General features: G+C 74.6%; 54 protein-coding genes (2 of these 54 running past the window's edge). 26 read left to right on the top strand and 28 right to left on the bottom strand.

Translation table 11 applies throughout. The features are described from left to right. The 3 genes in view from MY520_RS03750 to MY520_RS03740 are tightly spaced (each overlapping or abutting the next) and all read right to left on the bottom strand, a layout consistent with a single transcriptional unit that may run on beyond the window. Positions 1-664, bottom strand: partial view of a lysylphosphatidylglycerol synthase transmembrane domain-containing protein gene (locus tag MY520_RS03750; RefSeq protein WP_436690231.1) — the 5' portion only. The gene continues 425 nt to the left of window position 1, outside the view; the window shows 664 of its 1089 coding nt (coding positions 1-664); it begins with the start codon at positions 662-664; its stop codon lies off the left edge, out of view. After that, positions 661-1254, bottom strand: coding sequence for a hypothetical protein (locus MY520_RS03745; RefSeq protein WP_436690229.1), 594 nt, complete (start codon positions 1252-1254; stop codon positions 661-663). The genes MY520_RS03750 and MY520_RS03745 overlap by 4 nt, the downstream gene beginning before the upstream one ends. Beyond that, a complete protein-coding gene (locus MY520_RS03740; protein ID WP_436690227.1) occupies positions 1251-2945 on the bottom strand; it encodes a phosphatase PAP2 family protein in 1695 nt (564 codons plus the stop codon). Before MY520_RS03740 ends, MY520_RS03745 begins: the two co-directional genes overlap by 4 nt. 102 nt (positions 2946-3047) lie before the next feature. On the opposite strand from MY520_RS03740, the gene MY520_RS03735 reads away from it, so the two are divergent. Both MY520_RS03735 and MY520_RS03730 read left to right on the top strand, forming a co-directional pair. Then, positions 3048-3950 carry an ABC transporter substrate-binding protein gene (locus MY520_RS03735; RefSeq protein WP_436690225.1) on the top strand — a complete coding sequence of 301 codons (903 nt, stop codon included), beginning with the start codon at positions 3048-3050 and terminating at the stop codon, positions 3948-3950. A gap of 67 nt (positions 3951-4017) precedes the next feature. Continuing rightward, positions 4018-4725 carry a hemerythrin domain-containing protein gene (locus MY520_RS03730; protein ID WP_436690224.1) on the top strand — a complete coding sequence of 236 codons (708 nt, stop codon included), beginning with the start codon at positions 4018-4020 and terminating at the stop codon, positions 4723-4725. A 118-nt stretch (positions 4726-4843) separates the two neighbouring features. Here the strand turns inward: MY520_RS03730 and MY520_RS03725 are convergent, their stop codons facing one another. The 3 genes from MY520_RS03725 to MY520_RS03715 all read right to left on the bottom strand — a co-directional run bounded on the left by MY520_RS03725 (position 4844) and on the right by MY520_RS03715 (position 7481). Further along, positions 4844-5887, bottom strand: coding sequence for a YihY/virulence factor BrkB family protein (locus MY520_RS03725; protein WP_436690223.1), 1044 nt, complete (start codon positions 5885-5887; stop codon positions 4844-4846). Positions 5888-5993: 106 nt separating this feature from the next. Further along, complete coding sequence (locus MY520_RS03720; RefSeq protein WP_436690325.1) at positions 5994-6779, bottom strand: MFS transporter; 786 nt, start codon at positions 6777-6779, stop codon at positions 5994-5996. Between the two features lie 15 nt (positions 6780-6794). Further along, positions 6795-7481: an MFS transporter gene (locus tag MY520_RS03715; RefSeq protein ID WP_436690221.1), complete on the bottom strand. Its 687-nt coding sequence runs from the start codon at positions 7479-7481 to the stop codon at positions 6795-6797. 203 nt (positions 7482-7684) lie between these two features. Between MY520_RS03715 and MY520_RS03710 the strand changes: the two genes are divergently transcribed. Beyond that, the gene (locus MY520_RS03710) at positions 7685-7858 is read left to right on the top strand and encodes a hypothetical protein (protein WP_436690220.1); all 174 of its coding nucleotides are present in this window, start codon (positions 7685-7687) and stop codon (positions 7856-7858) included. Positions 7859-7977: 119 nt separating this feature from the next. Here MY520_RS03710 and MY520_RS03705 read toward each other — a convergent pair whose 3' ends face one another. The 3 genes from MY520_RS03705 to MY520_RS03695 form a co-directional block, all read right to left on the bottom strand. Then, positions 7978-9771: an acyl-CoA dehydrogenase gene (locus tag MY520_RS03705; RefSeq protein ID WP_436690219.1), complete on the bottom strand. Its 1794-nt coding sequence runs from the start codon at positions 9769-9771 to the stop codon at positions 7978-7980. Between the two features lie 95 nt (positions 9772-9866). Then, positions 9867-11636, bottom strand: coding sequence for an MDR family MFS transporter (locus MY520_RS03700; protein ID WP_436690218.1), 1770 nt, complete (start codon positions 11634-11636; stop codon positions 9867-9869). Then, on the bottom strand, positions 11633-12142 hold the full coding sequence (locus MY520_RS03695; protein WP_436690216.1) for a MarR family winged helix-turn-helix transcriptional regulator: 510 nt from the start codon (positions 12140-12142) through the stop codon (positions 11633-11635). The genes MY520_RS03700 and MY520_RS03695 overlap by 4 nt, the downstream gene beginning before the upstream one ends. Before the next feature lie 211 nt (positions 12143-12353). Between MY520_RS03695 and hrpA the strand changes: the two genes are divergently transcribed. Then, the gene (hrpA, locus tag MY520_RS03690; RefSeq protein WP_436690214.1) at positions 12354-16370 is read left to right on the top strand and encodes an ATP-dependent RNA helicase HrpA; all 4017 of its coding nucleotides are present in this window, start codon (positions 12354-12356) and stop codon (positions 16368-16370) included. Positions 16371-16439: 69 nt separating this feature from the next. Here the strand turns inward: hrpA and MY520_RS03685 are convergent, their stop codons facing one another. Then, positions 16440-16826: a hypothetical protein gene (locus MY520_RS03685; protein WP_436690212.1), complete on the bottom strand. Its 387-nt coding sequence runs from the start codon at positions 16824-16826 to the stop codon at positions 16440-16442. Positions 16827-17009: 183 nt separating this feature from the next. On the opposite strand from MY520_RS03685, the gene MY520_RS03680 reads away from it, so the two are divergent. From MY520_RS03680 to MY520_RS03660, 5 genes are all read left to right on the top strand, one after another. Beyond that, entirely contained in the window at positions 17010-17174 is a 165-nt protein-coding gene (locus tag MY520_RS03680) for a hypothetical protein (protein WP_436690210.1), read from the top strand. A 14-nt stretch (positions 17175-17188) separates the two neighbouring features. Then, positions 17189-18541, top strand: a complete 1353-nt coding sequence (locus tag MY520_RS03675; protein WP_436690208.1) for a cytochrome P450 — start codon at positions 17189-17191, stop codon at positions 18539-18541. A 111-nt stretch (positions 18542-18652) separates the two neighbouring features. Next, complete coding sequence (locus MY520_RS03670) at positions 18653-20938, top strand: xanthine dehydrogenase family protein molybdopterin-binding subunit (RefSeq protein WP_436690206.1); 2286 nt, start codon at positions 18653-18655, stop codon at positions 20936-20938. Beyond that, positions 20935-21438 carry a (2Fe-2S)-binding protein gene (locus tag MY520_RS03665; protein ID WP_436690204.1) on the top strand — a complete coding sequence of 168 codons (504 nt, stop codon included), beginning with the start codon at positions 20935-20937 and terminating at the stop codon, positions 21436-21438. Before MY520_RS03670 ends, MY520_RS03665 begins: the two co-directional genes overlap by 4 nt. Next, the gene (locus tag MY520_RS03660; protein WP_436690202.1) at positions 21435-22265 is read left to right on the top strand and encodes an FAD binding domain-containing protein; all 831 of its coding nucleotides are present in this window, start codon (positions 21435-21437) and stop codon (positions 22263-22265) included. The genes MY520_RS03665 and MY520_RS03660 overlap by 4 nt, the downstream gene beginning before the upstream one ends. Positions 22266-22328: 63 nt before the next feature. Here the strand turns inward: MY520_RS03660 and MY520_RS03655 are convergent, their stop codons facing one another. The 7 genes from MY520_RS03655 to MY520_RS03625 form a co-directional block, all read right to left on the bottom strand. After that, on the bottom strand, positions 22329-23672 hold the full coding sequence (locus tag MY520_RS03655) for a sulfate adenylyltransferase subunit 1 (protein ID WP_436690200.1): 1344 nt from the start codon (positions 23670-23672) through the stop codon (positions 22329-22331). Continuing rightward, positions 23672-24580: a sulfate adenylyltransferase subunit CysD gene (gene cysD / locus MY520_RS03650; RefSeq protein ID WP_436690198.1), complete on the bottom strand. Its 909-nt coding sequence runs from the start codon at positions 24578-24580 to the stop codon at positions 23672-23674. Before cysD ends, MY520_RS03655 begins: the two co-directional genes overlap by 1 nt. A 273-nt stretch (positions 24581-24853) precedes the next feature. After that, a complete protein-coding gene (locus MY520_RS03645) occupies positions 24854-25588 on the bottom strand; it encodes an inositol monophosphatase family protein (protein ID WP_436690196.1) in 735 nt (244 codons plus the stop codon). Beyond that, positions 25585-26298, bottom strand: a complete 714-nt coding sequence (locus tag MY520_RS03640; protein ID WP_436690194.1) for a PaaI family thioesterase — start codon at positions 26296-26298, stop codon at positions 25585-25587. The genes MY520_RS03645 and MY520_RS03640 overlap by 4 nt, the downstream gene beginning before the upstream one ends. A gap of 30 nt (positions 26299-26328) precedes the next feature. After that, entirely contained in the window at positions 26329-27873 is a 1545-nt protein-coding gene (locus tag MY520_RS03635; RefSeq protein WP_436690192.1) for a sensor histidine kinase, read from the bottom strand. 245 nt (positions 27874-28118) lie between these two features. Further along, positions 28119-28844 (bottom strand): response regulator transcription factor, encoded by a 726-nt coding sequence (locus MY520_RS03630; RefSeq protein WP_436690190.1) that lies wholly within the window; start codon positions 28842-28844, stop codon positions 28119-28121. Between the two features lie 105 nt (positions 28845-28949). Then, on the bottom strand, positions 28950-29726 hold the full coding sequence (locus MY520_RS03625; protein WP_436690188.1) for a siderophore-interacting protein: 777 nt from the start codon (positions 29724-29726) through the stop codon (positions 28950-28952). A gap of 279 nt (positions 29727-30005) precedes the next feature. Here MY520_RS03625 and MY520_RS03620 point away from each other — a divergent pair, with 279 nt between their 5' ends. Together MY520_RS03620 and MY520_RS03615 are read left to right on the top strand one after the other, a co-directional pair. Next, positions 30006-30215 (top strand): DUF2945 domain-containing protein, encoded by a 210-nt coding sequence (locus MY520_RS03620; RefSeq protein ID WP_436690186.1) that lies wholly within the window; start codon positions 30006-30008, stop codon positions 30213-30215. Between the two features lie 25 nt (positions 30216-30240). Further along, positions 30241-30672: a DUF2795 domain-containing protein gene (locus MY520_RS03615; protein ID WP_436690184.1), complete on the top strand. Its 432-nt coding sequence runs from the start codon at positions 30241-30243 to the stop codon at positions 30670-30672. 10 nt (positions 30673-30682) lie between these two features. Here the strand turns inward: MY520_RS03615 and MY520_RS03610 are convergent, their stop codons facing one another. Further along, complete coding sequence (locus MY520_RS03610; protein WP_436690183.1) at positions 30683-31819, bottom strand: hypothetical protein; 1137 nt, start codon at positions 31817-31819, stop codon at positions 30683-30685. A gap of 188 nt (positions 31820-32007) precedes the next feature. Between MY520_RS03610 and MY520_RS03605 the strand changes: the two genes are divergently transcribed. Beyond that, positions 32008-34098 (top strand): LCP family protein, encoded by a 2091-nt coding sequence (locus MY520_RS03605; RefSeq protein WP_436690181.1) that lies wholly within the window; start codon positions 32008-32010, stop codon positions 34096-34098. Between the two features lie 40 nt (positions 34099-34138). On the opposite strand, the gene pstB is transcribed toward MY520_RS03605, so the two are convergent. The 6 genes from pstB to MY520_RS03575 form a co-directional block, all read right to left on the bottom strand. Beyond that, complete coding sequence (gene pstB / locus MY520_RS03600) at positions 34139-34918, bottom strand: phosphate ABC transporter ATP-binding protein PstB (protein WP_436690179.1); 780 nt, start codon at positions 34916-34918, stop codon at positions 34139-34141. Positions 34919-34952: 34 nt separating this feature from the next. Next, entirely contained in the window at positions 34953-36035 is a 1083-nt protein-coding gene (gene pstA / locus MY520_RS03595) for a phosphate ABC transporter permease PstA (protein WP_436690177.1), read from the bottom strand. Beyond that, on the bottom strand, positions 36035-36985 hold the full coding sequence (pstC, locus tag MY520_RS03590) for a phosphate ABC transporter permease subunit PstC (protein WP_436690175.1): 951 nt from the start codon (positions 36983-36985) through the stop codon (positions 36035-36037). The genes pstA and pstC overlap by 1 nt, the downstream gene beginning before the upstream one ends. A gap of 126 nt (positions 36986-37111) precedes the next feature. Beyond that, positions 37112-38224, bottom strand: coding sequence for a phosphate ABC transporter substrate-binding protein PstS (gene pstS / locus MY520_RS03585; protein ID WP_436690173.1), 1113 nt, complete (start codon positions 38222-38224; stop codon positions 37112-37114). Positions 38225-38431: 207 nt separating this feature from the next. Beyond that, positions 38432-39370, bottom strand: a complete 939-nt coding sequence (gene mshD / locus MY520_RS03580) for a mycothiol synthase (protein ID WP_436690323.1) — start codon at positions 39368-39370, stop codon at positions 38432-38434. Positions 39371-39377: 7 nt separating this feature from the next. Continuing rightward, complete coding sequence (locus tag MY520_RS03575; protein WP_436690171.1) at positions 39378-40109, bottom strand: winged helix-turn-helix transcriptional regulator; 732 nt, start codon at positions 40107-40109, stop codon at positions 39378-39380. 247 nt (positions 40110-40356) lie between these two features. Here MY520_RS03575 and MY520_RS03570 point away from each other — a divergent pair, with 247 nt between their 5' ends. The 6 genes from MY520_RS03570 (at position 40357) to MY520_RS03545 (ending at position 44151) form a co-directional block, all read left to right on the top strand. Next, positions 40357-41178 (top strand): hypothetical protein, encoded by an 822-nt coding sequence (locus MY520_RS03570; protein ID WP_436690169.1) that lies wholly within the window; start codon positions 40357-40359, stop codon positions 41176-41178. Between the two features lie 10 nt (positions 41179-41188). Further along, positions 41189-41878 (top strand): LmeA family phospholipid-binding protein, encoded by a 690-nt coding sequence (locus MY520_RS03565; RefSeq protein WP_436690167.1) that lies wholly within the window; start codon positions 41189-41191, stop codon positions 41876-41878. 41 nt (positions 41879-41919) lie between these two features. Further along, the gene (locus MY520_RS03560; protein ID WP_436690165.1) at positions 41920-42387 is read left to right on the top strand and encodes a thioredoxin family protein; all 468 of its coding nucleotides are present in this window, start codon (positions 41920-41922) and stop codon (positions 42385-42387) included. A 149-nt stretch (positions 42388-42536) separates the two neighbouring features. Next, positions 42537-42983 carry a DUF4395 domain-containing protein gene (locus MY520_RS03555; protein ID WP_436690163.1) on the top strand — a complete coding sequence of 149 codons (447 nt, stop codon included), beginning with the start codon at positions 42537-42539 and terminating at the stop codon, positions 42981-42983. A 38-nt stretch (positions 42984-43021) separates the two neighbouring features. Further along, positions 43022-43849, top strand: a complete 828-nt coding sequence (locus MY520_RS03550) for a sulfurtransferase (protein ID WP_436690161.1) — start codon at positions 43022-43024, stop codon at positions 43847-43849. Beyond that, positions 43846-44151 carry a DUF1416 domain-containing protein gene (locus MY520_RS03545; RefSeq protein WP_436690159.1) on the top strand — a complete coding sequence of 102 codons (306 nt, stop codon included), beginning with the start codon at positions 43846-43848 and terminating at the stop codon, positions 44149-44151. Before MY520_RS03550 ends, MY520_RS03545 begins: the two co-directional genes overlap by 4 nt. A gap of 69 nt (positions 44152-44220) precedes the next feature. On the opposite strand, the gene MY520_RS03540 is transcribed toward MY520_RS03545, so the two are convergent. Together MY520_RS03540 and MY520_RS03535 are read right to left on the bottom strand one after the other, a co-directional pair. After that, positions 44221-45324: a right-handed parallel beta-helix repeat-containing protein gene (locus MY520_RS03540; RefSeq protein ID WP_436690157.1), complete on the bottom strand. Its 1104-nt coding sequence runs from the start codon at positions 45322-45324 to the stop codon at positions 44221-44223. 198 nt (positions 45325-45522) lie between these two features. After that, the gene (locus tag MY520_RS03535) at positions 45523-46206 is read right to left on the bottom strand and encodes a TetR/AcrR family transcriptional regulator (protein WP_436690155.1); all 684 of its coding nucleotides are present in this window, start codon (positions 46204-46206) and stop codon (positions 45523-45525) included. A gap of 128 nt (positions 46207-46334) precedes the next feature. Between MY520_RS03535 and MY520_RS03530 the strand changes: the two genes are divergently transcribed. From MY520_RS03530 to MY520_RS03520, 3 genes are all read left to right on the top strand, one after another. After that, entirely contained in the window at positions 46335-47264 is a 930-nt protein-coding gene (locus MY520_RS03530; RefSeq protein ID WP_436690153.1) for an NAD-dependent epimerase/dehydratase family protein, read from the top strand. A gap of 189 nt (positions 47265-47453) precedes the next feature. Beyond that, a complete protein-coding gene (locus tag MY520_RS03525; protein ID WP_436690151.1) occupies positions 47454-47987 on the top strand; it encodes an FABP family protein in 534 nt (177 codons plus the stop codon). Next, positions 47984-49681, top strand: a complete 1698-nt coding sequence (locus MY520_RS03520; RefSeq protein WP_436690149.1) for a DUF885 domain-containing protein — start codon at positions 47984-47986, stop codon at positions 49679-49681. Before MY520_RS03525 ends, MY520_RS03520 begins: the two co-directional genes overlap by 4 nt. Before the next feature lie 31 nt (positions 49682-49712). Here the strand turns inward: MY520_RS03520 and MY520_RS03515 are convergent, their stop codons facing one another. After that, positions 49713-50456, bottom strand: a complete 744-nt coding sequence (locus MY520_RS03515) for a hypothetical protein (protein ID WP_436690147.1) — start codon at positions 50454-50456, stop codon at positions 49713-49715. 315 nt (positions 50457-50771) lie between these two features. Continuing rightward, positions 50772-52106 (bottom strand): Na+/H+ antiporter NhaA, encoded by a 1335-nt coding sequence (gene nhaA, locus MY520_RS03510; protein ID WP_436690145.1) that lies wholly within the window; start codon positions 52104-52106, stop codon positions 50772-50774. A gap of 170 nt (positions 52107-52276) precedes the next feature. Here nhaA and murD point away from each other — a divergent pair, with 170 nt between their 5' ends. The 5 genes in view from murD to ygfZ are tightly spaced (at most 10 nt apart) and all read left to right on the top strand, a layout consistent with a single transcriptional unit that may run on beyond the window. Continuing rightward, on the top strand, positions 52277-53611 hold the full coding sequence (gene murD / locus MY520_RS03505; RefSeq protein WP_436690143.1) for a UDP-N-acetylmuramoyl-L-alanine--D-glutamate ligase: 1335 nt from the start codon (positions 52277-52279) through the stop codon (positions 53609-53611). After that, positions 53604-54923 carry a hypothetical protein gene (locus tag MY520_RS03500; protein ID WP_436690141.1) on the top strand — a complete coding sequence of 440 codons (1320 nt, stop codon included), beginning with the start codon at positions 53604-53606 and terminating at the stop codon, positions 54921-54923. The genes murD and MY520_RS03500 overlap by 8 nt, the downstream gene beginning before the upstream one ends. Further along, positions 54920-55807 (top strand): glutamate cyclase domain-containing protein, encoded by an 888-nt coding sequence (locus MY520_RS03495; protein ID WP_436690139.1) that lies wholly within the window; start codon positions 54920-54922, stop codon positions 55805-55807. Before MY520_RS03500 ends, MY520_RS03495 begins: the two co-directional genes overlap by 4 nt. A 10-nt stretch (positions 55808-55817) precedes the next feature. Continuing rightward, positions 55818-56285 carry a Fur family transcriptional regulator gene (locus MY520_RS03490; protein ID WP_436690137.1) on the top strand — a complete coding sequence of 156 codons (468 nt, stop codon included), beginning with the start codon at positions 55818-55820 and terminating at the stop codon, positions 56283-56285. Then, positions 56282-57311, top strand: the 5' portion of a protein-coding gene (gene ygfZ, locus MY520_RS03485) for a CAF17-like 4Fe-4S cluster assembly/insertion protein YgfZ (protein ID WP_436690135.1). Its footprint extends 80 nt past the window's final position; the window shows 1030 of its 1110 coding nt (coding positions 1-1030); its start codon is at positions 56282-56284; its stop codon lies beyond the right edge, outside the window. Before MY520_RS03490 ends, ygfZ begins: the two co-directional genes overlap by 4 nt.

Raw genomic sequence — 57311 nt, 5'->3', positions numbered from 1 at the left:
TCGTCGTCGCGGCGTCCCACCCCTGCACGGGCGGCCGGCCGAACAGGCCGACCACCGCCGACGCCACCCGCCCGAACGCGCGGCCGAGCCGCGCCGCGCCCTCCCGGCTGCGCAGCAGCAGCGCCAGCAGGGCGACGGCGACGACGAGGCCGGCCAGGCCCGCCGCGCCGCCCAGCAGCCGCGCGGTGCTCGGGGTGGAGCCGAACGCCAGCAGGCTCAGCGCCAGCACCGGCAGGGCCAGCTTGGCGAAGTTGTTCCACAGGCCCGAGATCAGCAGCGAGACCGAGGTCCGGGACCGGGAGAACCCCCACGAGGTGTTCATGCCGTAGGTCAGCCCGAGCGCGATCGCCGCACCGCCGAGCACGGTGTTCGACACGGCGGTCGTCGTCATCGTCGACACCGTCGCCTGCCGGAGCGTGAGCCCGGGCATCGTCGAGACCATCACGAACTGGTAGGTCATCAGGTTCCACACGGTCGCCGCGGCCAGCAGCCCGAGCTCCGCCCCGGTCATCGCCTGCACGGTGTCCCAGACCGCCGAGAGGCTGGTGAACTGGGGCAGGAACCACCAGAGGACGGCGGCGGCCAGGGCCAGCGACGCGGCGGGCACCAGCACCCGGCGCCAGAGCGGGCGCGGTGGCCGGACGGGGGTCTCGGTGGCGGTCACCGCGGGGCCCCGGCGTCCGCGGGTGGGTCGAGCTCCAGCCGCCCGTCGCTCGCCTCGCGCACCTGGTCGGAGAGCTCGTCGCGGCGCAGCACGTCGATGGCCTGCGCGGCGAGGGCGAGCGGTTCCCCGCGGTTGTCGCCGGAGAGCGCGAAGACCAGCGTCAGGCAGCCGCCCTCGAAGAGGTAGTACCGGCTGCCCTGGTACCGCGGGGTGACCTGGCTGACCAGCTCGTAGCGCCGCATGCCGTCCCGGTCGCTCGGGATCTCGGTCGCGCCGTCGGTGTCGCAGGTGCCGGCCAGCTGCACCTCGATGGCGTGCAGCCCGTCGCGGTCGGAGTCCAGCCAGAAGGCCGCCCCGCCGTTCCGGGCGTCCATGCCAGCGAAGTGCCAGCCGAGGGGCAGTCCCTTCACGCAGGGCACGCGCGACGCCGTCGGCACCGACTGGGCCATGAGCACCACGGCGTCGGCCGCGTTCCCGTCGTCCCCGATCTCGCAGGCGGGGGCCTGGCCGAAGGAGGTGCTGGCCGGCGCGACGCAGCCGGTGAGCACCAGCGCGAGCGCGGCGGGCAGCACCGCCCGGGCGCCGGTCACAGCGGGGAGTCCAGCAGGCCGGCGACGACGACCGCCAGGAGGAGCAGCCCCAGGAGCGCCACGAGCGACAGGCCCACGCGGCGCCAGCTCCACCGCTGGATCCGCACCGGCGGCAGCCGGTAGGGCAGCAACTGGAGGAACTGTGCGTGCAGGTCGCGGCTGTCCTGGCGCAGGCAGCGGCGCAGCTGGGTGGGCATGGTCAGGCCGCGGGTGGCGGCGAAGGCCTCGGCGAGCTCCTCGTCGGAGAAGCGCAGCCGGGCGCGGGCGTAGACCCGCTCGGCATCGGTGCGCAGCGCCAGCACCAGCATCATGTTGGCCAGGTCCACCGCCTGCCGCCACGGGCTGGGCCGGACCTCGGCGAACGCGGAGTCGATCAGGTACAGCGTGCCGTCCCGGACCATGACGTTCGCCGGCTTCACGTCCCGGTGCGCCGCGCCGATCTCCCACATCCGGCGCACCACGGCCAGGCCCTGGTCGATGACGGCGTCGTCGACCTCGGCCTCGCCGATCTCCTGCGCGCCCAGGAAGAACTCGTTCACCAGCAGGTACTCGCGCTCGGGGGTGATCTCCACGATCCCCATCGGGTGCGCCACCGGCAGCCCGGCGTCGGTGAACAGCCGCAGGACGTAGTCCTCGTACTGCACCAGCCGCCGCACGCTGTGGAACGGCTTCTCGTCCTCCAGCCCGCCGTAGAGCAGCGTCCGGGCCAGCTTGAACCAGCGGTCGGAGCGCACGTGGGTGGCGGCGTAGAGCTTGCCGAAGACGTAGCTCTCGCCGTCGTCGGCCTTGACCGTGATCCGCAGCGGCGTGGAGCCCCCGGAACCCTCGAGGTTGAACGGCGTCACCTGGGTGGCGAGCAGGCCCAGCTGGTCCTGCAGCGCCCGCACGATCGCCTCGCCGCGGGCGCCGGTGACGTCGAGGTGCGCGGGACGGCCGCGGCGGTAGCGCACCGGGAAGATGTCGTTGGGCGTCATCAGCCGGAACGCGGCCAGCGGGGTCGCGACGCCGAGCACCACCCCGGCCACCACGCCGGTGGGGTGGTCCTGGGCGAGGTAGAGCCGGGACGCGACGGTGACCGCCAGCAGGCCGACCACGACCCACTTGCCGATCGTGCGGTAGCGGCCGGCCGGGACGAGCGCGTAGACGGTGCTCACCAGGAAGGCGGTCAGCACGGTCACCGGCAGCGACGGCATGGCGTAGCCCGACCACGCGCCCAGCAGTTCCACCTCGAACGGGCGGGGCCGCTGCAGCAGCAGCGTGGCCAGCGACCCGAGGTTCACCACGATCAGCGCCACACCGATCCAGGTGAACAGGTGGTGCCAGCGGCGGAAGACCGCCAGCACGGCCAGGTTGCCCAGCCACAGCGCGTGCACGACCGGCGGCGTGGCCAGCACCCCGGCCACCTCGGCGACGTCGGTGAGGCCGGGCGAGCGCAGCGTGGCGATCGCCTGCAGGACCCGCGTGTCCGCGAGGTCGACCAGCGGCACGCTGTCGGTGACCACGGCCGCCGCCCAGCCGGCGAACACGGCGGCCGTCAGGCCGATCCACCACTTGCCGGAGGCGTTGAGGTGCCGCGGCAGCGGCGGCGGCTCACCGGAGGGACGGCGGCGGCGGCGGACGTGCTGGATCGCCGGCGGTCCGGGTCGCCGGACCGCGCCTGCCTCCGGGGCGGCGTGCGGGGGCGACGCCATGCCGCCCGATGCTGCTCCCCGACGGGCTCCGGGTCCATCGAAATCGTCACCGTCCGGGGCTAGCGTTCTGCTCCGTCGTCCCCGCCGGGAGGGAGTGCCCCCATGCGGCGTCCCCGGGCAGTCCTGGCCGTGCTGCTGCTCGTCGTCCTGACCGGCTGCGGTTCGACGGCGCCCGAGCCGGCGCCGACGACCGGTGACGGAACGGTCCGCATCGCCTCCTACGACTTCGCCGAGAACCAGATCCTGGCCGAGGTGTACGCCGAGGCGGTCCGCCGCGCGGGGCTGCCGGTGTCGGTGCAGCACGGCATCGGCACCCGGGAGGTGGTGCTCCCCGCGCTCGAGCAGGACGTGGTGGACGTCGTCGTCGACTACCTGGGCACCGCGCTGGACTTCGTCAACCCCGGCGGGCCGGCCGTCCGGCGCGAACCGGACCACCTGCGGGCGGAGCTGGCCCGGGTCATGGAGCAGCGCGGGGCGACGGTCCTCGCCTTCGCGGCAGCCGAGGACAACAACGGGTTCGCCGTCCGGACGGCCTTCTCCGAGCAGAACGCCGTCCGGCGGTTGTCCGACCTCGCGCTGGCCGCTCCCGGACTGGTCTTCGGCGGCCCGCCGGAGTGCCCGGAGCGGCGCTACTGCCTGCTGGGCCTGCGCGAGGTCTACGGGCTGGAGTTCGGTGAGGTGCGGTCGATGCCGTCGCGGGCCGCGACGGCGGAGGCGCTGCTGGCCGGGGAGATCGACGTCGGCCTGCTCGAGACCACCGACGCCCGGCTGGCCGACGCCCAGCTGGTGCTGCTCGACGACGACCGCGGGCTGCAGCCGCACGAGAACGTGGTGCCGATCGTGCGGACGGCGGTGCTGGAGGCGGCCGGGGACGGGCTCCGCACGGCCCTCGACGAGGTGAGCGCCCGCCTGGACACCCCCGACCTGGTGCGGCTCAACCGGCTCGTCGCCCTGGACGGGCGGACCCCGGCCGAGGCCGCGGAGCTGTGGTGGGCCGGCCGCTGAGCGCGCATGCCGACGGCGCGTCGCGGGCAGGACCCCGGCTCGACCCGTGACCGGAGAGGGGCCCGCCGTGGTCCGATCGATCGCCGACCAGACGGTGGAGGAGCTGGGTGGTCCCGGCAGCGTGCTGGCCCGCCAGCGCCGCGACCACGTCGAGCTGGACCGGCTGCTGCACGAGCTGGACGGCGCCACCGGCCGGGCGCAGGAGGACGTGCTGACCCGGATCGACCGCCTGGTGTTCAGCCACGCCTTCGCCGAGGAGACGGTCCTGTGGCCGGTCGTGCGGCGGGTGCTGCCCGACGGCGAGGCGCTGACGCTGCTGGTGGAGGAGGAGCACCAGGAGGTCAACGAGCTGGTCACCGAGCTGGAGACGCTCGGCCACGACGACCCCCGCCGCGCCGAGCGACTGGCCCGGCTGGTGGCCGTGCTGCGGGAGGACGTGCGCGACGAGGAGGACGTCCTGCTCCCGCGGCTGCAGGAGCGGCTCGACCCGGCCGAGCTGCGGAGGCTGGGCCGGCAGTGGGAGTTCACCCGGCGCATCGCGCCCACCCGGGCGCACCCGACGGTCTCCCGGCGTCCGCCGGGCAACGCGCTCTCGGCCCTGCCGCTGTCGGTGCTCGACCGCACCCGCGACGTCGTCGACGCGGTCGTCCGCCGCGCACCGGGGCAGCTGGTGCCCGCGGGGGAGGCGGTGAGCCGCGGGCTGGCCGGCCTGGCGGGGCTGGTGGAGCGGGTCCCAGCGGCCCGCCGCGGCGACCGGCCGCCGACGTCCCGCTGATCCACGCCGAGGGCCTCCTCCCGGATCGGGAGGAGGCCCTCGTCGTGGGACCCCCGGGCCCCGGCCCCCTGCAGGGTCCCGCCGCGAGCGTGCGAGCGGTGGGGGGCAGGGGGTCCTTCTAGTTCGTCTTGCGGGGCTTCGGCTCGGCGCGGGCGTCGAGCTGGATCTCCTTGTGCGCCTCCGGCACGCCCTCCTTCAGCTCCTTGGTCCGCTCGATCTCGGCGTCGAGCTCGATGCCGAACAGCAGCGCGACGTTGATCAGCCAGAACCAGATCAGGAAGATGACGACCCCGGCCAGCGCGCCGTAGGTCTTGTTGTAGCTGCCGAAGTTGGCCACGTAGAAGGCGAACGCGGCCGAGGCGACCACCGCCACCAGGATGGCGACGCCGGCACCGGGGCTCATCCACTTGAAGCCGCGCAGCCGGACGTTCGGCGTCGAGTAGTAGAGGACGGCGATCATGAGCGCCAGGACGACCAGCATGACCGGCCACTTGACGACGTTCCAGACCGTCAGGGCGGTGCCCCCCAGGCCGATGGCCTGTCCCACGGCGTCGACGACCGGGCCGCTGAGCACCAGCATCGCCACGATCACCGCGGCGAACAGGATGCCGATCAGCGTGACGAGCAGCTGCAGCGGCTTGAGCTTCCAGACCTTGCGGCCCTCGGGCGTCTCGTAGACGACGTTGGCGGCGCGGGTGAAGGCGCCGACGTACCCCGACGCAGACCAGACCGCACCGGCGATGCCGAGGATCAGGGCGAAGCCGGCGGTGCCGGTGTTGCCGGCGATCTGCTGGATGACGGGGTTCAGCGTGCTGGCCGCCTGCTGCGGCACGACCGCGGTGAGGGCGGTGGTGAGCTGCTCGGGGTTGGTGAGCAGGCCCACGATCGACAGCAGCGCGATCAGCGCGGGGAACAGCGCCAGGACGCCGTAGTAGGTCAGCGCCGCGGCCCAGTCGGTGAGGTTGTCCTCGCTGAACTCGCTGAGCGTGCGCTTGAGCGTGCCGACGGTGGTGGGCTTCGTGTCGGTGCCGCGGGGCGCCTTGTCGAAGCGGACGTCGTTGACCTTGGGGTCGTCGGGTGCGGGGTCGCCGGCCTTGTTGCCGGAGAACCGGGTGTCCTTCGCGGCCGTGTCAGCGCCGCGCGATCCGGTGGAGCGGGCCATCGGGTGTCCTCCGGGCGGAGTGGGAGTGCGTCGGAGATCAAGTGCCCCGGACGGTCCTGTTCCATGCCCCCGACGGTGTGTCGTGGCCGGGCCGTGACGTCGCGGGTCAGCGCAGGCCGCTCACCGGGGACCACTCGCCGGCCGCCGCAGTCGCCCGCTCGACGTCGGTCAGCCGGTCCGGGCCGCGGCTGCGCCGTCCGGTCATCCCAGCAGCGGTGAGCAGCACCACCGCGGCGGCTGCGCCCGCACCCACGAGCGCCACCGCGGTGAACGACGCGGCCGACGGCGCGCCGGTGGCGGGGTCCAGCCCGGCGGCCAGGACGGCGACGGTCACCGTGCTGCCCACGGCCTGACCGACCGAGCGGGCGATCGAGTTGACCGCATTGGCCACCCCGGTCTCCTCGGGGCGGACCGCCGACACCACCAGGGCCGGCAGCGCGGCGTAGGCCACGGTCGCCCAGAGCTGGGTCAGCAGGCCGGCCAGCACCACCTGCCACGCGGCGTCCCGGAGCAGCGCCAGCAGCAGGAAGCCGGCCAGCCCGGACGCCGCGCCGGTCAGCAGCGTGGGCAGCGCGCCGACCCGGGCGACGACCTGGCCGGCGACCGGCGCCAGCAGCACGCCGGCGATCCCGCCGGGGAGCAGGTAGACGACCGCCGCCTCCACCACCGACGCGCCGAACCCGTAGCCGGCGACCTCGGGCGGGGTCTGCACGAACTGGAGGATGGCGAGGAAGGAGGCGAACAGGCCGATGCCGGTCATCACCCCGGCGAGGTTGGGCACCAGCGTGCGCGGGTCGGCCAGCATGGCCGGGCGGACGAGCGGGTCCGCCCGGCGCCTCTCCAGCAGCACCCACCCGGTGAGGACGACCGCGGCGCCGACCGCGCAGCCCAGCGTCGCAGGGGAGTCCTATCCCCACGCGTTCCCCTGCGACACCGGCAGCAGCAGCAGGACCAGGCCGCCGGCCAGCACGACCGCGCCCCACCAGTCGACCCGGCCCGACCCCGTCGGCGGCCGCCGGGGCAGGACGAGGACGACGAGCACCAGGGCGGCGGCCGAGGCGGCCAGGCCGATCCAGAACGGCCGGTGGTAGTCCCCGCCGTCGTGCGTGAGCAGCGCGGCGGCGACCAGGCCCACGACCCCGCCGACGGCGAGGGTGCTGCTGACCACGGACATGCCGACGTTCAGCCGGGCCGCCGGCAGCTCGCGGCGCAGCACGCTGATCGACAGCGGGAACAGTCCGTAGGAGGCGCCCTGCAGCACCCGCGCCGCGAGCAGCAGCGGCAGGGACGACGTCACGAGGGCCAGCAGGGTGCCGGCCGTCATCGCGACCAGGATGCCGATCATCACCGGCCGCTCGCCCCAGGTGTCGCCGAGCCGGCCGAGGACCGGCGTCGAGACGGCGGCCGCCAGCAGGTTGGCGGTCAGTACCCAGCCGGCCGCGGCCGGCGAGACGCCGAGCTGGTCGCCGATGGCGTCGAGGACGGGGACGACGAGGCTCTGCAGCAGCGCCAGCGCGGTCGTGCCGACGGCGAGCACGGCGACCAGCAGCGCGGCGCGGGGCCGCCGCCGGTCGGCATCCGCGGCGGTGGGCACGCGGCGATGAGACCACGCCGGGGGATCCGTCCGCGCCGCGGGCCCGACGTCCTCCTTTCGGGTGGTCGCAGCCCCGGAGCCTCAGGTCACGGCTTGGCAACGACGATTGGGACAGCGGTCGACGGGGCACACGAGCTCCCGACGACGTGCCGCGGGGGGCTCGCCTCCTGCGGCCTGGGCGAGACACACAGGGGGATGAACCGATGGTGCTGTGGCCGGCCGTGACCCTGATCGGGTTCCTGGTCCTGACCGCACTGGTGATCGCGATGGGCACCTCGTCGACGGCGCGGTACGAGCGCGAGCAGCGGGCCTCCGCAGCTCGGCCGTCCGGTCGCCCGTCGGCCGCCGAGGCCGTGGGGGCGGTCCGCGCCGCCTGATCCGCGATCCCCACCCACGCGCCCCGCACTCCGCTCCGGAGTGGCGGGGCGCGGGTGTGACGGCCCCCTTGCAGGGGCCCGCCCCGGGGCTGCGAGGGGCGGGGGGCACGGGGGCCCTCTCACAGCCAGGTCTCCGGGGTGTCGAGGACGGTGCGGTCCAGCGACTCCAGCAGGTCCAGCTGGGTGTGCACCTTCGGCAGCTCGTAGCGGTGGAAGTACCGGGCAGCGGCGCGCTTGCCCTGGTGGAAGGCGCTGGTCTGTGCGCCGGTCGCCAGGGCCTGCTCCAGCCACAGCCAGGCGACGACGACGTGCCCGGCCGCCTCGAGGTAGGCGGTGGCGTTGGCCAGGGTCACGGCGGGGTCACCGGCGCTCCACAGCGTGGCGGTGACCGCGCCCAGCCGCGCCACCGTGGCGTCGAGGTCGGCGGCGAGGCCGACCCACTCGGTGCCGGCCGCCCGGGCCGTCGTCGCGGTGATCGTCTCCGCGAGCAGCGCCAGCCCCGCCCCACCCTCCATGACCACCTTGCGGCCGAGCAGGTCCAGCCCCTGGATGCCGGCCGTCCCCTCGTGGATCGGGTTCAGCCGGTTGTCCCGGTAGAACTGCTCGACGGGGTGGTCCCGCGTGTAGCCGGCGCCGCCGAGCACCTGGATGGCCAGGTCGTCGGCGACCGGCCCCCACTGCGAGGGCCAGGACTTCGCGATCGGCGTCAGCACCTCCAGCAGCAGGTGCGCCCGCGCGCGGTCGGTCGACGACCCGGCCGTCAGCTCCTCGTCGACCAGCCGGGCGCAGTACAGCGCCAGGGCCAGGCCGCCCTCGGCGTAGGACTTCGCCGCCAGCAGCATCCGCCGGACGTCGGTGTGCTCGACGATCCGCACCGGCGGGGTGCCCGGGTCGCGGTCGGTGGGCGGCCGGCCCTGGGTGCGGGTGCGGGCGTACTCCAGCGCGTGCAGGTAACCGGTGTAGCCGAGCGCCGCCGCGCCCGCGCCGACGCCGATCCGCGCCTCGTTCATCATGTGGAACATGTAGGTGAGGCCCCGGTGCTCCTCGCCCACGAGGAACCCCACTGCCCCGGCCCGCCCGCCGGGCGTGTGCGCGCCCTCGCCGAAGGTGAGCAGGGTGTTCGTCGTCCCCCGGTAGCCCATCTTGTGGTTGAGCCCGGTCAGGACGACGTCGTTGCGCTCCCCGAGCGAGCCGTCGTCCCGCACAAGGACCTTGGGGACGACGAACAGCGAGATGCCCTTCACCCCGGGCGGGCCGCCGGGGACCTTGGCGAGCACCAGGTGGACGATGTTCTCGCTCAGCTCGTGGTCGCCGGCGGAGATCCACATCTTGGTGCCGGTCAGCCGGTGGGTGCCGTCGTCCTGCGGCTCGGCGCGGGTGGTGATGTCGGCCAGCGAGGAGCCGGCCTGCGGCTCCGAGAGCGCCATCGTCCCGAACCAGCGCCCCTCGAGCATCGGCCGGACGTAGGTGTCGACCTGCTCGCGGCTGCCGTGCGCGACCAGCAGCCGGGCGTTGGCCATGGTGAGGAACGGGTAGGCCGAGGTGCCCACGTTGGCCGCCTGGAACCAGGCCATCGCCGCCTGCGCGACGGCGTGCGGCAGCTGCATGCCGCCCAGCTCCTCGTCGAAGGTGCCGGCGATCAGCCCCGCGTCCGCGAACACCCGCAGCGCCCGGCCGACCTCGGGCACCAGTTCGACGCGGCCGTCGACCATCCGCGGCTCGTGCTCGTCGGCGGCGCGGTTGTGCGGGGCGAAGTGCTCGGTGGCGATCTCCTCGGCCAGCTCGAGCACCGCGTCGAAGGTGTCCCGCGAGTGCTCGGCGTAGCGCGGCCGCTCGACCAGCTCCTCGACACCGAGCCACTCGTGCAGCAGGAAGTCCAGGTCGCGGCGGGACAGGACGAGGGACGAGCGCACGACGGGCCTCCGGGACGTCTCGGCCGCGATCATGGCGCCGTGACCTCGGGCGGCCGGGCCGGGTGGTCACGACGCCATGATCGCTGGCGGGTGGGTCAGCCGCGGGTACCGGCGTCCCCGGGCCGGCCGACCGGGGGCGGGGTGGACGTCGGCGCCGCGGCGCCCACCGCCTGGGTGGCCTCCTCCGCCGGATCGTCCGCCGACGGCTGCCCGGCGGTCTGGGCGGCCGCCTCCTGCCGGGCCTGGATGCCGGACTTGTTCGACAGCGGCAGCTCGGGCAGGAACAGGAACACGAAGAACCCGACCGCCACCACGCACGCGGCGATGAGGAACACCAGGTCGATCGTCGTCGAGAAGCCCACCTTGAACGGCAGGGCCAGCGCGTCGGGCAGCTCCTGGATGAACGAGGTGTCCGACAGGTCGCTCCCCGCGCCGCCCAGCTGCTGGAACTGCGGCCCCAGCTCGGGGTTCGCCGCGACGGCGTCCCCCACTGCCGTCTCGATGTCCGACGGCAGCCGGGTGAACAGCACCGACAGGAAGGCGGCGGTGCCGATCGTGCCGCCCATCTGCCGGAAGAAGGTCACCGAGGAGGTGGCCACGCCCATCTCCCGCGGCGAGACGGCGTTCTGGACGGCGAGGATGACCGGCTGGAAGTTGAAGCCCAGCCCGAGGCCCATGAGGGCCATGAAGGGGACGAGCACCCAGATCGACGTCTCCGCCTCGACCAGGGCGGACATCGCGAGCAGGGCACCGGTCATGAGCACGATGCCGACCAGCGGGAACAGCTTGTACCGGCCGGTCTTCGAGATGGCGGCGCCCGAGCCCATCGCCCCGACCATGATGCCGGCCACGAGGGGCAGCATCTGCAGACCGGCCACGGTGGCGCTCGAGCCGTGCACGATCTGCAGGTACTGGGGGAGCAGCAGGAGGCCGCCGAACATGCCGGCGCCCATCACGATGCTGCCGATGCCGCTGACGGTGAAGCTGCGGTTGCGGAACAGTCGCAGCGGGAGCAGTGCCTCGTCCCCGTACGCCCGCTCGGCGAGCACGAAGAGGACGAACCCTATGACGCCGATGGCGTAGCAGGTGAGGGCGCCGCCCGACGTCCAGCCCCAGATCCGGCCCTGCTCGGCGACGATCAGCAGCGGCACCAGGAAGGTGATCAGCGCGAGGGCGCCGGGCCAGTCGATCCGGTGGTCCCGGCGCTCGTGCGGCAGGTGCAGCACCCGGAAGACGGTGAGGAAGGCCAGGATGCCGAGCGGCACGTTGATGTAGAAGATCCAGCGCCAGCCGGTGATCCCCAGCAGCGAGGACTGCCCGGCGAGGAAGCCGCCGATGACCGGGCCGAGCACGCTGGAGGTGCCCCAGACGGCCATGAAGTAGCCCTGGTACCGCGAGCGCTCACGCGGCGGCACGATGTCGCCGATGATCGCCAGCGCCAGCGCCATGAGGCCGCCGGCGCCGACGCCCTGGATCGCCCGGAAGGCGGCGAGCTGGTACATCGAGTCGGCGAGGCCGCAGAGCACCGAGCCGACGACGAAGACGCCGATCGCGAACAGGTAGAACGGCCGCCGGCCGTAGATGTCGGACAGCTTCCCGTACAGCGGCGTGGCGATCGTCGAGGTGATGAGGAAGGAGGTGGTCGCCCACGCCTGCAGGTCGTATCCCTGCAGGTCGTCGGCGATGGTGCGGATCGCGGTCGACACGACCGTCTGGTCGAGGGCGGCGAGGAACATCGCGACCATCAGCCCGGCCAGGATCGTGACGATCTGCCGGTGGGTGAAGGTGCCGTCCTCGCCGGGCGCGGAGGCCGCCGCGCGGGCGTCCCTGCGCTCGGCCGAGCTGGCTCGGGTGCTCTGGCTCATGGGGTCTCTCTCGGTGAGGCTGCGGCCTGGTCGGCGGGCAGGACGGTGGCGAGGTCGTCGACGAGGCGACCGAACAGGCTGGTGAGGGTGGCGAGGTCGGCGGTGTCCCAGCCGGACGTGACCCGCGCGAGGAGGGCCTCCCGCTCGGCCCGCATCTGGTCCAGCGCCGCCCGGCCGGCGTCGGTGACGACCAGCCGGCTGGCCCGGCCGTCGGTCTCGTCGGCGACCCGGTGGACGAGGCCCTGCTCGATGAGGACGCCGACGTGCCGGCTGACGGTGGAGGGATCGGCGTGCACGCGCTCGGCGAGCGCGCCCTGGCGCAGCGGGCCGAGCTGGACCAGCGGGTAGAGCAGGACGAGCGCGGCCCGGTCGCGGCCCTCGCCCGCCTGGCTGTTCTTCAGGGCGTGCACGAGACGCATGAAGCGGGGGACCTGCTCACCCAGCGTGCGCAGTTCGGCCACCCGGTCGGGCTCGACCGCGGCTCGGGGGCGGGGGGTGGGGGGCACGGGGACTCCGGAGGCGGGACGAAGGAACAGGTGCACGGTACAAGCTGTTGTCAGCTACACGCATCCAGGTGCGCTGTGCAAGCAGGTGAGGTCCGCCACGCGCCCGGGCCCCCGGGCGGTGGGATCCTGGACACCGGTACCCGCCGCCGCGGCGCCCACCCCCCACACACCGCCGACGTCCCCGGCGGCCCCCCGATCTAGGAGCCCGACCGTGAGCACCCCGCCCGACGACCTGCGGACGAGGCTGGCCGGGCTCACCCTCGAGGACGAGCACCGCCTGCGCCGCCGCCTGGACGGCACCCGCCGGACGCAGGACGCCGAGGCGCGGGCGCGGCAGCGGGCCCGGATCGCCGCCGACGTGACGGCCGCCGAGGAGCGGATCGCCCGCCGGCGTGCCGCCGTCCCGCCGGTCACCTACCCCGCCGAGCTGCCGGTCAGTGCGCGGCGGGAGGACATCGCCGCGGCCCTGCGCGAGTCCCAGGTGGTCGTCGTCGCCGGCGAGACCGGGTCGGGCAAGACCACCCAGCTGCCCAAGATCGCCCTCGAGCTCGGCCGTGGCGTGCGCGGGCGGATCGGGCACACCCAGCCGCGGCGGATCGCCGCGCGCACCGTCGCCGAGCGGATCGCCGAGGAGCTGGACCGCCCGCTGGGCGACGTCGTCGGCTGGAAGGTGCGCTTCACCGACCAGGTCAGCGACACCACGCTGGTCAAGGTCATGACCGACGGCGTCCTGCTGGCCGAGATCGGCCGCGACCGGCTGCTGCGCCAGTACGACACGCTGATCATCGACGAGGCGCACGAGCGCAGCCTCAACATCGACTTCCTGCTCGGCTACCTGGCCCAGCTCCTGCCCCGTCGGCCGGACCTCAAGCTGATCATCACCTCGGCGACGATCGACGTCGAGCGGATCGCGAAACACTTCGCAGGACTCGGCGAACAGGGGAAGAGCACCGGCCTGGAGGGCCGAAGTGGCCACGATGGCCCCTCCGGAGCCTCGGGCGGCGCCGAGGTGCCGGTCGTCGAGGTCAGCGGGCGCACCTATCCGGTCGAGGTCCGCTACCGGCCGGTCGTCGACCCCGACGCCCCCGACGGCGACCCGGCCGCCGACCCCGACCGCGACCAGGTCAGCGCGATCGCCGACGCCGTCGACGAGCTGGTCGCCGAGGGCCCCGGCGACGTGCTGGTGTTCCTCGCCGGCGAGCGGGAGATCCGCGACACCGCCGACGTCCTCACCGAGCGCTTCCCGTCGGTCGAGGTCGTGCCGCTCTACTCGCGGCTGTCCGCCGCCGACCAGCACCGGGTGTTCGCGCCGCACACCGGACGCCGGGTCGTGCTGGCCACCAACGTCGCCGAGACCTCCCTGACCGTTCCCGGCATCCGCTACGTCGTCGATCCCGGCACGGCGCGGATCTCCCGGTACAGCGCACGGCTGAAGGTGCAGCGGCTGCCCATCGAGCCGATCAGCCAGGCCTCGGCGCGCCAGCGCTCGGGCCGGTGCGGGCGCACCTCCGACGGCATCGCCATCCGCCTCTACACCGAGGAGGACTTCGAGGGCCGGCCGGAGTACACCGACCCGGAGATCCTGCGCACCAGCCTGGCCTCGGTGCTGCTGCAGATGGCCGCGATGGACCTCGGCGACGTCGCCGACTTCCCGTTCATCGACCCGCCGGACCGCCGCGCCGTCGCCGACGGCGTGGCCCTGCTCGAGGAGCTCGGCGCCCTCGAGGGGGACGGCCGGCTGACCCCGACCGGCCGCTCGCTGGCCGCGCTGCCGCTGGACCCGCGGATGGCCCGCATGGTGGTCGAGGCCGACCGGCGGGGCGTCCTCGAGGAGGTCCTGGTCATCGCCGCCGGGCTGACCATCCAGGACCCCCGCGAGCGGCCCACCGAGCACCAGCAGGCCGCCGACCAGTCGCACGCCCGCTTCGCCGACGAGAACTCCGACTTCCTGGCGCTGCTCAACCTCTGGCGGTACCTCGGCGAGCAGCAGGAGGCGCTGTCGGGCAGCCAGTTCCGTCGCACGATCAAGCGGGAGTTCCTCCACTACCTCCGCATCCGCGAGTGGCAGGACCTCTACGGCCAGCTGCGCAGCACCGCCCGGCGCCTGGGCATGCAGGTCGGCGAGCTCGCCGCCGAACCGGACGAGCGCGGCATCCACACCGCGCTGCTGGCCGGGCTGCTGTCGCACGTCGGGCTCCAGGTGGAGGACACCAAGAACACCCGCGGCCGCGGCCGGGAGTACCTCGGCGCCCGCAACGCCCGCTTCGTGATCGCGCCGGGGACGCCGCTGGCCAGGAAGCCGCCGCGCTGGGTGGTGGCCGCCGAGCTGGTCGAGACCAGCCGGCTGTTCGCGCGCACCGTGGCCCGCATCGACCCCGAGGTCGTCGAGCGGCTGGCCGCCCACCTGGTGAAGAAGCAGCACTCCGAACCGCGCTGGGACGCCAAGCGCGGCTCGGTCGTGGCCACCGAGCGGGTCACTCTGTACGGCATCCCGCTGGTCGTCGGCCGGCGCGTGCAGTACGGCTCGATCGACCCGGTCGTCTCCCGCGAGCTGTTCATCCGGCACGCGCTCGTGCAGGGGGAGTGGACGACGCACCACCGGTTCTGGACCGACAACCAGAAGGCGATCAAGAGGGTCGCCGACCTCGAAGAGCGGGCCCGCCGCCGCGACATCCAGGTGGACGACGAGACGCTGTTCGAGCTCTACGACGAGCGCATCCCGGCCGACGTCGTCTCCACCCGGCACTTCGACAAGTGGTGGAAGGCCGCGCGCCGGGCGACGCCCGACCTGCTCACCTTCACCCCCGAGATGCTCACGAACGCCGCGGCGGCCGGGCAGGTGCGGGCGGAGGACTTCCCGGACGAGGTGCCGCTCGCCCACGGGCTCACCCTGCCGCTGTCCTACGCGTTCGCGCCGGGCACCCCCCAGGACGGCGTCACCGTCGACGTCCCCCTGGCCGTGCTCGACGCCGTCGCCGAGCGGACGTCGGGGGAGTCGCTCGCCTTCACCGTCCCCGGACTGCAGGAGGAGCTGGTCACGGCGCTGCTGCGCACCCTGCCCAAGCAGCTGCGCCGGGCGCTCGTGCCGATCCCGGACCGGGTCCGGGAGGTGCTGCCGCGGATCGCGCCGACCGAACCCCTGCTGCCCGCGCTCGAACGCGAGCTGCGCCGGTCGGCCGCGGTGACGATCCCGCACGACGCGTGGTCGCCGGACCAGGTGCCCGACCACCTGCGGGCCACGTTCCGGGTCGTCGACGACCGGCACCGGCCGCTGGCCACCGGCAAGGACCTCCAGGCGCTGCGCCGCGAGGTCGCCCCGCAGAGCCGGGCCAGCCTGGCCGCGGCGGCGTCGGACGTCGAGCGCACCGGGCTGACCGCGTGGACGTTCGGCACCCTGCCGCGCACCGTCGAGGTCCGCCGCGGCGGGCACGTCGTTCCCGCCTTCCCGGCGCTGGTCGACGAGGGCGCCACGGTGGGGATCCGGGTGGTGGCCACCGAGGTGGAGGCCACCCGGCTGACCTGGCGCGGCGCGCGCCGGCTGCTGGTGCTGATCGCCGGCTCCCCGGGCCGGCAGGTGGTGAAGTCGCTGTCGCCCCGCAGCCGGCTGGCCCTCCAGTTCAACCCGGACGGCGAGATCCCGGCCCTGGTCGACGACTGCGTCGACGCGGCCGCCGACGAGCTGCTCGCCGCCGCCGGTGGCCCGCCCCGGGACGAGGCGGCCTTCGCCGCGCTGGTCGAGACCGCCCGGAGCCAGCTGCTGCCGCTCACCGCGGACACCGCGCGCCGGGTGGAGGCCGTGCTCACCCAGGCGCGCGAGGTGGCCGTGGCGATCGGTGCGGCTCCCGGTCGGCGGGTGCCGGAGGCAGCGATCGCCGACCTGCGCCGCCAGATGGGCGGCCTCCTGCACCGCGGCTTCGTGGCCGCCGCGGGACGCCGTCGGCTGCCGGACCTCGTGCGCTATCTGAAGGCGATGGCGTACCGGCTGGAGAAGCTGCCGGCCAACGCGGTGCGCGACGAGCTGTGGATGGCCCAGGTCGCCGCGGTCACCGCCGAGTACGAGCAGCTGCGCGGCCAGGTGCCGTCGACCGGCGCGCCCGACGACCCGGTGGCGCGGGTGCGTTGGATGGTCGAGGAGCTCCGGGTCGGGCTGTTCGCCCAGGCCATCGGCACGCCGCGGGCCATCTCCGAGCAGCGCGTGTACAAGGCGATCGACGCGCTCACTGCCTGAAGCGAGGCAAAGGAAGCTTCACCTACGTCCTGGGCGCCAGAACGTGGGTATTGGTTCCTATGCCTCAGCTCAGGCGCGGGACTGGGCGCGCTCGCGCAGCAGCGCCGAGATGCGCTGCCGGGTGACGCCGAACAGCGCGGCGATCCGGTTGATGCTCACCTGCTCGGACTGGAGGGCGTGCGCCTGCTCGCGGCGCCATGCACCCCCCGCGGTGGCCAGCGCCGCCATCACGGCGCTGATCTGCTCCACGACCAGCGGCCGGGACTCGGCGGTGACGATCTGCAGCCACGGCTGCCCCGTGCGGCGCGCGGTCAGCAGCTTCCGGGCCCGGGTGCGGGCCGCCTCGAGCTCGGCGAGGCAGGTGTCGAGCACGGTCAGCAGGTCGGCGAGGGCCTGCTCGGCCGGGTCCGGGCCGTCGGTGGGGACGGCGTCCTGCACGGCGAGCTCGGTCGTCAACAGGGCCTCCGCCCGTTCCGCACCCACCTCGATGGTGGGCAACTCTGTTGACCACTATCCACTGTCAGGCGGGTTGCACGCAAGGGGTGTTGCCGTGCCGCCGGTGACGAGACGGCGTTTGCCGGGGCGGGCTCGCGGGGAGGTGGCGGAGGGCCCTGACGACGTCGACCGAGGGAGCAGGACATGAGCGAGCCGACCGGCCACACGGAGAGCGCGGGCGAGGGTCTGTCCGACGAGGAGATGATCGCCACCGTCGCCGAGCAGACCGACAGCGCCTCGGAGAACGCGGACGCCGCGGGCAAGGACTGGGACGGCGACCCGAGCGCGGCGCCCGACCCGAACGCCTGACCCCAGGGGTGCGGGTGTTCTCCCCGGCCGCGGTCCGGATGCGGCGGACCGCTCCGTCCGCGGCGCTCGGGCCGGCCCGCACCGTCGCGCGCTGGGCGGTCCGGCACGGGGTGCCCGCCGTCCTGCTGCACCGCGCCGCCGGTCGCGGCGACCCGCTCGCCCGGCTGCTGCGCGACCCCGCGCTGCGCGAGGAGCCGTACGCGGTGCACGAGCAGCTGCGCGCCCGGGGCCCGCTGGTGTCCAGCGCCCTGGGTCCGGTCACCACGTCGCACCCGGTGGCCCAGGAGGTGCTGCGGTCGGACCGCTTCGGCGTCGGCTTCGACTGGTCGTCGGCGCCCCGGGCGCTGCGCTGGGCGCTCGACTTCGGGAACGACCCGGCCGCCACCGGCGTCGCCGAACCGCCGTCCATGCTCGTGGTGGACCCGCCCGACCACACCCGGTACCGACGACTGGTCAGCCGCGCGTTCACCCCGCGGGCGACGGCGGCCGCGGAACCGGTGGTCCGGCGGACCGCCGAGGCCCTCCTCGACGACCTGGCGGCCCGCGCCGGCCGCGGCGAGGCGGTCGACCTCGTCGCGGCCTACGCCGAGCCGCTGCCGGTGCGGGTCATCGCCGGCCTGCTCGGCGTCCCGGCCGACCGCGAGGAGGACTTCCTGCGCTGGGGCGGCGCGGCGGCGGCCACGCTGGACCTCGGGCTGCCGTTCCGCCGCTCCCTGGCCGCCGACCGGGCGCTGCGCGCGCTGCACGGCTACCTCCGCGAGCACTTCGCCCGGTTGCGCCGCGACCCGGGCGAGGACCTGGTCAGCCGGCTGGTGACCGCCACGGGGGACGACGCCCTCAGCGACCGCGAGCTGCACGCCACGGTCATGCTGCTGCTGGGCGCGGGCTTCGAGACGACGGTGAACCTGCTCGGCAACGCCGTCGTCCTGCTCGACCGCCACCCCGACCAGTGGCGGGCCCTGGCCGCCGACCCGGCCGGCTGGCCCGGCGCCGTCGAGGAGGTGCTCCGGTACGACAGCCCGGTCCAGGTCACCGGGCGGACGGTGCGGGTCGACACCGAGCTCGCCGGGCGGGCGCTCCCGGCCGGATCCAGGGTGACCCTCCTGCTCGGAGCGGCCAACCGGGACCCCGACGTCTTCCCCGACCCTGCCCGGTTCGACGTCACCCGCGCCAACGCCCGCGACCACCTCGCCTTCTCCGCCGGCATCCACTACTGCCTCGGCGCCGGCCTGGCCCGGCTGGAGGGCGTGGTCGGCCTGCAGGCCCTCACCGAGCGCTTCCCGCACCTGCGCGTGGCCGGCCGCCCGGTGCGCCGGGACCTGCAGACGCTGCGCGGCTTCGACCACCTACCGGTGACCCTGCGGTGACGCTGACGTGCGCCCGGCCTGGGCGATTTCCGCAGGACGGTAGGGGCTTGGCGGACACCTGTCCGGCCGTGGATAGTGACCGCGGTCTCTCGCCCGACGGAAAGTGAGCGCATGAGCATCCTCGGTACCCGCGTGGTCCGCACGGAGGACCCGCTGTTCCTGACGCGTGGTGCGACCTACACCGACGACCTGGTCGACGACCGGCTCACCGGTGCGCTGCACGCCACCTTCGTCCGCTCGCAGGTCGCCCACGGCCGGCTGCTGTCGGTCGACGCCTCCGCCGCCCACGAGGCGCCCGGGGTCGTCGCCGTCTACACGGCCCAGGACTGCACGGACCTGACCCCGATCCCCGCCGGCCTGCCGATGGTCCCGCCCGCCATGCAGCGGCCCTGGCTGGCCACGGACAAGGTGCGGTTCGTCGGCGACATCATCGCCGTCGTCCTCACCGAGGACCGCTACCAGGGCGAGGACGCCGCCGAGCTGGTCTCGGTCGACATCGACCCCCTGCCGGCCGTGGTCACCACGGCCGACTCGGCCAGGGACGAGGTGCTCCTCTTCGAGGAGGCCGGCACCAACGTGATGGCCACCTTCGGCGAGCCGGCCCCGGCGGACTTCTTCGACGGCTGCGAGGTCGTCGTCACGCAGGCGGTGGTCAACCAGCGCGTGGCCCCGGTGCCGCTGGAGACCCGGGCCGCCGCCGCGGCCTGGGGCGAGGACGGCCGGGTCACGATCTGGTGCACCAACCAGGGCGCGCAGCAGGCCAAGGGCGAGATCGCCGGCTGGCTGGGCGTCGACCCCGCGCTGGTGCACCTGGTGACGCCGGACGTCGGCGGCGGGTTCGGCGCGAAGATCGGTGCCGACCCGGAGTACGCGTTCGTCGCCTGGCTGGCGCAGAAGTCCGGGCGCCCGGTGCGCTGGACGGAGAACCGCTCGGAGAACCTGCTCGGCATGCTGCACGGCCGCGGCCAGGACCAGGTGGTCACCGTCGGCGGCCGCCGTGACGGCACCATCGAGGCCTACGGCCTGGTCGTCGACCAGGACTGCGGCGCCTACCCGCGGGTCGGGATCGTCCTGCCGACCCTGACGATGATGATGGCCTCGGCCGTCTACGCCTTCCCGAAGGTGCACGCGCAGGCCCGGGCGCTGGCCACCAACACCACCTCGATCGGGGCCTACCGAGGAGCCGGCCGCCCCGAGGCGACGGCCGCGGTGGAGCGGGGGATCGACCTGTTCGCCGCCGAGATCGGGATGGACCCGGCCGAGGTTCGCCGGAAGAACCTGATCCCGTCCTTCCACGAGCCGCACACGACCGCGTCGGGCGCCACCTACGACTCCGGCGAGTACGTCGCGGCGCTGGACAAGGCGCTGGAGGCGGCCGGGTACCAGGAGCTGCGGGCCGAGCAGGCTCGGCGCCGGGAGAGCGGCGACGTCAAGCAGCTGGGCATCGGGCTGTCGGTGTACGTGGAGATCACCGGGGCCGACACCGGCCTGGGCGCCGCGGAGTCCGCGGAGCTCGAGGTGCACGCCGACGGGACGGCGACCGTGCTCACCGGCACCTCGCCGCACGGCCAGGGCCACGCGACGGCGTGGGCGATGCTCGCCAGTGACCAGCTCGGCATCCCGGTCGAGAAGATCACCGTGCTGCACGGCGACACCGACCGCATCCCGCGCGGCGGCGGCACGATGGGATCGCGCAGCCTCCAGCAGGGCGGTGCCGCGGTGCACCAGGCGGCGACCGAGCTCGTCGAGCTGGCCCGCCAGCGCGCCGCCGAGCAGCTGGAGGCCGACGCGGCCGACCTCGAGGTCGACCTCACCTCCGCCGGCCTGGCGGTGCGGGGCACCCCGGGCACCGGCATCACCTTCGCCCAGCTCGCCGAGCGGGAGCCGCTGGTCGTCCAGACCCGCTTCGAGGCGGCCGCCCCGACCTTCCCCTTCGGCGCGCACGTGGCCGTGGTGGAGGTCGACACCGAGTCCGGCAAGGCCGAGCTGCAGCGGCTGGTGGCCGTCGACGACGCGGGCATCATCGTCAACCCGCTGCTGGCCGAGGGGCAGCGGCACGGCGGCTTCGCCCAGGGCGTGGCGCAGGCGCTGCTGGAGGAGGTCCTCTACGACTCCGACGGCAACCCGCAGACCTCGACGCTGGCCGACTACCCGTTCGTCTCGGCGACCGAGCTGCCCAGCTTCGAGCTGGTCGACATGGCCACGCCCACGCCGATCAACCCCCTCGGTGCCAAGGGGATCGGCGAGGCGGGGACGATCGGTTCCACCCCGGCCGTCCACAACGCCGTCATCGACGCCGTCTCGCACCTCGGCGTCCGGCACATCGACATGCCCACCACGCCCATGAAGGTGTGGCGGGCCATCCAGCAGGCCCAGCAGGGAGGCAGCAACGCATGAAGGTCTCGATGACCGTCAACGGCCAGCAGCGCACGGACGAGGTGGAACCCCGGCTGCTGCTGGCGCACTACCTCCGCGACGTCTGCGGGCTGAAGGCCACCAACATCGGCTGCGACACCACCTCGTGCGGGGCGTGCACCGTCGTCGTCGACGGCCTGACCGTCAAGTCGTGCACGGTGCTGGCGGTGCAGTCCGAGGGCGCCTCGGTGACGACCATGGAGGGCCTGGCCGGGCCGGACGGCGAGCTGCACCCCATGCAGAAGGCGTTCCGCGAGGAGCACGGCCTGCAGTGCGGGTTCTGCACGCCGGGCATGGTCATGGCCGCGATCGGCGTGCTGGCCGACAACCCCGACCCCAGCGACCGCGAGGTCCGTGAGGGGCTGGAGGGCAACCTCTGCCGGTGCACCGGCTACCACAACATCGTCCGCGCCGTCCGGTCCGCTGCCCAGGCCGGCCCCGCCGCCGGTCAGGTGCCGCAGTCGCAGGAGGTCGCGCGATGATCCCGGGGCCGTTCGAGTACGTGCGGGCGACGTCGGTCGAGGAGGCGATCGCGGCCCTCGTCGAGCACGGGGACGAGGCCAAGGTCATGGCCGGCGGGCACTCGCTGCTGCCGATCATGAAGCTGCGGCTGGCCATGCCCGCAGTGGTCATCGACATCAGCCGGATCCCGGGGCTGTCCTACGTCCGGGTCGACGGCGACGAGGTGGCCATCGGCGCGGGCACCCGGCACCACGAGCTGGAGAAGGACGAGGTCGCGAAGGCCGAGGTGCCGATCCTGCCGTACACCGCCAGCCAGGTCGGCGACCCGCAGGTGCGCCACCGCGGCACGATCGGCGGCACGGTCGCGCACAGCGACCCGGCGTCCGACCTGCCCACGGCGCTGCTCGCGCTGGGCGGCACCGTGGTCGCGCAGGGCCCGAACGGGCGCCGGAGCATCCCGCTGACCGAGTTCTGGCAGGGCTTCTTCGAGACGGCGCTGGCCGAGGACGAGCTGATCGTCGAGGTCCGCGTGCCGCGCACCGGGTCGGCCGGCTGGGCCTACGAGAAGTTCACCCGCCGGGCCAACGACTGGCCGATCGTCGCCGCCGCCGCGGTGGACGGCCGGGTGGCGCTGGCCAACATGGCCGGGACGGTCGTGCGGGCCACCGCGACGGAGGAGGCCCTCGCGCGGGGCGCCTCCGTCGAGGAGGCCGCGGCGCTGGCCGACGAGGGCACCTCGCCGGGCGCGGACATGCACGCCGACCAGGAGTACCGCCGGCACCTCGCCCGGCTGCTCACCCGGCGGGCGCTGGAGAAGGCGGCCGGCGGAGCCGCAGCCGCCGCCTGAACCGCTGGACGACCGACGCCGGGAGCCCCACGGGCTCCCGGCGTCGTCGTCGTGGGGTGGGACCTAGCCGGCGGGGGTGAGCATCCCGGCGCCGACGGTGGCGTTGGTGGCCTCGTCGACCAGGATGAACCGCCCGGTGACCCGGTTGCGCACGTAGTCGTCCACGAACAGCGGCTGGGTGGTGCGCAGCCGCACCCGGCCGATGTCGTTGAGCCCCAGCTCGGTCGCCTCGCGGTCGCGGTGCAGGGAGTTCACGTCGAGCCGGTAGGCCAGCTCCTTGACCATCGCCCGGACGCTGCGGGTCGTGTGCTTGACCGCGATCCGCTGACGCGGGCGCAGCGGCTCCTCGGCCATCCAGCAGACCAGCGCGTCGAGGTCCTGGGTGACGTGCGGGGAGTTCTCCGGGCGGCAGATCAGGTCGCCTCGCGAGATGTCGAGGTCGTCGGTCAGCCGCACGGTCACCGCCATGGGCGCGAACGCCTCGTCGAGCGGACCGCGGGGGCCGTCGATCGCGGCGATCGTCGTCGTCAGGCCGCTGGGCAGCACCTGGACCTCGTCGCCCGGCTTCAGAACGCCGCTGGCGACGGTGCCCGCGTAGCCGCGGTAGTCGTGGTACGCGTCGGACTGCGGCCGGATCACGTACTGCACCGGGAAGCGGACGTCGGTGAGGTTGCGGTCGCTGGCCACGTGCACGTGCTCGAGGTGGTGCAGCAGCGTCGGGCCCTCGTACCAGGGCGTGTTCGGGGAGTGCTTGACGACGTTGTCGCCGTGCAGGGCGGAGATCGGGACGACGGTCAGGTCGGGGACGCTCAGCTTCGCGGCGAAGGCGCTGAACTCGTCGGCGATGGCGTCGAAGACCGACTCCGACCAGTCGACGAGGTCCATCTTGTTGACCGCGACCACCAGGTGCGGCACCCGAAGCAGCGAGGCGAGGAAGGCGTGCCGGCGGCTCTGCTCGAGCATCCCCTTGCGGGCGTCGACGAGCACGATGGCCAGATCCGCGGTCGAGGCGCCGGTGACCATGTTCCGCGTGTACTGCACGTGGCCGGGGGTGTCGGCCAGGATGAACGTGCGCCGCGGCGTGGAGAAGTACCGGTAGGCGACGTCGATGGTGATGCCCTGCTCGCGCTCGGCGCGCAGGCCGTCGGTGAGCAGCGCGAGGTCGACGAAGTCGCCCTTGCTGGCGCGGGCCACCGCCTCGTACTGGTCCTCGAAGATCGCCTTGCTGTCGTAGAGCAGCCGGCCGATCAGCGTGCTCTTGCCGTCGTCCACCGACCCGGCGGTGGCGATGCGCAGGATGTCCTTGCGCGCGGTGGCGAGCTCCGCGGCGTGCTCGGCGACGGGCGAGTGGAGGTCGACGGCGCCGTCCTCGTCCAGGGGCAGGGTGGTGTCCGACTGCGCGGCCATCAGAAGTAGCCCTCCTTCTTCCGGTCCTCCATGGCGGCGTCGCTGACCTTGTCGTCGCCGCGGGTCGCGCCGCGCTCGGTCATCCGGGTCACCGCGATCTCGGCGATGACCTCCTCGACCGTGGTCGCCTCCGACCGCACGGCCGCGGTCAGGTTCGCGTCGCCCACGGTGCGGTAGCGGACGACCGCGGAGAACGGCTGCTCGCCGTCGCGGGGCCGGATGAACTCGTTGACCGCGTAGAGCATCCCCTGCCGCTCCACGACCTCCCGCTCCTGCGCGAGGTACAGCGCGGGGATGGCGATCTGCTCACGGGCGATGTACTGCCAGATGTCCAGCTCGGTCCAGTTCGACAGCGGGAACACCCGGATCGACTCGCCGAGGTGGATCCGGCCGTTGTAGATGTCCCAGAGCTCGGGCCGCTGGTTCTTCGGGTCCCACTGGCCGAACTCGTCGCGGAAGGAGAACACCCGCTCCTTGGCCCGCGCCTTGTCCTCGTCGCGGCGGGCGCCCCCGAACAGCGCGGTGAAGCCGTGCTCCTCGACCGCGTCGAGCAGCACCGGGGTCTGGATGCGGTTGCGGGAGCCGTTGGGCTCCTCCTTGACCGTGCCGGCCGCGATCGCGTCGGGCACCGAGGCGACGATCAGCTCCACGCCCAACTCGGCGACCCGCTTGTCGCGGAACTCCAGCACGTCGGGGAAGTTCAGCCCGGTGTCGACGTGCATCACCGGGAACGGGATGCGGGCCGGCGCGAAGGCCTTGCGGGCCAGCTCCAGCATCACGATCGAGTCCTTGCCGCCGGAGAAGAGCAGGACCGGTCGCTCCAGCTCGGCGGCCACCTCACGGATCACGTGGATGGACTCGGCCTCCAGTGTCTCCAACTGGGAGAGCCGGTAGTCGGGAGTGGTCACGCGTCCTCCTCGCTGACGCTCGTCGGGCGCGTGCCCAGGGGTGCTGCGCTCATCGGTGAGCTCGCGAGCTCGCTCACGCGTCCTCCTCGCTGACGCTGGTCGGGCGCGTGCCCAGGGGTGCTGCGCTCATCGGTGAGCTCGCGAGCTCGCTCACGTGGCATGACTCCAGAGCGTCGGGGGGCGGGGCTCGAACCAGCACCAACCGCACCGGTCCGGGGGGAATTCCCCTCCAGTGTCCGCCATCGCCCCGCGCGCTCGCGTGTGACCCCCGACTCACCCACCCGGGCGGACGGCGTCCAGCAGCTGCTCGGCGAGCTCCGGGCGGCAGACCAGCAGGTCGGGCAGGTACGGGTCGGGGTCGTTGTAGCGCAGCGGGGAGCCGTCCAGCCGGACGGCGGTCAGCCCGGCGGCCCGGGCGACGGCGACCGGTGCGGCCGAGTCCCACTGGTACATGCCGCCGGCGTGCACGTAGGCGTCCACCTCGCCCCGGGTCACGGCGGTCACCTTGTAGCCGGCCGATCCCATCGGCACCAGGTCTGCGTCCAGCGCGGCCGCGGCGGTGTCGGCGACCGCGGGCGGGCGGGTGCGGCTCACCGCGATCCGCAGCCGTCCGCCCCCCGGGGCTGGCACGTCCGGCGCCGGGTCGGTGACCAGGACCTCGCCCAGCGCCGGCAGCGCCACGGCGGCCGCGGTGAGCTCACCGCCGGACCACAGCGCCACGTGCACCGCCCAGTCCGGCCGGTCCTCGCCGTACTCCCGGGTGCCGTCGAGCGGGTCGACGATCCACACCCGCTCGGCGGTCAGGCGGGCCGGGTCGTCGACCGCCTCCTCGCTGAACACGGCGTCGTCGGGGCATCGTTCCGCGAGCAGCCCGCTGATCGCGGCCTGCGCGGCGGCGTCCCCCGCGTCGCCGAGCGGGCGCCCGGTGAGCTGCCCCTCGGCGCGCAGCCGCAGGAGCGCCGCCGCGGCGGCGCGGGCGGTCTCCGCGGCGACCTCGACGTCCCTCACGGCTGGTCCGACAGGGCCGTGGCGTCGGTCGGCCGTCCCGGCGGGGCCGGCCGGCCGGAGGCGTCGGTGATCGACCCGAAGTAGTCGGCGTGCAGCTCCTCGCGGGGCATGACGAACACCCCCCGGGCGGTCACCAGCGTCCGGTCGGGGGCCTGGGCGGTCGCGATCTCACCGGTGACGACGCACCGGCGGCCGGCCGCCTCGGTGACGCGGGAGCGCAGCAGCAGGGGGGTGGACAGGGGCACCGGGCGACGGTAGTCCAGCTCCAGGTGGACGGTCATGCCCCACAGGCCGGCGGCGATGGCGGCCGAGCCGAGCAGCTGGTCCATGAGCAGGCTGCTGATGCCCCCGTGCACGTACCCGGGCGGGCCCTCGTAGGCCATCCCCAAGGTGGCCTCGGCGGCCACGCCGTCCGCCGTCCGCCGGATGACCAGCGGCGGCGCCAGGGCGCTCCCGACGCCGCTCACCGGGTTGTAGACCCGGCGGAAGACCAGCGGGTCGTCGAGGACCGGCAGTTGGGTCGGCGGACGCCGGCCCGCGGCCAGCCTGGTGGTCGCGGCCCGCGCCTCGGCGGCGGCCGCGCGCAGCTCCCCGGCCGGGACGGTGGTGCGCACGGAGGCGTCGACGAGGTCCCGGAGGGCGCCGCCGAGCTCAGCGACCGCGGCCATCAGGTCGGCGTCGTAGGGCTGCCCGCCCTCGTCGGTGTGCACGCCGGGACGGTAACCAGCGCGGTGGTCCGCTCAGGCCTCGGCCCCGTCGACCGCCGGGGTCGCCGCCGGGGCCGGGCCCGAACGGGGCAGCCGCACGGTGAAGGTCGCCCCCTGGCCGGCCGCGGTGTCGAGGTGGATGGTGCCGCCGTGCGCCGCGACCAGCGCGGAGACGATCGCCAGGCCCAGGCCGGTGCCGCCTTCGGCGCGGGACCGCGAGGCGTCGACGCGGTAGAAGCGCTCGAACACCCGGGCGGCGTCCTCCGGTGCCATCCCCGGCCCCTCGTCGGCCACCTGCAGCACGACCACCCCGCCGTCGTCGGCCCCGCCGTCCCCGGCCGGTGGCTCGTCGGAGAGGCGGACGGTGACCGCGGCGGTGGGCGGGGTGTGCACGAGCGCGTTGGTGACCAGGTTGCCGACCACCTGACGCAGCCGGGCCTCGTCGCCCAGCACGACCGGCACCTCGCTGAGCGCCTCGTCGAGGTGCAGGCTGAGCGGCCGGTCCGGCTGCAGCGCCCGCGCGTCGTGGACGGCGTCGCCGGCCACCTCGGCGAGGTCGACGGGGGTGATGGTCAGGGGGCGCTGCTGGTCCAGCCGGGCCAGCTGCAGCAGGTCCTCGACGAGCAGCCCCATGCGGGCGCCCTCGGACTCGATCCGCTCCATGAGCCGGCGGGTGTCCTCGGGGTTGCTCACCGCGCCCTGCCGGTAGAGCTCGGCGAAGCCGCGGATGGAGGTCAGCGGGGTGCGCAGCTCGTGGCTGGCGTCGGCGACGAACCGGCGCATCCGGCCCTCCGAGGCTCGGGCCTGCTCCTCCGAGGCCTGCTGCGCGCGGAACGACTGCTCGATGCGGGAGAGCATCCCGTTGAGCGCCGTGGTCAGGCGGCCGACCTCGGTCCGCTCGTCGCCCTCCGGCACGCGCTGGGACAGGTCGCCGGCCGCGATGGCCATCGCGGTGCGCTCCACCTCGGTGAGGGGGCGCAGGCTGTTGCGGACGACGACGTAGCCGGCCGCGCCGAGCAGGGTCAGCACGATCAACCCGACGACCACCTCGATGCTCACGAGCCGGCCGATGAGCCGCTCGTCGCCCCCGAGGTCGGTGCCGATGAGGGCGGTCCAGCCCTCGGGCAGCTCGACGGCGGCCATCCGCCACGAGGTGTGGCCGTCCGCCGCGGGCACGGTGAACATCCGCACGCCACCGGGGCCCGCGTCGTCGACCCGTTCGGCGAGGTGGTCGAGGTGGTCGAGGTCGGGCCGCCGTCCCGGGTCGTCCACCGGGCCCGCCACCAGGACCAGGTGGTCGGCGCTGGGTGGGAGGCAGCCCAGGTACTCCCTCGAGGGGTACCCCGCATCCGCGGACGTGCAGTCGTCAAGCACCCGCCAGGCGTCCTCCCGCACGTTCAGCGCGCCCTGGCGCAGCTGCCCGTCCTGCTGCGAGGTCAGGTAGCCCCGCAGCAGCGACGTCGCCGCGAGCCCGGTGGCGAGCAGGGCCAGCGCGACGAGGACGACGAGGAGGGCGACGAGGGTGACGCGCAGCGGGACCCGCGGGCCCGGGCGCACCGACGGCGGGGCGGACGTCACGTCGTCACCGTGTCACTGCGGCGGGGCGCTCCGCTCCTCGCTCGCTGGCGCTCGCTGCGATGCTCACGCCCCTGTCCGCTCACGTTGTCACCGGTTCGCTCCCGTGGAGCGCTCCGCTCCTCGCTCGCTGGCGCTCGCTGCGATGCTCACGCCCCTGTCCGCTCACGTTGTCACCGGTTCGCTCCCGTGGAGCGCTCCGCTCCTCGCTCGCTGGCGCTCGCTGCGATGCTCACGCCCCTGTCCGCTCACGTTCCGCGCGGCAGCCGCAGGGTGTAGCCCACGCCACGGATGGTGTGCAGCAGCCGCGGCTCGGTGGTGTCGACCTTGCGGCGCAGGTAGGAGATGTAGGACTCGACGACGTTCGCCTCGCCGTTGAAGTCGTAGTTCCACACGTGGTCCAGGATCTGCGCCTTCGACAGCACGCGCCCGGCGTTGGCCATGAGGTAGCGCAGCAGCTTGAACTCGGTCGGGGAGAGGCTGACCACCTGGCCGGCCTTCACGACCTCGTGCGACTCCTCGTCGAGTTCGATGTCGGCGAAGGACAGCCGCGGCGCGTCGGCCGCGCGCTGGGGGCCACTGCTGCGACGCAGCACCGCCCGGATGCGGGCCAGCACCTCGTCCAGGCTGAACGGCTTGGTCACGTAGTCGTCGCCGCCCAGTGTCAGGCCGGAGACCTTGTCCTCGGCGGCGTCCCGGGCGGTGAGGAACAGCACGGGCGTGTGCCGGCCGCTCTCGCGCATCCGGCGGACGACGCCGAAGCCGTCGAGGCCGGGCATCATCACGTCGAGGACCAGCAGGTCGGGCCGGAAGCTCGCGGCCATGGCCAGCGCCTGCTGCCCATCGGCGGCGGTGGCCACCTCGAAGCCGGCGTAGCGGAGACTGGCCGAGAGCAGCTCCCGGATGTTGGGTTCGTCGTCCACCACCAGGAGGCGGGCCTCGGGCGCGGTGGCCCCGTTACGCGTGCCGGCCACAGCACCTCCTGTCGCACGTGCAGCCATGGTCATGGGATCAGAGTGCGCCGCGTGGCTGGACCGGCGCTGCGGGTTCCCTGTGAGGAGTCTGGACGCCCACCGGCCTCAACCGGCGGGGGACATGGCGCGGCCGCGCCGCCAGTAGCCGATCGCGTGGTGCTGCGCCCGCCCGAGGCCCCACCGCCCGCGCAGGTCCCCCCGCACCGTGCGGACGGTGGCGGACTCGGCCGCGACCCAGGCGAACAGGTCCTCGCCGTCGGGCCGCTCGAGCGCGGCGACCGCGTCGGCCAGCAGCGTGCTCTCCCCGGGCGGGGTGCCGAGACGGTGCAGCCAGCGGACCTCGACGCCCTCCGGCGCCGGCAGGGGCTGCTCCTCGGCGACCTCCGCCACCTCCACCAGCGCGACTCCGCGGGTCGCGGGCGCCGCCTCGGCCAGGATCCGAGTGATCGCCGGTAGGGCGGTCTCGTCGCCGGCGAGCAGCAGCCACCCGGCCGGCCGCTCACCCAGCGGACCGCCGCCCGCGACGGCGACCACCGAGCCGGGCGCCGCGGCCGCGGCCCAGGCCGCGGCCGGGCCGTCCCCGTGCAGTACGAAGTCGATCTCCACCTCGCCTCGGTCGGGATCCTGCCGGCGGGCGGTGTAGCTGCGCAGGCTCACCCCGTGCGAGCCGGCCGGCCAGACGATCCGGCCGTCCCGGGCCACCGCCGGCCAGTGCGGCGCCGGGTCACCCACGCGCGGCACGAGCAGCGACACGGTGGGCCCGGCGGCCGCGACGGCCGCGGGCGTGCCGGAGAGCAGGACCCGGCGCACGGAGGGGGTGACGTGGGCGACCGACGCGACCGTGAGGACGTCGACCGGTCGGGTGGCGTCGGGGGCGATCACGGTGCCCCAGCCTAGAACGGGCCGACCCGGCCGACCCCGGGGGAATGGAGTCGACCGGGCCGGCGATCGAGGACGGGTCCACGTCACTGTGGGTGACCGGTCTCCCCACCCTCAGCAGGGCGGACGTCGCGGCCTCTTCCGTCGACGACAACGCTACGTGACACCCGCACGGATGCCAGCGCCCGCACGGGTGATCCGTCGGTCCGAACGGGTGATGTGTGTCGCGGGCGCCGGAGGGGCAGGGGCAGGGGGACAGCGTCGAGCGCCCGGAGGCGACGGATGGCAGACGAGTTCAGCAAGGGCGACCACGTCACCTGGAACAGCCACGGCAAGCGGGTGGAGGGGACCGTCGTCCGCACGATCACCGAGGAGACCGAGGCCTCGGGCCGGAAGGTGAAGGCGAGCCGGGACGACCCGCAGTACGAGGTCGAGAGCGACAAGAGCGGCAAGACGGCGGTGCACAAGCCCGGCGCCCTGCACGAGAAGTGACGAACGGACCAGGAGGAACGCGAACGTGAGCGAGACCGGAGACCAGTTCGCCGGCACGGCGGCACGCAGCACCAAGCACAGCCCCCGGGTGGACGAGGAGCTCGAGCACGAGATCCAGGGCATGCTCAAGGGACAGCACGCGACCCGTGCCGAGGAGTGGCGTGAGGTCGAGCCGGTCGCCGAGGGCGACCCCGACCTGACGGCCGACCCGTCAGGGACCCTCGTCGGGGGCACCCCGGTCGGCATGGACGCCGACGCGGTCGTCGCCCGGGCGGAGCTGGCCCGCTGGCTGGACCGGGCCGACTTCCCGAACACCGGCCCCGGCCTGGTCGAGGCGGCCCTCGACCACCGCGCCCCGGACGCGGTGGTCGACGAGCTGCGCCGGCTGCCGGAGGGGGACACCTACGAGCGGGTCGGAGACGTCGTCCGGGCCCTCGGCTACCCGACCGAGACCTGAGCCGCCGCGGTCAGGAGCCGGCGTGTTCCGGCTCCTGACCGTCTCCGGCCACGAGCTCCGCGACCGCGTCGCGCTCCTCGTCCTCCGCGATCTCCTCCGCGCCGCGACGGCGGAACAACCGCGACCCCGGGAAGCCCTTCACCACGTGCCGCAGGTCCTGCATCGTGTCGAGCAGGTCGTGCACGTCGTCGCCCACGTTCCCCATGGACCCCAGGACGGGGATGATGTCCTCGTCCAGGTGGGTCATCAGCTGCGGCAGCCGGTCGATGAAGGTCACGACGGCCTCCACCTCGTTGGCGTCGATGCTCGCCGCCAGGCGGCGGACCGCCGGGGCCAGCGCGAGCAGCGGGTCCTGGAAGACGTCGACCAGCGGGTCCATGCGACCCAGCAGCCCCTCGGCGGCGGTCACCGCGCTGTCGGCGCGACCGATCGTGCTGCCCGTGGCGGCAATCGCCTCGTCCGCCTTCTGCTGGGTTTCTCCGACGGCGGTGATGGCGGCGTCGGCTTTGTGCTGGGTCTGTTCGACGGCGGTGATGGCGGCGTCGGCTCGTTGCCGGGTTTCTCCGACGGCGGTGATGGCGGCGTCGGCTTTGTGCTGGGTCTGTTCGACGGCGGTGATGGCGGCGTCGGCTCGTTGCCGGGTTTCTCCGACGGCGGTGATGGCGGCGTCGGCTTTGTGCTGGGTCTGTTCGACGGCGGTGATGGCGGCGTCGGCTCGTTGCCGGGTTTCTCCGACGGCGGTGATGGCGGCGTCGGCTTTGTGCTGGGTCTGTTCGACGGCGGCGATGGCGGCGTCGGCTCGCTGCCGGGTCTGCCCGACGGCGGTGATCGCTTCGTCGGCTCGCTGCTGGGTCTGCCCGACGGCGGCGATGGCGGCGTCGGCTCGCTGCCGGGTCTGCCCGACGGCGGCGATGGCGGCGTCGGCTCGCTGCCGGGTCTGCCCCACCGCGGTGATGGCCTCGTCGGCCCGGTCGACGATGCTGTCGACCCGGTCCACCACCCCGCCGACCCGGTCCAGCAGCGTCTCCACGCGGCCCACGACGGCGACGACCCGCGGGACCAGCGCGAGCGCCTCGGAGACGCCGTCGCGGAGGCCCTCCACCGCGGCGATCACGTCGGACGGGCCGGGCACGAACGGCAACCTCACCCGGGGGACGCTACGGCCGCGTACGGCGTACCGCCCCTCGATCTCCGCGCGTCGGCGGGGCTGGCGCCGATCCGCCCGTATCGTGGAGAGCTGCCGCGACCGCGCGCGGGCATCGTCGCCTGCGCCCGTGCGGAGCCGACGGCACGGGGCCATGGCGACATGGGTACGACGATGGGAAGTCGACACCGGTGGGGGACAAGCGGACGCGCGACGACGCGGGCGACGGCCGCGCGCCCGGGCGGTTCCGGGGCCGGCGCCGGCCGGCTCCGCAGCCACCGGCAACCGGGACGCCGGGCCGCGAGCCGATCACCGTCGAGCAGCTGATCGCCCGCCAGGGCGGTGAGGTCGGCCGCCGTCGTGCCGCGCGCACCGGCGAGATCCCCCTGCCGCTGGCCCCGGGTGAGCAGCCCCCCGCGCACCGGCGCGGCCTGCCGCCGGTCCCCGGCGACGAGGCCCGCGCGCCCCGCGACGAGGCCCGCGCGCCCCGCGACGAGGCGCGGGACGAGGTCCGCGGTCTCCCCGAGGAGGCGCCGCCGGTCGACCCGTCCCCGGGGACCCAGCGCGGGCTGCCGCCCGTGCCCGGCGCCGACCGCGACATCCCGTCGTCCCCGGCCCAGCAGTCGCGTGGCGGGCTGCCCCCCGTCCCGCCGGCCGCGCGCCCCTCGGTGCCGCTGTTCCCGCCGCTGGAGGACCGCCCCGGCTACCGGCCGTCCCGGCCGATCAGCCCGCTGCCGCCCATCCCGGGCCGCGACGTCCCCAACGCCGGCGCCACCCGGCTGACCCCGCCCGGACCCCGCGAGCGCCGTGCGGCCCGGCGTGCTGCCCGCAGCCCCGGCCGGCGCCGGCTGATCCGGGCCGGGCTCGCCGTGCTCACGCTGGTGGGCATCGTCGTCGCCTACCACCTGGGCCTGTACTTCTACGCCGACCAGGGCATCCGCCGGGTCGAGGCCCTCGCCCCGCAGGGCGCCGAGGTGCTGGCGCCCCGGCTGCAGGAGGGCGCGGTCACCTACCTGGTGGTCGGCACCGGTCTACCCGGTCAGGAGGGCCCCGCGGGAGTGGCCACCCTGCTGGCGCACGTCAGCCCCGACGAGGAGCACGCGGTCCTGGTGAGCATCCCGCCGACCGCGCTCGTCGACACCCCGGCCTGTGCCGACGCCGACGGCGAGGTGCGGGAGCCGGTCACCGAGGCGTTCGCCGCGTCGCTGCTCGAGGGCGGCCCGTCGTGCATGGTCCGCGCCGTCCAGCAGGTCTCGGGCCTCCGGATCGACCACTACCTCGGCGTCGACCTCGGCCGGCTGCCGGGCATGGTCGACGCCCTCGGCGGGATCGGCGTCTGCCTGCCCACGGTCTCCGACGCGGTGGCCGCCTCGTCCAGCCCGCTCCCGGCGGGGGAGAGCCGGCTGACCGGGGAGCAGGCGACGGCCTACCTCTCCCCGGGCGACGCCGGCTCCGACGTCACCGGGGCCGCGGCGTCCGAGCGCGCGCAGGTGCTGCTGACCTCCACCCTGCGGACGGCGATGTCGTGGGGGACGGTCGGCAACCCGGTGACCCTGACGACGTTCCTCGGCCGCGCCTCCGACGCGCTCACCGTCGACGAGGGCACCAGCCTCGGCGACCTGCGCACCCTGGCCGGCACCCTCGGCGACCTCGGCGGCGACCAGGTGCAGCGCACCGGCCTGCCGGTCGCGCAGGTCGGTTACGTGCCGGCGGGCAGCGACCGGGCCTTCGTGGTGCTCGACTCGGCCGGCACCCGCGCGCTGTTCGACCAGGTCATCGACGAGGGCCGGTTGCCCGAGGCAGCGCCCGCGGAGCAGCCGGCGGCCGAGGCCGCGGCGCCGGCCGCACCGACCGCCGAGCAGCCCCCCACCGAGCCGGCCGCCCAGCCGCTGAGCGTCGCCCCCGGCGCGGTCACGGTCGACGTCCTCAACGGCACCGCCACCAGCGGGCTGGCCGCCACGGTCGCCGAGCTCCTGCGCGGCCAGGGCTTCGGCGTGGGCCAGGTGGGCAACGAGCTGGGCACGGTCAACCAGACCGTCGTCCGCTACGGGCCGGGTGCGGAGGAGGCGGCGCGCACCGTCGCCGCCGCCGTCCCCGGGGCCGTGCTGCAGCCGAGTGACTCCACCGGTGGCGCGGTGCAGCTGGTGATCGGGCCCGGCTACACCACCGTGGTCCCGGTCGAGGTCGCCCCTGCCGCGGCGGCGCCCAGCCCGGAGCCCGCCCCCGACACCCCCGCGGCGCCCGCCGAGCCGGCGGCCGCGCCGCCGGCCAGCTGCGCGTAGGGCCGCCGCGCTCCCGCGCGACGACCCCCTGCGCCGCCGATCAGCCGAAGCGGCCGGAGATGTAGTCCTCGGTCGCCTTCTGGTCGGGGTTGCTGAAGATCTTCCCCGTCGGGTTGAACTCGATGAGCCGGCCCGGCTGGCCGACGCCGTTGAGGTTGAAGAAGCCGGTCTGCTCGCTCACCCGCGCGGCCTGCTGCATGTTGTGGGTGACGATCACGATGGTGAACCGCTCCTTCAGCTCGATCATCAGGTCCTCGATCGCCAGCGTGGAGATCGGGTCCAGGGCCGAGCACGGCTCGTCCATCAGCAGCACGTCGGGCTCGACGGCGATGGCCCGGGCGATGCACAGCCGCTGCTGCTGACCGCCGGACAGGCTCGACCCCGGACGGTCGAGGCGGTCCTTCACCTCGTTCCAGAGGTTGGCGCCCTTGAGGGAGCGCTCGACGAGGTCGTCGAGGTCGGCCTTCTTCATCTTGCGGCTGTTGAGCCGCACGCCCGCGGCGACGTTGTCGTAGATCGACATCGTCGGGAACGGGTTGGGCCGCTGGAACACCATGCCGATCTGCCGGCGGACGTCGACGGGGTCGGCGTCCGCGCCGTACAGGTCCTGGCCGTCCATGACGACCTTCCCCTCCACGCGGGCGCCCGGGATGACCTCGTGCATCCGGTTCAGCGAGCGCAGGAACGTCGACTTCCCGCAGCCCGACGGTCCGATCAGCGCGGTGATGCTCCGCGGCTCGATGGAGACGTTGACGCCCTCGACGGCGAGGAAGGTGCCGTAGTAGATGTCGAGGTCGGAGACGTCGATGCGCTTGGCCACGCTGTGGTCCCTTCGTTGGTCGGTGCTGACCCGGTCAGCGGCCGGTCTTGGGAGCGAAGAAGCGACTGATCAGTCGGGCGACCACGTTGAGGCCCATGACCAGCATGATGAGGAGCAGCGCCGCCGTCCAGGCGCGGTCGATGGCGAACTCCGGCGGGACGCCCGGCTGCGTGAGCTGGTAGTAGGCGTAGACCGGGAGGCTGGCCATCCGGGAGTCGAACGGGTCGAGGTTCGTGCCGTTCGTGATGCCGACGGTGATGAGCAGCGGCGCGGTCTCGCCGACGACGCGGGCGATGGCCAGCGTCACGCCGGTGCCCAGGCCGGCGATGGCGGTCGGGATGACGACCTTGACGATCGTCCGCCACTTGGGCACGCCGAGGGCGTAGGCGGCCTCGCGGAGCTCGTTGGGGACGAGCTTGAGGACCTCCTCGGCCGAGCGGACGACGACCGGGATCATCAGCACCGACAGGGCGACCGCGCCCATGATGCCCAGCCGGATTCCGGGGCCGAAGAACAGCGCGAACAGCGCGTAGGCGAACAGGCCGGCCACGATCGACGGGATGCCGGTCATGACGTCGACCAGGAAGGTGATCGACCGCTTGAGCCGGCCGCGGCCGTACTCGACGAGGTAGATGGCGGTCATCAGCCCGATCGGGACCGAGATCAGCGTCGTGAGGACGGTGATGATCAGCGTGCCCATGATCGCGTGGTAGGCGCCGCCGCCCTCGCCGACGATGCCGACGAGAGAGGAGCCGAAGAACTCGCCGTCCAGCCGCTCGATGCCGCGGCCGACGACCGTCCACACCAGGGCGACCAGGGGCACCACCGCGATGCCGAAGGCGCTCACGACCAGGCAGGTCACCAGTCGGTCGGTCGCCTTGCGCCGGCCCTCCACGACCCGGGAGAGGACGTAGGCGGCCACCGTGCCGAGGACGACCGTGTAGATGACGACCAGGGCGATGTTGAAGTCACCGAGCAGTTCGAGCAGGACCGCCACGACGGCCGCGGCGAGGAAGGCCGCCACCGGGGCCCACTGCGGGAGCCGGCGCCGGGAGCGCGCCCCCGCGACGTCGTCCGCCGACGCGCCGGTCGGGGTCGCGGTCGTCTGGAGGCTCATCAGTTGGCTCCGGAGAAGTCGGCCCGGCGGTTGACGATCCAGCGGGCGAGCATGTTGACGGCCAGGGTGATCACGAACAGCGCCAGCCCGCTGGCGATGAGGGTGTTCACGTCGATCCCGCTGGACTCCGGGAACTCGAGCGCGATGTTGGCGGCGACCGTCGAGGGGTTCCCGCTGCTGATCAGGTTGAACGTGATGCCACCGGAGACCGAGAGGACCAGCGCCACGGCCATCGTCTCGCCGAGGGCCCGGCCGAGCCCGAGCATCGCGCCGCCGATGATCCCCGACTTGCCGTAGGGGAGGACGGCCATCTTCACCATCTCCCAGCGGGTGGCCCCCAGCGCGAGCGCGGCCTCCTTGTGCAGCGTGGGCACCTGGAGGAAGACCTCGCGGGAGATGGCGCTGATGATCGGCAGGATCATGATGGCCAGGACCATGCCGGCGGTGAGCATCGTCCGGCCGGTGGAGGACGTCGGACCGGCGAACAGCGGGATGAACCCGAGGTTGGCCTCCAGCCACTGGTAGAAGGGCACCAGCTTCGGCGCGAGCCAGGCGATGCCCCAGAAGCCGTAGACGATGCTCGGGATCGCGGCCAGCAGGTCGACGACGTACCCCAGCCCCTGGGCCAGCCGGCGCGGGGCGTAGTGGGTGATGAAGAGGGCGATGGCCACCGCCAGCGGGGTGGCCACGACGAGGGCGATCACCGCGGACAGCAGGGTGCCGAAGACGAGGGGGAGGACGTAGCCGGCCAGGCCCTCGCCGCCGGGGATGTCGTCGCTGGGGGCGCTGAGCGCGGGCAGCGCCTCGACGATCAGGAACGCCGCGACACCGGCGAGGATGACGAGGATCAGGATGCCGGCGCCCTTGGCGCCACCGGCGAAGATGCGGTCGCCCGGCCGGCGGACCGGCTTGGCGGCGCCGGGTTCGGTCGGGGTCCTGGTGGCGGTCACCGATGCTCCGTGGGGTGTGGGCCGGGTGGGCGGGGCTGGGGCCTGCGGTGCGGTCGCCCGTCGCCGGGCGGAGCGACGGCCCGGGCGCCGTCTCGGCGTCCCGGGCCGTCACCCGTGCGGCTGGGATCAGCCGGCGGTGATGGCGTCGATCGCACCCTGGGCCTGCTCGCGCAGCGCGTCGGAGATGGGGGCGGATCCGGCGGCCTCGGCCGCCGCCTGCTGACCCTCCTCGCTGATCACGTAGCCCATGAAGTCCTTGACCAGGTCGGCCTTCTCCTGGTCGTCGTACTGGATGCAGCCGATGTGGTAGCTGACCAGCACGATCGGGTAGCTGCCCGACGCGGTGGTGTCGCGGGCGAGCTCGATGGCGAAGTCGTACTGCCCGCGGCCCGAGAGGGTCTCGGAGTTCTCGACGACGGCGGCCGCGGCCTCCGCGGTCGGCGCCACGAACTCCTCGCCGACGCCGATGCTGGCGACGCCGAGGTCGCCGGCCTGGGACAGGTCGGCGTAGCCGATGGTGCCGTTGCCCCCGCCGACCGCGCTGACCACGCCCGAGGTGCCCTGGGCGGCCTCGCCCCCGGCGACCGGCCAGTCACCGCTCGCCTCGTGCGGCCACGCCGCGGCGGCCGCGGCGGCCAGGTACTCGGTGAAGTTCTCGGTGGTGCCCGACTCGTCGGAGCGGTTCACCGGGGTGATGGCCAGGTCCGGCAGCGTGGCGCCGGGGTTGTCCGCGGCGATCGCCGGGTCGTTCCAGGTCGTGATCTGCTGGTTGAAGATGCCGGCGACCGTCTCGGGCGAGAGGCTCAGCTGGTCGACGCCCTCGATGTTGTAGACCACCGCGATCGGGGCGATGTAGTTGGGCAGCTCGAAGACCTCCCCGCCGGCGCAGCGCTCCTGCGCCTCGGCGAGCTCCTCGTCGTCCAGCGCCGCGTCGGACCCGGCGAAGTCGGTGCCGCCGGCGATGAACTGCTCGCGGCCGCCGCCGGAGCCCACCGGGTCGTAGTTCACCGTGACGCCGGACTGCACGCCGGAGTAGCCCGCGGTCCAGCCCTGCATGGCGGCCTGCTGGCTGCTGGCGCCGGCGCCCACGAGGGTCCCGCTCAGCTCGGTGGAGCCGCCGGTGCTGCCGCTGTCGCCGGCGTTCCCCTCGTTGGAGGCGCCACACGCGGCGAGCGCGAGGGTGCCGGCGAGCGCCGCCGAGAGAGCGACGGCGCGCGACCTGGTGCTGAGCTTCAACACGGTGCCTTTCGACGTGTGCCCGCGCGTCGACGCCGGGCAGCAGGGGACCAACGGGAACCGACGCTAGGCAGCCGAGGTGGACGCATCCGGGTTGCTCGGTGAACGCGAGGTGAACGCCGATCGAGGCTTGGTCGACGGGGTGAGAACCACGTCACGTCGAGCAGGTGAACGGGGGCGCGGCGGCTCGCGGCCGGCGCCGTACCGGTCCTAGAGGGCGCGGCGCCAGGAGACGTCGACGGCGTACCGGGTGAAGCCGCTGCGCTCGTAGAGCGTCACCGCGGCGGTGTTGTCCTCGTCGACGTACAGGAGGACCTGACCCAGGCCGCGGGCGCGCAGGTGCGCCAGCCCGAGGTCGGTGAGCGCCCGGCCCAGGCCCAGCCCCTGGGCGTCGGGGTCGATGCCCAGGACGTACACCTCGCCGACCGCGTCCGGGCCCTCGTCGCCAGGTGGGTGCACCTTGGTCCAGTGCGAGCCCAGCAGGGTGCCACCCGCGGCGGGGTCGCCGCGCCAGGCGAGGAAGAAGCCGGCGGGGTCGAACCAGGGCTCGGCCTCGCGCAGCCGGAGGTCCTCGACGGTCCAGGCGCCCTGCTCCGGGTGGGTGGCGAAGGCGCGGGCGTTGACCCGCAGCCAGGCGGCCTCGTCCCGCCCCGGCCGGAACGCCTCCACGTGCACGCCGTCGGGCAGGGCCGGACGCGGAGCCGGGTCGACCCCGTCGAGGTCCCGGCGCATCTGCAGCAGCACGCGGGCCCGCTGGTAGCCGTCGGCCGCCAGCTCGGCCGAGCCGGGCAGGTCGCCGTGCGCCCAGACCCGCAGGGGGCGGTCGCCGGCGAGTTCCTCGAGCCGGGTCAGCAGCGTGCGGCCGACGCCCTGCCGCCGGTGCGCGGGGGCGACGACCAGCTCGGCCTCGGCGTCCCCGGTGCCGTCGCCGCCCTCGAACCGGGCGTACCCCGCCGGCCCGCCGTCCGCCGCCGGGACCAGCACGTCCCGCCCACCGGCCGGGCCGCCGTGCTGCAGCCGCAGCTCGGCCTCCTCCGACAGCGGGCGCACGCCGTCCGCCGCGGCCGCGTCGCGCAGCAGCGCGAGCACGGCGCGGACGTCGGCGGCGTCGAGGCGCTCGACGTCCCGGACCGCGGAAGGAGCGGACAGGGCGGCCTCAGACCAGCTCGGTGTCGGCCTCGGCGCGCGCGGCCGCCGCGGTCGCGTCGGCGACCTGCTGGTCGAGCTTGTAGCCGACGTTGCGCACGGTGCCGATCAGCGCCTCGTGCTCGGTGCCGAGCTTGGCCCGCAGCCGGCGGACGTGGACGTCGACGGTGCGGGTGCCACCGAAGTAGTCGTAGCCCCAGATCTCCTGCAGCAGCTGCGCGCGGGAGAAGACCCGGCCCGGGTGCTGGGCCAGGTACTTGAGCAGCTCGAACTCCTTGTACGTGAGGTCGAGCGGGCGGCCGCGCAGCTTCGCCGAGTAGCTGTGCTCGTCGATGACCAGCTCACCGGCCTGGGTGACACCGCCGTCGAGGCCGTCGGCCGGGGTGGTGGCGGCCAGCCGGCGGGCGGTGGCCCACTTCAGCCGGGCGTCCACCTCGGCCGGGCCGGCGGTGTCGAGCAGGACGTCGTCGACACCCCAGTCGGCCGACAGCGCCACCAGGCCGCCCTCGGCGAGCACGGCCACCAGGGCCGACGCCACGCCGGTCGAGGAGAGCAGGCTGCACAGCGTGCGGGCCTGGATGAGGTCGTGGCGGGCGTCGACGAGGACCACGTCGCCGGAGTCGCCGTCCAGGAGGCTCGACAGCTCGGGGGGCACCACGCGGACCTGGTGCCCGAGCAGCCCGAGGGCCGGGAGCACCTCCGTCGTGGCCTGCCGCGCCGAGGTCATGAGCACGAGTCGCATGTGGTCTCCTCAAGGGAGCCGGGGACGAGATGTCGTCCGGGGGCCCACGACGGCGCTGTCGAGACGGAGACAGCAGGATAACCGACGTGTTGCCGAATCCTCCCGGGGTGACCGGTCCACGGCGAGTGACGGTGCACACCGGGGACGCCACCGCGTGGGAGGTGCCGGGCTCCGGACACGCCGAGAGCGGGGCATCCGGTCCGCTCGTCGGGCGGATCGGACGCCGGGCGTCTGAGACGATCACCGGGTGACCGCCGCCACGACCCGGGTCGAGCTGCCGGCGCGCAGCGGGCACCTGTTCGCGGCCGGGGCGGTCGCCGTCGCCGTGGTCCTCCTGGTGCTGCTGCCCGCCGAGTTCGGCGAGCGGGGGCGGCTGGCCGCGGTCGCCGTCCTGCAGGTGGCGCTGGTCGCCGCGTGGGTCCCGGCCACCGGGGTCCTCGCGCGGGCCGGCGCGCCGGTGCTGGGACTGGCCGGGGCCGCCGGTGCCGACGTGCTGCTGGTGGTGCCCGAGCGACCCGAGGTGGGCTCCCTGCTGGCCGTGCCGGGGCTGGGCTTCCTGGCCGCCGTGCTCCACCAGATGGTCCGCCGGGCGCCGCGGCGGGACGTCGTCGGTTCGCTGGCCGGCGTCCTGCTCCTGCTCTGCGCGGTGTGCGCGCTGGCGGTGCTGCTGCGGCTGGAGACCTCCGGTGAGGGCTCCCGGGTCGTGACGACGGCGCTGCTGGTCGTCGGGACGACGCTGCTGGTGGGACACCTCGTCGACCTCGTGCTGCCCCGGCCGCCGATCGCCGCCGAGCTGGCCCGCGGGGTCCCCGGCCTGGTGCTGTCGGTGCTGGCGGGCGCGGCCGTCGCGATGGTCCGCCACGGCTCCGGCGAGCTGTTCGAGGTGCTGACGGTGCTGCTGTTCGGCCTCGTGCTCGGCGGGGTCGCCGCGCTGGTCGCCCTGGTCGCCGACCACGTCGTCGCCGAGGGGCCGGGCAGCGCCTGGGCCGTGCCCCTGGTGCAGGCGGTGCTGCCGATCGCCGCGTTCGCGCCGGTCGCCTTCTCCCTCGTCCTGCAGAACGCGCTCTGAGGGCCGCGGGGTGCGCGCGCTGCTCGTCGTCCTGCTGCTCCTGCTCGGGCTGGCCGTGCTCGCCGACCGGGTCGGCGTCGGGATGGCCGAGGACCGCGTCGCCGCCGTCATCGCCGAGCGCGGCGCGCTGGCCGGGGAGCCCGACGTGGACATCCGGGGGTTCCCCTTCCTCACCCAGGCGGTCGGCGGCCGGTACGAGGACGTGCGGATCGCGCTGACCGCCGCCGACCTCGGGCAGCCCGAGGGCACCCGCGCCGACGTCGCGCTGCGCGGCGTGGCGGTGCCGCTGTCCGACGTCCTCTCCGGCTCGGTGGAGCAGGTGCCGGTCGAGCGCATCGACGGGACGGCGACGCTCTCCTACGAGCTGCTGGCCGCGCAGCTGGGCCCCGGCACCACGCTGGCCCGCGAGGGCGACGGGCTGCGGGTCGAGCGCACCGTGGAGCTCGCCGGCCTCACCCTGCCGCTCACCGCCGTCGGCACGGTGAGCCTGGACGGCGGCGACCTGGTGGTCGACGTCGACGAGGCCGCCGGAGCCGGGGTCGAGATCCCCGGGTTCCTGGTCGAGCGGGCCGGTGACCTGCTCGACCTGCGGTACCCGATCCCGGAGCTGCCGTTCGGGCTCCAGGTCACCGCCGTCACCCCGGCCGACGACGGTGTGGACGTCGCCGTCGAGGCCACCGACACCGTGCTGGGCGGCTGATCCGTGGGAACACCGCACCGCGGTGGCGGGTTGGCGCGGGAGTGAGTGCCACCGGAGCCGGAGTGCTGGCCGTCGCGCTGGTGCTGGTGGCGGCCGCCGCCTGGTGGCTGCGGAGGAGGGACGGCGCGGTGCGCGAGCCGGAGAGCGGAGCCGCGGAGGCGTCGACGACCGCCGTCCTGGCGCGACTGGGGGTGCGCCCCGGCGATGCCGACCTCACCGTCGTCCAGTTCTCCACCGCGTTCTGCGGACCGTGCCGGGCCACCCGGGCCCGGCTCCAGCAGCTGCGGGCCACCCGGCCGGGCCTCGCCTACGTCGACGTCGACGCGGAGAGCCACCTGGACGCCGTCCGCGAGCTCGACGTCCGCCGGACCCCGACGCTGTTCTACCTCGACCGCGCCGGTGGGGTCGTCGGCCGCAGCAGCGGGGCACCCCGCGCCGAGCAGCTCACCGCGCTGGTCGACGCCCACGTGGCCACCGCCGCCGGTGCGCGGGACAGGTGGGACGGGTGATCCGTTACCCTCGCGCCGTGGGCATCCTGCTGACCTCCCGCCGCACAGTCGACCTGTGCCGCGTCGGCAGCTGCCTGTGTCCGGGCGCCTGAGGGCGAGCCCGCCTCGTCCAGACGTGCCCTGACCGCCGTCCGGAAGCCCAGTACCCCATGTCTGCTGCCCCCCATCCGACCGAGCGACTGGTCGACGTCCGGGGTCCGCGTTTCGCCGCGTGGGTCACCAGCGTCGTCCTCGCCGTCGCCCTGCTCACCGCCGCCGGCTGGCTGGTCGCCGTCCAGGCGGCCGTCTTCGCGGTCGGTGCGGTCGCGGGCCTGCGGTACGCGCCCTACGGGGTGCTGTTCCGCGTCCTCGTCGCCCCGCGGCTCGGCCCGGTCCGCGAGCGGGAACCCGAGGCGCCGCCGCGCTTCGCCCAGCTCGTCGGCCTCGGCTTCGCCGTCGTGGGGGCCGCGGGGTACCTGTTCGGGGCGCCGCTCGTCGGCGCCGTCGCGACCGGCCTCGCGCTGGTGGCGGCCCTGCTCAACGCGGCCACCGGCTTCTGCCTCGGCTGCGAGCTGTACCTGACCGTCCGCCGGCTCGTGCCGGCGCGCGCCACCTGACCGATCCGCACACCCGACCACAGGGAGGAACACCCCCCATGAGCCGCAACGACGTGCTCGTCACCGCCGACTGGGCCCAGGAGCACCTCGGCACCTCCGGCCTCGTCTTCGTCGAGGTCGACGAGGACACCAGCGCCTACGACGGCGGCCACCTCGAGGGCGCGGTCAAGCTGGACTGGAAGAAGGACCTCCAGGACCCGCTGCGCCGCGACTTCGTCGACAAGGCCGGCTTCGAGGCCCTGCTCTCGTCCCGCGGGATCAGCAACGACGACACCGTGATCCTGTACGGCGGCAACAACAACTGGTTCGCCGCGTACGCCTACTGGTACTTCAAGCTCTACGGCCACGAGAACGTCAAGCTCATCGACGGCGGCCGCAAGAAGTGGGAGCTCGACGGCCGCCCGCTGTCGAAGGACCCGGTGGAGCGCCCTGCCACCCGGTACCAGGCCAAGGAGCCCGACCTCTCCATCCGTGCCTTCCGCGACGAGGTCGTCGCCTCGATCGGCTCGAAGAACCTCATCGACGTCCGTTCGCCCGACGAGTTCTCCGGCAAGATCCTCGCCCCCGCCCACCTCCCCCAGGAGATGGCGCAGAAGGGCGGGCACGTCCCCACGGCGAAGAACATCCCGTGGAGCAAGGCGGCCAACGAGGACGGCACGTTCAAGAGCGACGAGGAGCTGGCCAAGCTCTACGACGAGCAGGGCTACGACGACAGCAAGGCGACCATCGCCTACTGCCGGATCGGCGAGCGCTCGAGCCACACCTGGTTCGTGCTGCGCGAGCTGCTCGGCAAGCCCGACGTCAAGAACTACGACGGCAGCTGGGTCGAGTACGGCTCGCTCGTCGGCGTCCCGATCGAGAAGTGAGTTCGACCATGTGCGGAGCCCCGAAGCAGGGCAACGGTCTCGAGGGGATCGACCTGACCACGCAGACGGTGATCCAGGGCCAGGTGTGGCACGACGGCGCTCCCGTCGCCGGTGCCTACGTCCGGCTGCTGGACACGACCGACGAGTTCACCGCCGAGGTGGTCACCAGCCCCGAGGGTGAGTTCCGGTTCTTCGCCGCGCCGGGTCAGTGGAAGCTGCGCTCGCTCGCGCCGTTCGGCAAGGGCGAGCGGGTGCTGACCGCCGACGTCGGTCTCAACGAGACCACCGTCGCGATCGACTGACGACAGCCCCGGGAGGGGCCGAGCGCCCGCCCGGCTGGTGTGCCGGGCGGGCGCTGTCGTGTGCGGGGGTCAGTCGCAGAGCTCGGCCGGGGTGTCGCACCGGTTGTCGTCGAAGTCGACGTCACCGGTCCCGTCCGTGACCAGGTCGGCGGGCTCGTTGCCGAACACCCAGTTCTCCGCGACCGTGCCCATCGGGTCGAAGGGCATGAGCCCCGGCACCGAGGCGCTCGAGACCACCACGATGCCGCCCTCGACCGCGCTCTCGGCATCCGAGGCGTTGTCGGTGACCGTGTTGTGGTGCACCAGGAAGTCCTGGGCGCCGACGAGCGCGACGCCGGCCCCGCTGAGTGGCGGGATGCCCTCCTCGGGGACGCCGGCGCACACCTTGTTGTTGGCCGTCACCTCGTTCTCGGCGTACTCCCAGCCGCTGGCGAGACCGGGCGCGCCGGAGAGGACCAGCGTCCCGACGCAGTTGCCCTCGGCCACGTTGTGCTTGACCCACCCGTGGCTGGCGTTCCGGAAGAAGTAGCCCAGCTCGTTGCCGGTGGAGTGGTTGCCGTGGACGTCGGCCTGCGCGTCGGGGCTGTCGCCGACGTAGAAGCCGGCCTCGGTGTTCCCGACCGCGGCGTTGTGGTGGAACGTCGTCCCGTGGGTGACGAAGCTGGCCGCGCCGTACCCGCCGTTGTCCTCGAACCGGCTGTCCTCCACCTCGAGGTCCACGGTGCCGAGGCCGATCAGCCCGTTGCCGGTGAAGTCCTCGACCGTGATCCCGAGGACCGTCACGCCCTCCACGGCGTCGACGACCTCGATCTCCCCGGTCGGGTCGTCCTCCGCCGGGAACACGACCTCACCGAAGACGCAGATGCCCGAGATCCGCGCCTCGGCGCCCTCCTCCGCGGGTCCGTCGCACTGGGTGGGCTCGGCGTCGTCGGCCGGCCGGAGGACCACGTCGTAGCCGGACAGGGTGATGTGGTCGGTCGTGATCTCGACGTTCTGGTGGTAGGTGCCCGGTGGGATGTGGACGGTGTCGCCGGACTCGGCCCGGTCGACCGCCTCCTGTATGTCGAAGTCCTCCGGGTGGGCGTCGTCGGCCGAAGCCGGGCCGGCAAGGCCGAGCGTGGTGACGGCCGCGACCGACGCGACCACGAGGACTCGTGACCTGCGGATGCGCATGGGGCGTCTCCTCACCTCGTGGGGTGTCGTCCCCGATGGCCGGACGTCCGTGTCCGGCCGCGCTCCACCCCGTCGAACGCGGCGGAGCCTCCTCGCGGACGTCGGCGGGTGACCAGTCCTCGGGCCGCCGCACCCGGCGCGCCGTCCCCGACCGCGACCCCTCGGAGGACGGTGCGTGCCCGACGACCGGCGGGAACGTCAGAGACCGACCAGCCCGGCGAGCTCCGCCATCGCGCGGTCGAAGTAGCGGTCGGCGTCGACCACCGAGCCGACGAAGTGGCCGAACAGCTCGAAGCTGATCGTCCCGTAGACCGCGCTCCAGGCCAGCAGCGCGCGCAGCCGGACGGCGTCGTCGAGCGCGGGGTGCTCGCCGCCGAGGACGGTCACCGTGTCGTCGCTGATCAGCGAGGCGTCCCGCGGCACCCCTGCCCCCTCGGGCAGTGCGCCTCCGCGGGCGGCGTCGCCGAGCACCCGGCCCAGGACGATGCCGACGCGGGCGGCGGCGGGCACCGTGTCCCGGGGGGCCGCGTAGCCGGGGACGGGGGACCCGTAGAGCAGTGCGTACTCGTGCGGGTGGGCGCGGGCCCACGCCCGGACGGCCCGGCAGACGGCCAGCCACCGGTCCCGCGGCGCGGCAGTCGGGTCGTCGGCCGTCTCGGCGGCTGCCCCGAGCGCGTCGTAGCCGTCGATGATCAGTCCGGTGAGCAGGTCGTCGCGGCTCGGGAAGTAGCGGTAGAGCGCCGAGGAGGCCATCCCCAGCTCCCGCGCGACGGCGCGCAGCGACAGGGCGGCGGCGCCCACCTCGGCCAGTTGCCGGCGCGCGGCGTCGGTGATCTCGGCCGTGAGCTCGGCCCGGACGCGTTCGCGCGCGGTGGTCGGCATGCACCCATCGTCGCTCGTGCGAGCACCGCACGCAAGTGAGAGCGCCGCTCTTGACGCCACGTCCCGCAATGTGCGAGCGTCGTCCGCAAGCGAGAGCACTGCTCTCGAAACGCGACGAGGAGGACGACGTGGCACTGCACGTGATCGTGGGCAAGGGCGCGGTCGGGACGACGACGGCGGAGCTGCTGGCCGCGCAGGGGCACCGCGTCCGCGTGCTCTCGCGCAGCGGCGGGCGATCGACCGAGGCCGTCGAGCACCGGGCGGTCGACGCGACCGACGCCGGCGCGCTGACCGACGCGACCCGCGGGGCCGCCGCCCTCTACAACGCGGTCAACCCCGCCTACCACCGCTGGCCGACCGACTGGCCGCCGGTCGCCGCGGCCCTGCTGGAGGCGGCCGAGCGCACCGGCGCGGTGCTGGTGACGATGTCCAACCTCTACGTCTACGGCCGCCCGAGCGGCCCGATGACGCCGGACAGCCCGCTGGCCGCCACCGACCGCAAGGGGCGGGTGCGGCTCGCGATGTGGCGGGCGGCGCTCGCCGCGCACGAGGCCGGCCGGATCCGGATGACCGAGGCGCGGGCCGCGGACTTCGTCGGCCCCCAGGTGCCGGCCGAGCACTCCCACCTGGGCCGCCAGCTGTCCGCCGTGCGTCGCGGCCGGCGGGCCTGGGTGGTCGGCGACCCGGATGCGCCGCGCAGCTGGGCGTACCTGCCCGACGTCGCCGCCACGCTGGCGACCCTGGGGACCGACGAGCGGGCGCTCGGGCGGGCCTGGCACGTGCCGAGCACGCCACCACGGTCGCAACGCCAGGCGATCGGCGACCTGGCCGCCGCGCTCGGCGTGCCGCCGGTGCCGGTCAGCGGCATCCCCTGGCCGGTGCTGCGCGCGATCGGGACGGTCTCCCCGCTCATGCGGGAGGTGGTCGACGTCCGGCACCAGTTCGACCAGGAGTACGTCATCGACGCGACGGCGACCACCGCGGTCCTCGGTCTGACCGCGACCCCGTGGGCGCAGGTCCTGGCGGCGACGGCGGGGGCGGTGCCGGCTCCCGCGTGACGAAGGCCCCCGGCCTCCGCACGCTCAGGACGGTGCCCTGGACGGGGCCGTTCCAGCGCCCTCACCAGGCGGCCCTACGGTGGAGCGCATGGTCTCTGCCTGGGTCCTCGTCGCCCTGGCGTCGTTCGCCGCCGTGGGCAGCGGCTACGGCGCCGTCCGGCTCGCCCGACGCCCGAGGGGGACGGGCCGGTGAGCGACGCCACCGAGCTGCCCGTCCCCGACACCGTCGACGTCCGCTCCGGTCCCGAGGTCTCCGAGGAACTGCTGGCGATCCTGCCGCTGCTCGGCGAGTGGCACGGGGAGGGGCAGGCGGCCGGTGCCGGCGGCGACCACCGGTTCGGCCAGTGGGTCCGCTTCAGCCACGACGGCCGCGGCTTCCTCGCCTACGACTCCCGGACCTGGCGGCTCTCCGACGGCGGGGAGGTCATCGGGCCGGAGACCCGGGAGTCCGGCTTCTGGCGGCCCCGGGGCCGGGACGACGTCGAGCTGCTGGTCACCAGCCCGGACGGGCTGGTCGAGATCTACGTGGGCCGGGCCCGGACGACGACCAGCTGGGAGCTCACCAGCGACGTCGTCGCCCGCACGCCCGACGCGCCCGACGTGAGCCGCGCCGTCCGGCTCTACGGCATCGTCGAGGGCGCGCTCATGTACGCCGTCGACCGCGCCGCGGGGGACCAGCCGCTGCGCCCGACCATGTCCGCCCGCCTGGAGCGGATCCGGTGACCGGGCCGACCACCCCGAGACAGGTCGCCGACCGCTACGTCGACGCGGTCTGCGACCTGGACCCGATCGTGGCGACCTCGCTCGGCACCCGGCCGGGCGACGACCGGTTGCCCGACCCGAGCCCGGAGGGGCTCGAGGCCGAGGCCGGGCTGGCCCGCGACACCCTCGCCGAGCTGGACCGGGTGCTGGCCGCGGACCCGGGCCTGGCGGAGGACCCGGTCGAGCGGCGGTGCGCCCGGCTGCTGCGCGAGCGGCTCGACGCCGAACTGGCGCTGCACGAGGCGGGGGAGGGGCTGCGCGCGCTGTCCAACCTGTTCAGCCCGGTGCACTCCATCCGGCAGGTCTTCCTGCTCATGCCGGCGGCCACCGAGGAGGAGTGGGCGGTCATCGCCCGCCGGATGGCCCGGGTGCCGGAGGCCTACCGCGGGTACCGGGCGTCGCTGGAGGAGGGCGCCCGGCGCGGCACGTTCGTGGCGCCGCGGCAGGTGGCCACCGTGGTCGACCAGCTCGGCGAGTGGCTGGCCGGGCCCTTCTTCGCCGGCTTCGCCGCCGGCGGGCCGGAGTCGTTGCGCGGCGACCTCGAGCGGTCGGCCCGCGCCGCCGACGACGCGGTCGCCGGGATCCGGGACTTCCTCCGCGACAGCTACGGCCCGCAGGCGGAGGGCACGCCGGACGCCGTCGGCCGGGAGCGGTACGCGCTGCACGCCCGCCGCTGGACCGGCTCGGACCTCGGCGCCGGCGACGGGCTGGAGGAGGCCTGCGCCTGGGGGTGGGCCGAGCACCGGCGGCTCCAGGCCGAGCAGCGGGCCGAGGCCGACCGCGTCGTCCGCGGCGCGACGCCGATGGAGGCGATGCGCTGGCTGGACGTGCACGGCCCGGCCGTGGACGGCGTCGACGCCGTCCGGGAGCGGCTGCAGGCGATGATGGACGAGGCGATCGCGGCCCTCGACGGCACGCACTTCGACCTCGCGGAGCCGGTCCGCCGCGTCGAGGCGATGATCGCGCCGCCCGGCAGCGCCGCGGCGCCCTACTACACCCGCCCCGCGCAGGACTTCTCCCGCCCCGGCCGCACGTGGCTGCCCACCCTGGGCCGCGAGCGATTCCCGCTCTGGGACCTCACCTCGATCTGGTACCACGAGGGCGTTCCGGGCCACCACCTGCAGCTGGCCCAGTGGGCGCACGTCTCCACGCAGCTGTCGACCTACCAGGCGTCGCTGGGCTCGGTCGGCGCGAACGTCGAGGGGTGGGCGCTGTACGCCGAGCGGCTGATGGACGAGCTCGGGTACTTCGCCGACCCCGGCACCCGGCTCGGCTACCTCGACGCCCAGCAGCTGCGGGCGATGCGCGTGGTCGTCGACATCGGCATGCACCTGCGGCTGCCGGTCCCGGACGACGCCGAGGGCGCGCTGGCCGAGCACCGCGGCCGGCCCTGGACACCGGAGCTGGCCCGCGCCTTCTTCGGCGAGCACAGCGGCAGCACCACCGACTTCCTCGACAGCGAGCTGATCCGCTACCTGGGCCTCCCCGGGCAGGCGATCAGCTACAAGCTGGGCGAGCGGGCCTGGCTGGAGGGCCGGGCGGCGGCGCGGCGGGCCCGCGGTGAGGACTTCGACCTCAAGGCGTGGCACATGGCGGCGCTGTCGCAGGGTTCGCTCGGCCTCGACGACCTCGCCGCGGAGCTCGCCGTCCTCTGAGCTGAGGGGCAGAAATGGCCATTTCTGCCCCTCACTCGGGGGCGTCGACGGGTGGCGGGTTGAGCGTGTCGGCGTCCCACGTGGTGCGCTGGCCGGCGTCGACCTCGGCCACCTCGAGCCCGGGGGTGGCGAGCAGGTCGGCCACGCACGCGGGGCTGCCGGCCACGTAGGTGGTGACCAGGTCGATGTCGGTCGCCACCACCCAGGCCCGGTCGGCCGGCCACCACAGGTTCGCGCTCTGCTCGGCCGGCTCGGGCGCCAGGTTGGCGGCGGCCAGCCCGACCGGACCCCGGACCAGCCACATCGCGCGCCCGGGCAGCGCCAGCGCCGGCCGGTCGGCCGCGGGGAACCCGAAGCCGGACCAGACGCCGAACCAGCAGTCTCCCGGCGTCGTGGTGTGCCGGGCCAGCACCTCGGCCAGCCGCGCCGCCACGGTCACGGGGAGGTGTCCCATCGCGGGGGCGCCGTCCCACAGCGGGGACTGGTCGGCCTCGTCGAAGAACTCCATCGCGCCGGTGATCGAGCCCCACTCCATGGCCGGGTGGACGACGCTGCCGTTGCCGGCGGCGACCTCGGTCCAGCTCACGTCGACGTCGTCGAGGCCGGCGTAGCGCGCCGCCGGGTGGAAGACGCGGGCGTAGGCCGGGAAGTGGGGTGGGACGAGGGAGCCGACGACGTGCTCGTCGAGCGGCCGCAGCGCGGCGGCGATCCAGGCGCCGGCGGAGGTGTCGTCCACGGTGCCGGCCTCCCCGCCCACCCCGCCGGCGATCGCCACCTGACCTCCCCCGAGGACGGACAACCCCCGGGCTGCTCCGCGGCGCGGCCCCGCCGGAGCGGGGAGCAGCACGCGGGCCGACTGGACAAGTGTCGGCGGCCCGGGGGTCGGGTGACTGTCCGGTTCTCGCTCGCCGCCGTACGACGGACGGGCGATCTGCCGTCGCTCAGACTGTCGTCTGAACGGGCGGCCCATCTGGACGGCGGCTAGCGGACAGCCACCTCACGAGTCCGATAAGCATGCAAGTGTCGGACCACCTCCTCTCTCGTGTACTTCGACGGTACGTCGGCTCCGAGGGGTCGGCAACGCAGATTCTCAGCCCTCGGCGGAACCCCGTTGGTAGACGTCGGGGACGCCGTCGCCGTCCGCGTCGACCGTCTCCTCCGCGTGGATCCGCCGGTAGCGGCGGTTGCGCAGCCGCAGGACGACGGTGGCCAGCAGCGCCGCCGCCATCGTGCCGGTGAGGATGCCGACCTTTGCGTGGTCGTAGGTCGCCGAGCCCAGGCCGAACGCCAGTTCGGTGATGAGCAGCGAGACGGTGAACCCGATGCCGCCCAGCAGGGCGAGCCCCACGACGTCGGGCCAGCCCAGCGACTCGTCGAGCTCGGCCCGCGTGAACCGGGACACAACCCAGGTGGCGGCGGTGATGCCGATCGCCTTGCCCGCGACCAAGCCCACGGCGATGCCGAGCGCGACGCTGTCGGTCACCGAGGCGCCGAGCCCGGAGAGGCCGCCGACGGCGACGCCGGCGGAGAAGAACGCGAACACCGGGACGGCGAAGCCGGCCGACAGCGGCCGCAGCCGGTGCTCGAGCTGCTCGGCCAGCCCGGGCCCGGCGTCCGGGCCCGGGCTGGCCGCGCTGTGCAGCACCGGGACGGTGGAGGCCAGCAGCACCCCGGCGACGGTGGCGTGCACGCCCGACTCGTGCACCAGCACCCAGGTGACCGCGGCGAGCGGGAGCAGCAGCCACCCTGCCGTCCGCCCACCCCACCACCCCGCCGAACGGATCCGCTTCTGGACGAGCAGCCCGAACAGGGCCAGCGGCACGAGCGCGAGCAGCAGCGGGACGATCGAGAGGTCGTCGGTGTAGAAGATCGCGATGACCGCGATGGCGAGCAGGTCGTCGACGACGGCCAGCGTGAGCAGGAAGGTGCGCAGTGCGCTGGGCAGGTGCGTGCTGATCACCGCCAGCACGGCCAGGGCGAAGGCGATGTCCGTGGCCGAGGGGATCGCCCAGCCGCGCAGCGCGCCGTCCTCCCGCCCGAGGTTGAGCAGGACGAAGAACGCCGCGGGCACCACCATGCCGCCGACCGCCGCGGCCACCGGCAGCGCGGCCCGGCGCGGTTCGCGCAGGTCGCCGGCGACGAACTCCCGCTTGAGCTCCAGCCCCGCGACGAAGAAGAAGACCGCCAGGAGTCCGTCGGCCGCCCAGGTGCCGAGCGTGAGATCCAGGTGCAGGGACGCCGGCCCGACCCGGGTGTCCCGCAGCGTCTCGTACCCCTCGGACCAGGGGGAGTTCGCCCACACGAGCGCGACGGCCGCCGCGAGGAGCAGCAGCGCGCCGCCCATGGTCTCCTGACGGAGCACGGCGGCGATCCGGCTGGTCTCGGTCCAGGAGCCGCGGCCGAAGAGGCGGGAGGGCGTCGTCACGGCGGCTGCTCCAGGGGAGGGGGTCGGGGCGGACGTTGCCGACCAGACTTCCCGGCGCACCTGCGGCAGACCCTACCGGGGCACCTCTCGAGCCCGCCCGGCGTCCGCGCCGTGCTCCGTACAGTGGGCGCCGTGAGTCCCCGCCCGGTCGTGCCCGTCCCGAGCCGCCGGTGAGGCTCGCCGACCTCGCCGGCCGCCGGGTCGGCGTCTGGGGGCACGGCCGCGAGGGGCGCGCCGCCGTCCGGGCCGCGCTGGCCGCCGGCGCCGCGGGCATCGTCGTCGTCGACGCCGTGCCTCCTGCGCCGGAGGACCTGCCGCCGGGTGCCCGGGCGGGTACCGACGTCGCCGCGCTCGCCGGCTGCGACGTCGTCCTCCGCTCGCCGGGGATCAGCCCGTACCGCGAGGACGCGCGGGCCCTGGCGGCCCGGACCACGCTGGCCTCCGGCACCGGTGTCGCGCTGGCCGAGTTCGGCGCCCGTGCGGTGCCCACCCTCTGCGTCACCGGCACGAAGGGGAAGAGCACCACCAGCGCGCTGGCCGCGGCGGTGCTGACCGCGGCCGGCCGGCCCGCCGTGCACGCCGGGAACATCGGGACGCCGCTGCTCGACGTCCTGCTCGACGGCTCGGTGACCGACGGGACCGCGTTGGTCGTCGAGGTCTCCAGCTACCAGGCCGCGGCCGTGGACGAGTTCTCCGGGTGGGGCGCGCTCACCTCGCTCGCGCCCGAACACCTCGACTGGCACCGCACCGTCGAGGCGTACTACCGCGACAAGCTGCACGTCTTCGCCCACTGCGCGCCGGGCTCGGTGGTGGCCGCCGCGCCGGTGCGCGAGGTGGCCGGGCGGTACCTCGACCCGGCCGTGCTGGTCGACCCGGCCGAGCTGGTCGCCCCCGAGCAGCTCGCCGGGTTCCGGCCCGCTCACCTGCCGGGCCTGCACAACGTGGCCAACGTGCACGTGGCGCTGGCCGCCTGCGTCCGGATGGGCGTGGACCTGGGCGCCCACGGCGACGCCGTCCGTGCCGCCGTGGCCGGCTTCCGGGCGCTGCCGCACCGGCTGGCGCCGGTCGCCACGCTGGACGGCGTCACCTTCGTCGACGACACCCTGAGCACCACGCCGGTCTCGGTGCTGGCCGCCCTCGACGCCTTCGCCGCGCAGCCGGTCACGCTGATCGCCGGCGGGCAGGACCGCGGCCTGGACTACGCCGACCTCGCCCGCGCCGTCGTCGCCCGGGAGGGCGCCGTCCGGGTGGTCGCCGTGCCCGACACCGGCGCCCGGCTGACCGCCGACGTGCGGGCCGCGGCGGCCGACCGCGGGCTGCCGCCGCCGGTGACCGAGGCCGGAGACCTCGCCGAGGCCGTCGCCGAGGCGGTGCGGACGACGCCGCGCGGAGGCGTCGTGCTGCTCTCGCCCGGCGCGCCCAGCTACAACCGCTACCGCAACTACGAGGAGTTGGCACGGACCTATGAGCAGATCCTCGGGGCCGTCGGAGCGGACCGTGTCTGACGCGTTCGTCATCGCGGAGCGGTCCATCGACCTGACCACCGGCGAGGCCGCCTTCACCTTCCGGCTGGCCGGCGACGAGTTCACCGAACGGCTGACGCTGGACACCGAGCGGCTGGCCGGCGCGGACCCCGCCCGGCTGGACGCCGCGCTGGACCTCGTCCACCTGGTCATGGGCACCAGCTACTACAAGCTGCGCGCACCCGGCCGGGTGACCGTGGCCCGGCCGCTGACCAAGGCGCAGCTCGCCGTCGCCGAGGCCGCCTACACGTCCGGCCTCGGCGAGTTCGCCGCGGTGAACCGGCTGCCCGTGCCGCACGCGGTGGAGTTCGACGTCGAGGTGCGGCCGGCCGACCCGGTGCCGGCCGACGCCGGGGGCGGCGGGGCGCTGCTGCCCGTCGGCGGGGGCAAGGACTCCGCGCTGGCGTTGGTCGTCGTCTCGCCGGCGACCGCGCTGGCGGTCAACCCGACCGGCGCGCAGCGCGACGTCGCGACCGCCGCGGGGGTGCCGCTGATCGGCGTCCGCCGCCGGCTGGACCCCCTGCTCGCCGAGCGGACGGCGGCCGGCGGGCTCAACGGGCACGTGCCGGTCACCGCGATCAACTCGGCGATCTCCACGCTGGTCGCCGTCCTGGGCGGCTTCGACCCGGTGGTGTTCGCCAACGAGCGCTCCGCCGACGAGGAGACGCTGGAGATCGACGGCGCCCGGGTCAACCACCAGTACTCGAAGTCCTACGAGTTCGAGCGGCTGTTCGCCGCGGCCGCCGCCGAGCTGGGGGTGGGCTACTTCAGTCTCACCCGGCAGCTGTCGGAGCTGGCCACGGTCGCGGCGGTGGCCGCGCTGCCCGACCTGCGCGGCGAGATCCTCAGCTGCAACCGGTCGTACACGCAGAAGCACATGGGCGGGGAGGCGACCCAGCGCTGGTGCCTGCACTGCGACAAGTGCCTGTTCACCTTCCTGTGCTTCGCGGTCTTCCTCGGCCCCGAGGAGGCGGTCGCGATGTTCGGCGGCGACCCGCTGGAGGACCTCGCCCTCGCCGACGGCTTCCGCAAGCTGTGGGCCACCGAGAAGCCCTTCGACTGCGTGGGCGAGCGGGCCGAGAGCGCCGCCGCGATGGCGCACCTGGCGGGCAGCTCGGCGTGGGGCGGCCGCCCGGTCGTGCGGGCGCTGGGCGACGAGGCGGCGTCCTTCGCCGCGGTCACCGGCGCGACGGTGGCCGGGTTCCTCGAGCCGCGCGGTGAGCACGCCGTCCCGCCGGCGTACCTCACCTCCCTGCAGCGGGTGCTGGCGGAGGCCCGCCCGCCGGTCGGGTGAACGAGCAGCTCGCCGCCATCGAGCGGGCGGTGCTGCGGCCGGGCGCCCGTGACGTCACCGGCATCGGGGCGGCCGTGACCGGTCAGCTCGCGCGGCTGGCCGGGGACCTGGCCGCCGCCGGTGCCGCCGGCACGCGGGTCGGACTGGCCACCGGCGTGCACATCGCCTGGGCGCCCACCCCGGCCGCCGAGACCGACGGCCCCGTCGGCGCCGCCGTCCTCGCCGCGGCGCTGGCCGCGCTCGGCGCCGAGCCGGTCGTGCTCACCGACGACCCGTGCGCCGACGTCACCGGCGCCTGCCTCGACGTCCTGGGTGCCGGGCGGCTCACGGTCGTGCCGGCCGGCGCGGACGACGGCGCGGTGGCCGGCCGGGTGGCCGGGCTCGGGCTGTCCCACCTGGTCGCCGTCGAGCGGCTCGGGCCGAACGCCGACGGCCGGGTGATGACCATGCGGGCGGTGGACATCACGGCGTCGACCGCGCCCCTGCACGCCGCCTTCGCCCTGCCCGGTCTGGTCACCGGGGCGGTCGGCGACGGCGGCAACGAGATCGGCATGGGCAACGTCCCCGCCGACGTGGTCGCCGCCTGCATCGCGCACGGGGAGCGGATCGCCTGCCGCGTCCCGGTGGACGCCCTGGTGACCGCGGGCACCTCCAACTGGGGCTGCTACGCCCTGGTCGCCGCGCTCGCGGTGCTGGTCCCGGACCGCGCCGGCGCCCTGCGGGCGCTGCTGGACCCGGCGGTCGACGCCGCGGTGCTCGCCGCGGCCACCGCCGCCGGGGGGATCGACGGGGTCACCGGCCGGCCGGGCGCCTCGGTCGACGGCGTGCCGACGGCGGAGTACGCCGACCTGATCCGGGCACTCCGGGTGCTGGCCCGGGCATAGGCTCGGCGGCGTGGCCGACACGCACCCCCCGGAGCTCGCCGCGCCGCTGGCCGAGCGCCTGCGGGCCCGCGGCCTGCGGCTGACCAGCCAGCGCCAGCGGGTGCTGGCCGCCGTCGCGTCGCTCGAGCACGCCACCCCCGAGGCGATCGGCGCGAAGCTGCGCGAGGAGGCCGGGCCCGGCGGAGCCGCCCCGGACACGTCGACGGTGTACCGCAACCTCGAGCTGCTCGAGCGGCTCGGTCTGGTCTGGCACACCCACCTGGGCAAGGGTGCGCCGGTCTACCACGCCGCCCAGCACCCGCACCTGCACGTGGTCTGCCAGGGCTGCGGAGAGGTCTCCTCGGTCGACCCGGCGCTGCTCGACGGCGCGGCGGAACGTCTGGCCGCCGACCTGGGTTTCCAGCTGGACGTGGGGCACGTCGCGCTGTCCGGGACGTGCCGCGCGTGCCGCGAACGAGCTGGACAGGAGAAGTCATGACCACCCCGAGCCCCCTGCTGTCCCGACCCGGCGCCGTGCCGGCGGAGGCCGGTTCCGTCCCGGTCCACTACGGCAGCCCCCTGCGCGAGCAGCGGGAGCTGGCCGAGGGTGCCGGTCTGGTCGACCGCTCCGACCGCGACGTGCTCGTGATCCCCGGCGCCGACCGGCTGACCTGGCTACACAGCCTCACCAGCCAGCACCTCGACCGGCTGGCCGACGGCACCGGCGCCGAGGCGCTGGTGCTCTCCCCGCAGGGGCACGTCGAGCACCACCTCGTCCTCACCGACCTGGGCGGCACCACCTGGGCCGACGTCGAGCCCGGCACCGGCCAGGAGCTGCAGACCTTCCTCGACCGGATGCGGTTCATGCTCCGCGTCGAGCCCGCCCTGGTGACCGCCGACTGGGCGCTGCTGTCGCTGGCCGGGCCGCGGAGCGACGACGTGCTGGCCGCGGCCGGGCTGCCGGTCCCCGCGGCGCCGTACGCGGTGCTCGCCCTGGACGGCGGCGGCTGGGTGCGCCGGATGCCGCCGATCGGGGACGGTTCCGCCGTCGTCGACCTGCTGGTGCCGCGGACCGACGTCGCCGCCCGCGCCGACGCGCTGCTGGCCGCGGGCGCCGCCCTCGCCGGGCTCGACGCCTTCGAGGCGCTGCGCGTGGAGGCCCGCCGGCCGCGGTTCGGCGTGGACAGCGACCACCGCACCATCCCCAACGAGACCGGCTGGCTGACCAGTGCCGTCCACCTCGACAAGGGCTGCTACCGCGGGCAGGAGACCGTCGCGCGGGTGCACAACCTCGGCCGGCCGCCGCGCCGGCTGGTGCTCCTGCACCTGGACGGGCTGAGCGAGCAGCTGCCCGCGCCGGGCACGCCGGTGCTCGCCGGCGCCCGCGAGGTGGGCCGGGTCGGCACCGTCGTCCGGCACCACGACCTCGGTGTCGTCGCGCTGGCGCTGGTCAAGCAGTCGGTGAAGCAGGACGCCGAGCTGATGGTGGGTGGCGCGCAGGCCGCGATCGACCCCGACGACGCGC

The sequence above is a fragment of the Geodermatophilus sp. CPCC 205506 genome (assembly GCF_051383635.1).
GTDB lineage: Bacteria > Actinomycetota > Actinomycetes > Mycobacteriales > Geodermatophilaceae > Geodermatophilus.
The sequence above is the reverse complement of the archived record's forward strand: the minus strand, read 5'-3'. Positions and strand labels throughout refer to the sequence as shown.

Excerpts from the sequence above, each read along its gene's own strand:
- MY520_RS03665 (WP_436690204.1), top strand. The coding sequence starts at position 20,935 with ATGAAGGTCTCGATGACCGTCAACGGCCAGCAGCGCACGGACGAGGTG.
- MY520_RS03710 (WP_436690220.1), top strand. The coding sequence starts at position 7,685 with ATGGTGCTGTGGCCGGCCGTGACCCTGATCGGGTTCCTGGTCCTGACC.
- MY520_RS03670 (WP_436690206.1), top strand. The coding sequence starts at position 18,653 with ATGAGCATCCTCGGTACCCGCGTGGTCCGCACGGAGGACCCGCTGTTC.
- MY520_RS03620 (WP_436690186.1), top strand. The coding sequence starts at position 30,006 with ATGGCAGACGAGTTCAGCAAGGGCGACCACGTCACCTGGAACAGCCAC.
- MY520_RS03700 (WP_436690218.1), bottom strand. The coding sequence starts at position 11,636 with ATGAGCCAGAGCACCCGAGCCAGCTCGGCCGAGCGCAGGGACGCCCGC.
- MY520_RS03660 (WP_436690202.1), top strand. The coding sequence starts at position 21,435 with ATGATCCCGGGGCCGTTCGAGTACGTGCGGGCGACGTCGGTCGAGGAG.
- MY520_RS03575 (WP_436690171.1), bottom strand. The coding sequence starts at position 40,109 with ATGCGACTCGTGCTCATGACCTCGGCGCGGCAGGCCACGACGGAGGTG.
- MY520_RS03655 (WP_436690200.1), bottom strand. The coding sequence starts at position 23,672 with ATGGCCGCGCAGTCGGACACCACCCTGCCCCTGGACGAGGACGGCGCC.
- MY520_RS03540 (WP_436690157.1), bottom strand. The coding sequence starts at position 45,324 with ATGCGCATCCGCAGGTCACGAGTCCTCGTGGTCGCGTCGGTCGCGGCC.
- MY520_RS03740 (WP_436690227.1), bottom strand. The coding sequence starts at position 2,945 with ATGGCGTCGCCCCCGCACGCCGCCCCGGAGGCAGGCGCGGTCCGGCGA.
- MY520_RS03550 (WP_436690161.1), top strand. The coding sequence starts at position 43,022 with ATGAGCCGCAACGACGTGCTCGTCACCGCCGACTGGGCCCAGGAGCAC.
- MY520_RS03680 (WP_436690210.1), top strand. The coding sequence starts at position 17,010 with ATGAGCGAGCCGACCGGCCACACGGAGAGCGCGGGCGAGGGTCTGTCC.
- pstA (WP_436690177.1), bottom strand. The coding sequence starts at position 36,035 with ATGAGCCTCCAGACGACCGCGACCCCGACCGGCGCGTCGGCGGACGAC.
- MY520_RS03725 (WP_436690223.1), bottom strand. The coding sequence starts at position 5,887 with ATGGCCCGCTCCACCGGATCGCGCGGCGCTGACACGGCCGCGAAGGAC.
- MY520_RS03535 (WP_436690155.1), bottom strand. The coding sequence starts at position 46,206 with ATGCCGACCACCGCGCGCGAACGCGTCCGGGCCGAGCTCACGGCCGAG.
- MY520_RS03555 (WP_436690163.1), top strand. The coding sequence starts at position 42,537 with ATGTCTGCTGCCCCCCATCCGACCGAGCGACTGGTCGACGTCCGGGGT.
- MY520_RS03735 (WP_436690225.1), top strand. The coding sequence starts at position 3,048 with ATGCGGCGTCCCCGGGCAGTCCTGGCCGTGCTGCTGCTCGTCGTCCTG.